62 protein-coding genes (2 of these 62 running past the window's edge) are annotated in these 55,358 nt (G+C 71.7%); 13 read left to right on the top strand and 49 right to left on the bottom strand.

Annotated features, from left to right (window positions below):
* Positions 1-641, bottom strand: partial view of a phosphotransferase gene (locus tag ASG91_RS10470; protein WP_056922576.1) — the 5' portion only. The gene continues 358 nt to the left of window position 1, outside the view; only the first 641 of its 999 coding nucleotides appear in the window; the start codon lies at positions 639-641; its stop codon lies beyond the left edge, outside the window.
* A gap of 62 nt (positions 642-703) precedes the next feature.
* On the opposite strand from ASG91_RS10470, the gene ASG91_RS10465 reads away from it, so the two are divergent.
* The 5 genes from ASG91_RS10465 to ASG91_RS10445 all read left to right on the top strand — a co-directional run bounded on the left by ASG91_RS10465 (position 704) and on the right by ASG91_RS10445 (position 4,484).
* On the top strand, positions 704-1,873 hold the full coding sequence (locus ASG91_RS10465) for an LOG family protein (RefSeq protein WP_056922575.1): 1,170 nt from the start codon (positions 704-706) through the stop codon (positions 1,871-1,873).
* Entirely contained in the window at positions 1,870-2,388 is a 519-nt protein-coding gene (locus ASG91_RS10460; RefSeq protein WP_056922574.1) for a DUF1990 family protein, read from the top strand. The genes ASG91_RS10465 and ASG91_RS10460 overlap by 4 nt, the downstream gene beginning before the upstream one ends.
* On the top strand, positions 2,389-2,778 hold the full coding sequence (locus ASG91_RS10455) for a VOC family protein (RefSeq protein WP_056922573.1): 390 nt from the start codon (positions 2,389-2,391) through the stop codon (positions 2,776-2,778).
* 120 nt (positions 2,779-2,898) lie between these two features.
* On the top strand, positions 2,899-3,420 hold the full coding sequence (locus ASG91_RS10450; protein WP_056922572.1) for a SigE family RNA polymerase sigma factor: 522 nt from the start codon (positions 2,899-2,901) through the stop codon (positions 3,418-3,420).
* On the top strand, positions 3,417-4,484 hold the full coding sequence (locus ASG91_RS10445; RefSeq protein ID WP_056922571.1) for a hypothetical protein: 1,068 nt from the start codon (positions 3,417-3,419) through the stop codon (positions 4,482-4,484). Before ASG91_RS10450 ends, ASG91_RS10445 begins: the two co-directional genes overlap by 4 nt.
* A 130-nt stretch (positions 4,485-4,614) precedes the next feature.
* Here ASG91_RS10445 and purU read toward each other — a convergent pair whose 3' ends face one another.
* From purU to pyrH, 6 genes are all read right to left on the bottom strand, one after another.
* Complete coding sequence (gene purU, locus ASG91_RS10440) at positions 4,615-5,499, bottom strand: formyltetrahydrofolate deformylase (protein WP_056922570.1); 885 nt, start codon at positions 5,497-5,499, stop codon at positions 4,615-4,617.
* 30 nt (positions 5,500-5,529) lie between these two features.
* On the bottom strand, positions 5,530-6,723 hold the full coding sequence (locus ASG91_RS10435) for a hypothetical protein (protein ID WP_235543889.1): 1,194 nt from the start codon (positions 6,721-6,723) through the stop codon (positions 5,530-5,532).
* A gap of 19 nt (positions 6,724-6,742) precedes the next feature.
* Positions 6,743-8,002 carry a 23S rRNA (adenine(2503)-C(2))-methyltransferase RlmN gene (rlmN, locus tag ASG91_RS10430; RefSeq protein ID WP_056922568.1) on the bottom strand — a complete coding sequence of 420 codons (1,260 nt, stop codon included), beginning with the start codon at positions 8,000-8,002 and terminating at the stop codon, positions 6,743-6,745.
* 60 nt (positions 8,003-8,062) lie between these two features.
* Entirely contained in the window at positions 8,063-9,001 is a 939-nt protein-coding gene (locus tag ASG91_RS10425) for a phosphatidate cytidylyltransferase (RefSeq protein ID WP_082592633.1), read from the bottom strand.
* Positions 9,002-9,024: 23 nt separating this feature from the next.
* Positions 9,025-9,582, bottom strand: coding sequence for a ribosome recycling factor (gene frr / locus ASG91_RS10420; RefSeq protein WP_056922567.1), 558 nt, complete (start codon positions 9,580-9,582; stop codon positions 9,025-9,027).
* Positions 9,583-9,668: 86 nt separating this feature from the next.
* A complete protein-coding gene (gene pyrH, locus ASG91_RS10415) occupies positions 9,669-10,421 on the bottom strand; it encodes a UMP kinase (RefSeq protein ID WP_056922566.1) in 753 nt (250 codons plus the stop codon).
* A 145-nt stretch (positions 10,422-10,566) separates the two neighbouring features.
* Here pyrH and ASG91_RS10410 point away from each other — a divergent pair, with 145 nt between their 5' ends.
* On the top strand, positions 10,567-12,528 hold the full coding sequence (locus ASG91_RS10410; RefSeq protein WP_056922565.1) for a M13 family metallopeptidase: 1,962 nt from the start codon (positions 10,567-10,569) through the stop codon (positions 12,526-12,528).
* A gap of 30 nt (positions 12,529-12,558) precedes the next feature.
* On the opposite strand, the gene ASG91_RS20660 is transcribed toward ASG91_RS10410, so the two are convergent.
* Complete coding sequence (locus tag ASG91_RS20660; RefSeq protein ID WP_157582095.1) at positions 12,559-12,747, bottom strand: heme biosynthesis protein HemY; 189 nt, start codon at positions 12,745-12,747, stop codon at positions 12,559-12,561.
* Between the two features lie 104 nt (positions 12,748-12,851).
* Between ASG91_RS20660 and ASG91_RS10405 the strand changes: the two genes are divergently transcribed.
* A complete protein-coding gene (locus ASG91_RS10405) occupies positions 12,852-13,325 on the top strand; it encodes an iron chaperone (RefSeq protein WP_056922564.1) in 474 nt (157 codons plus the stop codon).
* A 90-nt stretch (positions 13,326-13,415) separates the two neighbouring features.
* Here the strand turns inward: ASG91_RS10405 and tsf are convergent, their stop codons facing one another.
* Together tsf and rpsB are read right to left on the bottom strand one after the other, a co-directional pair.
* Positions 13,416-14,246: a translation elongation factor Ts gene (gene tsf / locus ASG91_RS10400; protein WP_056922563.1), complete on the bottom strand. Its 831-nt coding sequence runs from the start codon at positions 14,244-14,246 to the stop codon at positions 13,416-13,418.
* A gap of 99 nt (positions 14,247-14,345) precedes the next feature.
* Positions 14,346-15,353 carry a 30S ribosomal protein S2 gene (gene rpsB, locus ASG91_RS10395; protein ID WP_056922562.1) on the bottom strand — a complete coding sequence of 336 codons (1,008 nt, stop codon included), beginning with the start codon at positions 15,351-15,353 and terminating at the stop codon, positions 14,346-14,348.
* A 257-nt stretch (positions 15,354-15,610) separates the two neighbouring features.
* Between rpsB and ASG91_RS10390 the strand changes: the two genes are divergently transcribed.
* From ASG91_RS10390 to ASG91_RS10380, 3 genes are all read left to right on the top strand, one after another.
* Positions 15,611-16,858, top strand: a complete 1,248-nt coding sequence (locus ASG91_RS10390; protein WP_056922561.1) for an MFS transporter — start codon at positions 15,611-15,613, stop codon at positions 16,856-16,858.
* 40 nt (positions 16,859-16,898) lie between these two features.
* On the top strand, positions 16,899-18,056 hold the full coding sequence (locus ASG91_RS10385; protein WP_056922560.1) for a pyridoxal phosphate-dependent aminotransferase: 1,158 nt from the start codon (positions 16,899-16,901) through the stop codon (positions 18,054-18,056).
* A gap of 127 nt (positions 18,057-18,183) precedes the next feature.
* Positions 18,184-18,846, top strand: a complete 663-nt coding sequence (locus ASG91_RS10380; RefSeq protein WP_082592634.1) for a murein hydrolase activator EnvC — start codon at positions 18,184-18,186, stop codon at positions 18,844-18,846.
* On the opposite strand, the gene ASG91_RS10375 is transcribed toward ASG91_RS10380, so the two are convergent.
* From ASG91_RS10375 to ASG91_RS10310, 14 genes are all read right to left on the bottom strand, one after another.
* The gene (locus ASG91_RS10375; protein WP_235545526.1) at positions 18,828-19,649 is read right to left on the bottom strand and encodes a DUF3152 domain-containing protein; all 822 of its coding nucleotides are present in this window, start codon (positions 19,647-19,649) and stop codon (positions 18,828-18,830) included. The two genes, ASG91_RS10380 and ASG91_RS10375, sit on opposite strands and share 19 nt — an antisense overlap.
* 137 nt (positions 19,650-19,786) lie before the next feature.
* The gene (locus tag ASG91_RS10370; protein WP_056922558.1) at positions 19,787-20,701 is read right to left on the bottom strand and encodes a tyrosine recombinase XerC; all 915 of its coding nucleotides are present in this window, start codon (positions 20,699-20,701) and stop codon (positions 19,787-19,789) included.
* Positions 20,702-20,764: 63 nt separating this feature from the next.
* Entirely contained in the window at positions 20,765-21,271 is a 507-nt protein-coding gene (locus ASG91_RS10365) for a hypothetical protein (protein ID WP_056922557.1), read from the bottom strand.
* 11 nt (positions 21,272-21,282) lie between these two features.
* The gene (locus ASG91_RS10360) at positions 21,283-21,963 is read right to left on the bottom strand and encodes a hypothetical protein (protein WP_056922556.1); all 681 of its coding nucleotides are present in this window, start codon (positions 21,961-21,963) and stop codon (positions 21,283-21,285) included.
* 72 nt (positions 21,964-22,035) lie between these two features.
* Entirely contained in the window at positions 22,036-23,139 is a 1,104-nt protein-coding gene (dprA, locus tag ASG91_RS10355) for a DNA-processing protein DprA (RefSeq protein WP_157606295.1), read from the bottom strand.
* Positions 23,136-24,671: a YifB family Mg chelatase-like AAA ATPase gene (locus tag ASG91_RS10350; RefSeq protein WP_056922555.1), complete on the bottom strand. Its 1,536-nt coding sequence runs from the start codon at positions 24,669-24,671 to the stop codon at positions 23,136-23,138. Before ASG91_RS10350 ends, dprA begins: the two co-directional genes overlap by 4 nt.
* Positions 24,668-25,039: a YraN family protein gene (locus ASG91_RS10345; RefSeq protein WP_056922554.1), complete on the bottom strand. Its 372-nt coding sequence runs from the start codon at positions 25,037-25,039 to the stop codon at positions 24,668-24,670. The genes ASG91_RS10350 and ASG91_RS10345 overlap by 4 nt, the downstream gene beginning before the upstream one ends.
* Positions 25,040-25,202: 163 nt before the next feature.
* The gene (locus ASG91_RS10340) at positions 25,203-25,520 is read right to left on the bottom strand and encodes a DUF2469 domain-containing protein (RefSeq protein WP_056922553.1); all 318 of its coding nucleotides are present in this window, start codon (positions 25,518-25,520) and stop codon (positions 25,203-25,205) included.
* Complete coding sequence (locus ASG91_RS10335) at positions 25,517-26,248, bottom strand: ribonuclease HII (RefSeq protein WP_056922552.1); 732 nt, start codon at positions 26,246-26,248, stop codon at positions 25,517-25,519. The genes ASG91_RS10340 and ASG91_RS10335 overlap by 4 nt, the downstream gene beginning before the upstream one ends.
* 3 nt (positions 26,249-26,251) lie before the next feature.
* Positions 26,252-27,325, bottom strand: coding sequence for a signal peptidase I (gene lepB, locus ASG91_RS10330; RefSeq protein ID WP_235543893.1), 1,074 nt, complete (start codon positions 27,323-27,325; stop codon positions 26,252-26,254).
* Positions 27,322-28,062, bottom strand: coding sequence for a signal peptidase I (lepB, locus tag ASG91_RS10325; protein ID WP_082594074.1), 741 nt, complete (start codon positions 28,060-28,062; stop codon positions 27,322-27,324). Before lepB (ASG91_RS10325) ends, lepB (ASG91_RS10330) begins: the two co-directional genes overlap by 4 nt.
* 71 nt (positions 28,063-28,133) lie before the next feature.
* A complete protein-coding gene (gene rplS / locus ASG91_RS10320) occupies positions 28,134-28,493 on the bottom strand; it encodes a 50S ribosomal protein L19 (protein WP_056922551.1) in 360 nt (119 codons plus the stop codon).
* A gap of 259 nt (positions 28,494-28,752) precedes the next feature.
* Positions 28,753-28,977 carry a hypothetical protein gene (locus ASG91_RS10315; protein ID WP_056922550.1) on the bottom strand — a complete coding sequence of 75 codons (225 nt, stop codon included), beginning with the start codon at positions 28,975-28,977 and terminating at the stop codon, positions 28,753-28,755.
* A gap of 49 nt (positions 28,978-29,026) precedes the next feature.
* Complete coding sequence (locus ASG91_RS10310) at positions 29,027-30,097, bottom strand: LacI family DNA-binding transcriptional regulator (RefSeq protein ID WP_056922549.1); 1,071 nt, start codon at positions 30,095-30,097, stop codon at positions 29,027-29,029.
* Positions 30,098-30,260: 163 nt separating this feature from the next.
* Here ASG91_RS10310 and ASG91_RS10305 point away from each other — a divergent pair, with 163 nt between their 5' ends.
* Together ASG91_RS10305 and ASG91_RS10300 are read left to right on the top strand one after the other, a co-directional pair.
* On the top strand, positions 30,261-31,019 hold the full coding sequence (locus ASG91_RS10305; RefSeq protein ID WP_056922548.1) for an ABC transporter permease: 759 nt from the start codon (positions 30,261-30,263) through the stop codon (positions 31,017-31,019).
* A 45-nt stretch (positions 31,020-31,064) separates the two neighbouring features.
* Positions 31,065-31,865 carry a ceramidase domain-containing protein gene (locus ASG91_RS10300; protein ID WP_056922729.1) on the top strand — a complete coding sequence of 267 codons (801 nt, stop codon included), beginning with the start codon at positions 31,065-31,067 and terminating at the stop codon, positions 31,863-31,865.
* Here ASG91_RS10300 and trmD read toward each other — a convergent pair.
* The 23 genes from trmD to ASG91_RS10190 all read right to left on the bottom strand — a co-directional run bounded on the left by trmD (position 31,849) and on the right by ASG91_RS10190 (position 53,876).
* Positions 31,849-33,048 carry a tRNA (guanosine(37)-N1)-methyltransferase TrmD gene (gene trmD, locus ASG91_RS10295; RefSeq protein ID WP_056922547.1) on the bottom strand — a complete coding sequence of 400 codons (1,200 nt, stop codon included), beginning with the start codon at positions 33,046-33,048 and terminating at the stop codon, positions 31,849-31,851. The genes ASG91_RS10300 and trmD overlap by 17 nt on opposite strands.
* Positions 33,049-33,061: 13 nt before the next feature.
* Positions 33,062-33,610 (bottom strand): ribosome maturation factor RimM, encoded by a 549-nt coding sequence (gene rimM, locus ASG91_RS10290; protein WP_056922546.1) that lies wholly within the window; start codon positions 33,608-33,610, stop codon positions 33,062-33,064.
* A gap of 107 nt (positions 33,611-33,717) precedes the next feature.
* Entirely contained in the window at positions 33,718-33,960 is a 243-nt protein-coding gene (locus ASG91_RS10285) for an RNA-binding protein (protein WP_056922545.1), read from the bottom strand.
* 2 nt (positions 33,961-33,962) lie between these two features.
* Positions 33,963-34,535 carry a 30S ribosomal protein S16 gene (rpsP, locus tag ASG91_RS10280; protein ID WP_056922544.1) on the bottom strand — a complete coding sequence of 191 codons (573 nt, stop codon included), beginning with the start codon at positions 34,533-34,535 and terminating at the stop codon, positions 33,963-33,965.
* 182 nt (positions 34,536-34,717) lie between these two features.
* The gene (locus tag ASG91_RS10275; protein WP_056922543.1) at positions 34,718-35,746 is read right to left on the bottom strand and encodes a phosphotransferase enzyme family protein; all 1,029 of its coding nucleotides are present in this window, start codon (positions 35,744-35,746) and stop codon (positions 34,718-34,720) included.
* Between the two features lie 10 nt (positions 35,747-35,756).
* Complete coding sequence (locus ASG91_RS10270; protein ID WP_056922728.1) at positions 35,757-37,292, bottom strand: SDR family NAD(P)-dependent oxidoreductase; 1,536 nt, start codon at positions 37,290-37,292, stop codon at positions 35,757-35,759.
* Entirely contained in the window at positions 37,289-37,753 is a 465-nt protein-coding gene (locus ASG91_RS10265; RefSeq protein WP_056922542.1) for an Rrf2 family transcriptional regulator, read from the bottom strand. The genes ASG91_RS10270 and ASG91_RS10265 overlap by 4 nt, the downstream gene beginning before the upstream one ends.
* Before the next feature lie 95 nt (positions 37,754-37,848).
* The gene (locus tag ASG91_RS10260) at positions 37,849-38,859 is read right to left on the bottom strand and encodes a sulfate/molybdate ABC transporter ATP-binding protein (protein WP_056922541.1); all 1,011 of its coding nucleotides are present in this window, start codon (positions 38,857-38,859) and stop codon (positions 37,849-37,851) included.
* Positions 38,856-39,662 carry a sulfate ABC transporter permease subunit CysW gene (gene cysW, locus ASG91_RS10255; protein WP_056922540.1) on the bottom strand — a complete coding sequence of 269 codons (807 nt, stop codon included), beginning with the start codon at positions 39,660-39,662 and terminating at the stop codon, positions 38,856-38,858. The genes ASG91_RS10260 and cysW overlap by 4 nt, the downstream gene beginning before the upstream one ends.
* Positions 39,659-40,582, bottom strand: a complete 924-nt coding sequence (gene cysT, locus ASG91_RS10250) for a sulfate ABC transporter permease subunit CysT (RefSeq protein ID WP_082594073.1) — start codon at positions 40,580-40,582, stop codon at positions 39,659-39,661. Before cysT ends, cysW begins: the two co-directional genes overlap by 4 nt.
* A gap of 7 nt (positions 40,583-40,589) precedes the next feature.
* Positions 40,590-41,624 (bottom strand): sulfate ABC transporter substrate-binding protein, encoded by a 1,035-nt coding sequence (locus ASG91_RS10245; RefSeq protein ID WP_056922726.1) that lies wholly within the window; start codon positions 41,622-41,624, stop codon positions 40,590-40,592.
* Positions 41,625-41,898: 274 nt separating this feature from the next.
* On the bottom strand, positions 41,899-42,984 hold the full coding sequence (locus tag ASG91_RS10240; RefSeq protein WP_056922539.1) for an amidohydrolase family protein: 1,086 nt from the start codon (positions 42,982-42,984) through the stop codon (positions 41,899-41,901).
* A 9-nt stretch (positions 42,985-42,993) separates the two neighbouring features.
* A complete protein-coding gene (locus tag ASG91_RS20655) occupies positions 42,994-43,131 on the bottom strand; it encodes a hypothetical protein (protein WP_157582098.1) in 138 nt (45 codons plus the stop codon).
* 139 nt (positions 43,132-43,270) lie between these two features.
* Positions 43,271-44,095 (bottom strand): alpha/beta fold hydrolase, encoded by an 825-nt coding sequence (locus ASG91_RS10235; RefSeq protein WP_056922538.1) that lies wholly within the window; start codon positions 44,093-44,095, stop codon positions 43,271-43,273.
* Positions 44,092-45,702, bottom strand: a complete 1,611-nt coding sequence (ffh, locus tag ASG91_RS10230; RefSeq protein WP_056922537.1) for a signal recognition particle protein — start codon at positions 45,700-45,702, stop codon at positions 44,092-44,094. Before ffh ends, ASG91_RS10235 begins: the two co-directional genes overlap by 4 nt.
* Before the next feature lie 112 nt (positions 45,703-45,814).
* Entirely contained in the window at positions 45,815-48,190 is a 2,376-nt protein-coding gene (locus ASG91_RS10225; RefSeq protein ID WP_235543895.1) for a [protein-PII] uridylyltransferase, read from the bottom strand.
* A 277-nt stretch (positions 48,191-48,467) separates the two neighbouring features.
* A complete protein-coding gene (locus tag ASG91_RS10220; protein ID WP_056922536.1) occupies positions 48,468-48,806 on the bottom strand; it encodes a P-II family nitrogen regulator in 339 nt (112 codons plus the stop codon).
* On the bottom strand, positions 48,803-50,221 hold the full coding sequence (locus ASG91_RS10215) for an ammonium transporter (RefSeq protein ID WP_056922535.1): 1,419 nt from the start codon (positions 50,219-50,221) through the stop codon (positions 48,803-48,805). The genes ASG91_RS10220 and ASG91_RS10215 overlap by 4 nt, the downstream gene beginning before the upstream one ends.
* A gap of 107 nt (positions 50,222-50,328) precedes the next feature.
* The gene (locus ASG91_RS10210; protein ID WP_056922534.1) at positions 50,329-51,279 is read right to left on the bottom strand and encodes a hypothetical protein; all 951 of its coding nucleotides are present in this window, start codon (positions 51,277-51,279) and stop codon (positions 50,329-50,331) included.
* A gap of 53 nt (positions 51,280-51,332) precedes the next feature.
* Positions 51,333-51,989 (bottom strand): maleylpyruvate isomerase N-terminal domain-containing protein, encoded by a 657-nt coding sequence (locus ASG91_RS10205; protein ID WP_056922533.1) that lies wholly within the window; start codon positions 51,987-51,989, stop codon positions 51,333-51,335.
* Positions 51,990-51,998: 9 nt separating this feature from the next.
* Positions 51,999-52,982, bottom strand: a complete 984-nt coding sequence (locus ASG91_RS10200) for an HTTM domain-containing protein (protein ID WP_157606293.1) — start codon at positions 52,980-52,982, stop codon at positions 51,999-52,001.
* Complete coding sequence (locus tag ASG91_RS10195) at positions 52,979-53,440, bottom strand: hypothetical protein (protein WP_157606291.1); 462 nt, start codon at positions 53,438-53,440, stop codon at positions 52,979-52,981. Before ASG91_RS10195 ends, ASG91_RS10200 begins: the two co-directional genes overlap by 4 nt.
* A 79-nt stretch (positions 53,441-53,519) precedes the next feature.
* A complete protein-coding gene (locus ASG91_RS10190) occupies positions 53,520-53,876 on the bottom strand; it encodes a VOC family protein (protein ID WP_056922530.1) in 357 nt (118 codons plus the stop codon).
* A gap of 72 nt (positions 53,877-53,948) precedes the next feature.
* On the opposite strand from ASG91_RS10190, the gene ASG91_RS10185 reads away from it, so the two are divergent.
* Positions 53,949-54,320 carry a hypothetical protein gene (locus ASG91_RS10185; protein ID WP_082594072.1) on the top strand — a complete coding sequence of 124 codons (372 nt, stop codon included), beginning with the start codon at positions 53,949-53,951 and terminating at the stop codon, positions 54,318-54,320.
* Position 54,321: 1 nt separating this feature from the next.
* Here ASG91_RS10185 and ASG91_RS10180 read toward each other — a convergent pair whose 3' ends face one another.
* Both ASG91_RS10180 and ASG91_RS10175 read right to left on the bottom strand, forming a co-directional pair.
* On the bottom strand, positions 54,322-55,152 hold the full coding sequence (locus tag ASG91_RS10180; protein WP_056922529.1) for a phosphotransferase: 831 nt from the start codon (positions 55,150-55,152) through the stop codon (positions 54,322-54,324).
* A protein-coding gene (locus ASG91_RS10175) for a hypothetical protein (RefSeq protein WP_157606290.1) crosses the window boundary here: on the bottom strand, positions 55,149-55,358 show its end. The gene runs 849 nt beyond the window's last position; 210 of the gene's 1,059 nt are visible here — the last part of the coding sequence; its start codon lies beyond the right edge, outside the window — the gene reads right to left on this strand; it ends in the stop codon at positions 55,149-55,151. The genes ASG91_RS10180 and ASG91_RS10175 overlap by 4 nt, the downstream gene beginning before the upstream one ends.

Here is a 55,358-nt window from a genome sequence, read left to right as displayed (position 1 = left end):
TTGCCCGGGTGCAGGTCCCCGTGTTGCAGGCTGGCCGGGAGCGGCGCCGCGAGCAGTGCCGCCACCGCCTCCTGGACCACCGCTGTCTTCGCCCTGAGCGTGTCAGCCTCATCGGCGGGCAGGTGCGACGGGTGGTCAGTCGGGAGCGCGGCGAGCTGGTCGACGAGCCAGGAGTAGCGCGCCGGCACAGTGGCCGGGGAGCAGTCGGGCAGCCCCGCGCCGACCAGCACATCCCCGTGGTCGGCGACCTGGCGCTGCACCCGGGCGGCGAGCGCCACCACTGCCTGCCACTCCGAGAGGCTCGCATCGTGGCTGTCGCCGAGCGTCGTGCCGCGGTCGGCGGTCATCATCCAGCCACGGGCCGCCTCGACCGCCAACGGCGCCTCCACCTCGGCCGGCTCGAGGTCCGCGAGCGCCCGGTGCACGGCGGGTTCGTAGGCCGATGACGGGCAGTTGGCCTTGAACCACACGGTGCCCTGGTCGCTCGGCACGACGAGCTGGGTCGACCACGGCCTGATCCGCCGCTGGACGATGTCGCCGGTCACCCGGCGTCCGACGCCGGAGAGCTCGTCGCTGATCCAGCGCGTCGCCTCGGCACGCCAGGCGTCGGTCGCCACCGTCTGCGAGAACAGGTCTGCCATGGCCCGACTCTAGGAGGCCCGACCCCGCCAGGCGCACGGCCGACCTGTCTAGAGTCGGCACCATGCAGGGCGACGGCGGCACCCCAGACCCTGAGGTCGAGGACCTCGCCGACCTCGACGCGGTGCTCGACTCCGGCCGCCCCCTGACCGGGCTGCGGTTCCAGGACCTCGACCTCACGGCATACGAGGACCGCCTGCTCGCCCGCACGGACGTGGAGGGGCTCGTGGTGCTGGGCGGTCACCTGTCCACCACGCTCAGCGCGCACTTCGGTGCGCACCGCGCGCTGGTCTTCCCCACCGACCCGCATGCGCCGGTCGACCCCTACCGGGCAACGCTCTACACCGCCGCCGAGCTCTACGCCGGCCTCGACGCCGGCGGCTACGAGTCCACCCCGGATTTCCTTGCCTACCAGTGGATGCGCGACGGCGCCGTGCACCACGACGCGTTCGTCACGCTCCTTCGCGCCATCCACGACGACTCGATCAGCGACGCCCTCGACGAGTTCACGGCAGGTCGCCCGGTCGCCGGGGTGATGGGTGGGCACGCGCTGGCGCGGGGCACGAGGGCGTATGCCGCGGCGGCGCGGCTCGGTCGGTCGCTTGCCGCGGCGGGACTGGTCGTCGCCACCGGTGGCGGGCCCGGCGCCATGGAGGCCGCCAACCTCGGCGCGCTGGCCGCTGACGAACAGTCGCTCGGCACGGCCCTCGACCGACTGGCCGCCGTGCCGACGTTCCGCCCGTCCGTCGCCGACTGGGTCAGCCTGGCCTTCGAGGTGCGCTCCGCCCTCCCCGCCTCCGACGAGGGGCGCAGCCTCGGCATCCCGACCTGGTTCTACGGGCACGAGCCGCCCAACATCTTCTGCGACGGGATCGGGAAGTACTTCTCCAACGCGATCCGCGAGGACGGGCTGCTGGCCCGCGCGGCCGCCGGGCTGGTCGTCCTGGAGGGTGCCGCGGGCACGGTGCAGGAGATCTTCCAGGCCGTCACGCCGCTGTTCTACGCCCCCGCCGAGTCGACCCTCGCCCCACTGGTGCTGGTCGGCCAGGAGTACTGGTCGGAGACCGTGCCGGTCTGGGCCGCGGTGCGAGCCCTCGGTCAGGAGCGAGGCATGGAGGCCGTGGTGCACCTGGTCGACACCCCCGAGGAGGCGGCAGCGATCATCCTCGACCGAGCGATCGACGACGCTCCTCACCCAGCTCCCGACCCGGGCACGCTGGGTGACTCGTCGTGAGGCTGGCGGACCTGGCCGACCTGGAGCTGACCTACGAGCCGCGCGGGCTGACCCTCGACGGACCTCTTCCTCCCGGCTTCCACCACCTCGAGGTCGAGCGGCGGCTGGGAGCCGGCGACGCGGCATACCGAGCAGCGAGCGAGGCGCTGATGGCCTATGCGCCGCAACGCGGTGTCGGACTCCGGCCGCGGGCGACGGCTCCGCGCGCGGCGGTGGGCGTCGACGTGCTGAGCCGGCTGGTCTTTCTCGGCGTGCCCTGTCGCATCGTGTGGACGCTGGAGACCGCCGACCGCACCGGCTTCGGCTACGGCACGCTCGAGGGGCACGTCGAGAGCGGCGAGGAGGGCTTCCTGGTCGAACGGCGCGGCGGCGAGGTGTGGGCGGTGATCCGGGCCTACGCGCGCGCCGACCGCTGGCTCACCCGACTGGGCGGACCGCTGACGTGGCGGCTGCAGCGGGTCGTCGCCGTCGGGTACCTGCGCGCCCTCCAGCGAGCCGTGCGCGAGGATGGCTGAATGCCCCAGCGCCTGAGCCTCGTGACCCTGCTCGTCCGCGACTACGACGAGGCGCTCGACTGGTACCGCGACCGGGCGGGCTTCGAGCTGGTGGAGGACACCGACCGTGGCGACGGCACCCGATGGGTCGTCATCCGCCCAGCGGGGTCCGACGGCACGCAGGTGCTTCTGGCGCGGGCGAGCACTCCGGAGCAGGTGGCCCGGGTCGGCGACCCCGGCGGTGGCCGGGTGATGCACTTCCTCGCGACCGACGACTTCGCGGCCGACCATGCCCGGATGCTCGCCGCCGGAGTGCGCTTCCGTGAGGAGCCCCGGCACGAGACCTACGGCAGCGTGGCGGTCTTCGAGGACCTGTACGGCAACGCCTGGGACCTCATCCAGCCCCGCTGACCCCTCGCCATCTCGGCGTCGTTCACCTGCCTTGACCCCGTGGTGCCGGATTTCAGGCCGCCGGTGACAACCTTGGAGGTGGTCTCGCCGCTCTTCCTGTGTGAGCGAGAGGAGGACGGCATGGGCGAAGTACCCCGCGCAGCCACGGTTGCCGACACGAGCGAGTTCGACTCGTTCGTCGCCGCACGCGGCCCGAGCCTGCTGCGCACCGCGTTCCTCCTCACCGGCGACCGCCAGCGGGCCGAGGACCTCGTCCAGACCGCGCTCGGCAAGACCTGGCCCCGCTGGGACTCCGTCGCCGCCGGGCCCCGCGAGGCCTACGTCCGCAAGGTCATGCTCACCACCTACATCGCCTGGTGGCGCCGGCGCTGGAACGGCGAGTACCCCACAGCCGCACTGCCCGAGCAGCCGACCACCGACCGCGACCTGGACCAGCGGCGAGACCTCCTTACCGCCCTGGCTGCCTTGCCCAAGGGGCAACGCGCGGTCGTCGTGCTCCGCTACTTCGAGGACCTCACCGAGGCCCAGACCGCCGAGCTGCTCGGCTGCACCGTGGGAACCGTCAAGAGCCAGGCCGCCAGGGCGCTGGCGACCCTGCGCCAGTGCCCCGCACTCGCCGTCACCGAGGGAGAACTCCGATGAGCGACCTCGACACCCGGCTCCGCCAGGCGCTCCACGACCTCGCGCCGGAGGACCCGACCACCGAAGGACTGGCCGACGGCGCACGCCGCTACGCAACCCGCGCTCGACGGGTCCGCCAGCTCGGGATCGCCACCGCGGCCGCGGCCACCCTCGTCCTCGCCACCGTGCTCGTGGCCTCGTTCGACCCGCCGGCACGGGTGGTGCCAGCCGGGCCGTTCCTGACCCCGGCCGACTGCACGCGGCCCGCGACCATCACCAACCTGCCGGGGAGCGATCTCCTTGACACGGCCGACGCAGTCGCCGCCTGGGTGTGTCCCGACCCGTCGCCCCGGCAGCCAGCCTCGACGGCCACCACGTCGTCTGTCGTCGGCACCGACGACGGCTGGCAGCTGCCCGCGACCGAGGTCACCGGTTCACGCCTGCGCGGCCTCGCGGTGTCCGGCACCAACGGCCAGGCCTGCGGCCAGATCCGCCCCGGCCCCGCCTTCACCCTCGCGCTCGAGGACGAGTCGGGTCGCGTCGAGGCCTACCGCAGCACCGAGATGACGTGCGGTGGCGCCTATGCGCTGGCCTCGTTCCTCGACCTCCTCGCCGGGGAGGAGGTCGACGCGCTCCCTGCCTCGACACCGAGCGCCGCTCTCGACTGCCGCACGGACGAGACCTGGCTGCGGACCCACACGTCCTCCCGCACCCACTTGCTGCACTCCCCACTGGTCGCTGCGACGTTCTGCCTGAAGCCGAACTTCGTCGCCGGGGACCCGATGCGCCCGATCCAACCCATGACGACACGCAGCTACCGCTCCATCGCCCTGCCCAGCGACACGCTCGCCGCGCTCAACTCGGACCTCACCTCGGACTGGGGCGGCTTCTTCACGGGGAACGGCGCCTGCAGTTCCGAGGGTCCGTGGACCTACACGGTCGTGGGTGTGACCAGCGCTGGCGACGAGCGCATGCTCGCCACCGGGTGCCTCGATGAGCTCTGGGTCACCGGGGCAGCCCGCACCGGCTTCATCCCGTCGGCGCAGACCACCGCAGCCCTGGAAGCCCTCGTCCCACCCGCCTGAACAGCGCGGAGGTGAGGGGGCGCGCCCGAAGGGCCGTGGAGGGCCTGGCGGGAGCGCGGAGCGAAGCGGAGTGCGGATGGTTGGCCCGAGGGCGTACGCCCTCGCCGACAGCTGAGCGCAGTCGGAGAGATCAGTCGAAGACGATGGTCCGGCGGCCTCGCAACACCACGCGGTGCTCGGCATGCCAGCGCAGCGCCCTCGCGAACGCCATCGCCTCCAGCTCCTGCCCCACGGAGGCGAGCTCGGTCGGGCTCATCCGGTGGTCGACGCGGCGGAAGTCCTGCTCGATGATCGGCCCCTCGTCGAGGTCGGCCGTCACGTAGTGGGCCGTCGCGCCGATCACCTTGACCCCGCGGTCGTGGGCCTGGCTGTAGGGCTTGGCGCCCTTGAAGCTCGGGAGCAGCGAGTGGTGGATGTTGATGATCCGCCCCGGGAAGTCGGCGCACAGCCCACTCGACAGGATCTGCATGTAGCGCGCCAGGGCGATGGTGTCGGCGGAGTAGAGCTCGACCAGCCGGCGCAGCTCCGACTCGGCCGCCGGTTTGGTCTCGGGCGTGACCGGCACGTGGTGGAACGGTATCCCGTGCCACTCGGCGAGGCCGCGGAAGTCCTCGTGGTTCGAGACGATGGCGGGCACGTCGAGCGGCAGCGACCCGCTCTCGACCCGGAACAACAGGTCGTTGAGGCAGTGCCCTTGCTGGCTCACCAGGACGAGCGCCCGCCGCCGCTGGGACAGGTCGTGCACGGCATACGTCATGGCGAACTCCGTGGCGACCTCGTGCATCGCGGCGTCGAGGTCCTCGACCGCGAGCGCCGAACCCTCGCGCGCCAGGTGCATCCGCAGGTGGAACTCCCCCGCCGTCGTGTCGGCGAACTGCTGGCTGTCGAGGATCGTCATCGACAGCTCGAGCATCACCCCCGACACCGCGTGCACGATGCCCCGGCGATCGGCACACGAGACGGTCAGGACGAACTCGCGTCCCGGCTCGACGGCTCCGACGGGGTTGGCTCTCACGCGGGTCAGCCTAGGTGCGCAGCAGTGGTGCTAGGGCCGGGTGACCATGACGATGCCGAGGCACATCTCGTCGGTCGTGCCCTCGCCCCACACGACGTAGCGCTCCGGGATCCCCTCGAACGACGGCAGCAGGTCGCGCATCCGCTGGTCATGCGTGCAGGAGACGGTGAGGGTGTCGCCCGGTCCCACCTTCACCGCGGGCTGCACTGGCCGGCTGCCCTGGTCGTCGAAGTCCCAGATCGGGATGTCGAGGATGGTGCGCTCGTCGGCCTTGCCCTGGTTGACCGTGACCGAGATCTTCGTGCCAAGCAGGTGCATGTGACCGGCCACGGCACGGATCGTCGACGCCTGGGTCACGGGGCGCGTGCAGGTCTGGGTCGGGCCGGCCTTGTTGCCGGGGCAGAGCAGGTGCAGCGCATCGCCGGTGCGCCCTGCGGCGATCCCGAAGCGCTGCTGCACGTCGGCCATCGCGGCCTTCCGGTCGCAGAGCGGGCCGGGGTGCGTGGGTCGGCAGGGCACCTCGACCGGCGCCGGCAGCAGCACCGTCTGGAGCGTCTTGCGCTTCCCGTCGTCGGCCGCGACCCGCAGCTTGGCGGCGCTCTGGTCAGGGGTCCGGCCGGCGAGCAGGTTGTAGTGGACCTGCATGATGATCCGCGAACCGGCCTCGACCGGCATACCGAGGTCGGGGGCGAGCACCCGCTCGCCACCGCCGGGGGCCCACGCACCCAGCCACGGGGCGCTGTTCAGTCCAGCGCCCTGGCTCTCCACACCGGTGCCACCGAAGCAGGTCCAGCCCTGGCCGACCTGGAGGCGGTCCATCTCCTCGGCCCGCGCCACCTTCTCGGCCGGCACCCGGAACAGGATGACGTGGTGCACGACGTCGGGGTTGCCCGGCAGGACGTTGATGCCCGTCACCACCGACTTGGCGGTGAGGCGGGGGTCGAGCAGGAAGCAGCGGTAGTCGTCGGTGCCCGGCCCCGCCGGTGCCTTCGGGGTGTATGCCGTGGGCATCCGGAGCGTGACGAAGCGCTCCCCCGCGCGCAGCGGGGCCTCGGGTGGCGCCGTCACGGCGACGCTGTGGCCGTGCGGCGACGTGGTGAGCGCAGCGGGGACCGCCTTGCCTTCCCGACCGGCGAACGCGCCCGTGAGCACCACGGCAAAGGTCACCGCGACGGCCGTGACAGCCGTGGCAGAGACCACCATCGCCAGTCGGCGTGAGCTCACCTGTCGAGTCTAGGCAGCATCACGCTGTGGAGGCAGCGAGTTGGCCGCAGGCCCCATCGATGTCCTGGCCCCGCGTGTCCCGGATCGTCGTGGGGATGCCGTGGGCGCGCAGGCGCTCGACGAACTGCTGCTCGACGCCCGGCCGGGACGCGGTCCACTTCGACCCGGGGGTGGGGTTGAGCGGGATCGGGTTGACGTGCACCCAGCCACGGCCGCGCGCGTTGAGCTTCTTCCCGAGCAGGTCAGCGCGCCAGGCGTGGTCGTTGATGTCCCTGATGAGCGCGTACTCGATGCTCACCCGGCGACCCGTGACCTCGTAGTAGCGGTGGGCGGCGTCGAGGGCCTCGTCGACGCTCCAGCGGGTGTTGATCGGGACGAGCTCGTTGCGCAGCTCGTCGTCGGGGGCGTGCAGCGACAGCGCCAGCGTGACCGGGATGCCCTCTGCCGCCAGCTTGTCGATCGCCGGGACGAGCCCCACGGTCGACATGGTGATGCCACGCGCGGACATGCCGAGCCCGTCGGGCGCGGGATCGGTCAGCCGGCGGATGGCACCGATCGCCGCCTTGTAGTTGGCCAGCGCCTCGCCCATGCCCATGAAGACGACGTTCGAGATGCGGGTGGGACCGGTCGGCCCGGTGTCACCCTCGCTGCCGCCCTCGGTGTCGTCCTCCTCGCCGAGCTCGGCCACGTGGTCGTCCTGTGCCGCCGGGCCGGTGGCCGCGCCGCGAGCCGCGCCGCCGATCGCGAGGTCACCGCTGCGCAGGAGCCTGGCTCCGCTGACGACCTGCTCGACGATCTCGGCGGCACTCATGTTGCGGGTCAGTCCGGCCTGACCCGTGGCGCAGAACGGGCAGTTCATGCCGCAGCCCGCCTGGCTGGAGATGCAGATCGTGACCCGCTTGGGGTAGCGCATCAGGACCGACTCGACGATGGCTCCGTCGTGCAGCTTCCAGGCCGACTTGATCGTCATGCCGTCGTCCGCGGTGCGCTGCACGAGCGGGGTGAGCAGCGTCGGGAGCAGGTCGGCGACGAGGTCGTCGCGGATCGCCTTGGGCAGGTCGGTCATCTCCTCCGGCGACTCGACCAGCCGCTCGAAGTAGTGGGTCGACAGCTGCTTGGCCCGGAACCCCTTGTGCCCCAACGCCTCGACCGCCTCCTTGCGCTCCGCCGGAGAGAGATCGGCGAGGTGGCGCGGCGGCTTGCCCCGACGCGGGGCGGAGAAGGTCAGCTGTCCCGGCTGGGGACGCTCGCTGGTGGGCGCAGGGAGGTCGGTGGTCATGGTGCACCCAGTCTCTCAGGTGTCGGCCGTGACCTCACACCCGCTCGACGTGCGGTGACCTCAGCCCGGGGGGACGACCCAGGCCAGCAGGGCCCAGGCGACGGGAGCCACGACGACCAGGGAGTCGAGCCGGTCCATCACCCCGCCGTGGCCGGGGAGGATCGTGCTCATGTCCTTGATGCCGAGATCGCGCTTGACGGTCGACTCGGTGAGGTCGCCGACCGTGGCAGCGATCGCCGCGCAGGCCCCGAGCACGGCACCGCCCCACCAGGGCCCGTCGAGGAGCAGCACGACCGCGATCGCGCCGCCCACGACACAGGTGAGCACCGACCCGGCGAAACCCTCCCAGGACTTCTTGGGGCTCACCGAGGGAGCCATCGGGTGCCGGCCCAGCAGCACGCCGAACGCGTAGCCACCCACGTCGCTGAGCACCGTGACCAGGATGAACACCACGATCCGTCGGGCCCCGTCGTCGGCAGCCAGCATGAGGGCGGCGAACCCGGCCAGGAACGACGGGTAGACCGCGACGAAGAAGCCACCCGCGATGTCGCGCACCGCGTCGAGCACCCCGTCGGCGATCCGCCACAGCAGGATGCCGACGCAGGTCAGCCCGACCGTGATGATCAGGGCCTCTCCCCCACCCACGTAGGCGGACACCAGCATGCTCACGCTGCCGACCAGGCTCGGCACCAGCGGGACGTGGATCGAGACCTGGGCGAGCGCACGCCGCAGCTCCCAGACGCCGACGACGATGGCCACGATGACGATGCCGAGCATCAGCTCCTTGCGCAGGATCAGCGAGCCGATGATGAGGACGCCCAGGCCCACACCCACCCCGATGGCGGCGGGCAGGTTGCGGCCCGCCTTCGACGGCCGCTGGGCCGGGGCCGTTGCGGCACCACGACGCGTGGGCGGCCCGGCGGGCGTGCCGGAGCCCCCGGCATCGGGGACCGGGTGGGCGGCCTCGCGCCGTGAGCTACGGGAGTATGGCGTGTTCATTCCTTCGTGGTGGGGCGAGCGGCTCAGACCTCGAGCAGCTCGGCCTCCTTGCCCTTCAACAGCTCGTCGACGCTGTCGACGTACTTCTTCGTCGTCGCGTCCAGCTCCTTCTCGCCGCGGGTGCCGTCGTCCTCGCCGACCTCGCCGTCCTTGACGAGCTTGTCGAGCTCGTCCTTGGCCTTGCGGCGGATGTTGCGGATCGACACCTTGGCGTCCTCGCCCTTGTGCCGGGCGAGCTTGATGTAGTCCTTGCGCCGCTCCTCGGTGAGCTGGGGCAGGACGCAGCGGATCATGTTGCCGTCGTTGCTGGGGTTCACGCCCAGGTCGGAGTCGCGCAGGGTCTTCTCGATCTCCGCCATCGCCGACTTGTCGAACGGCGTGATCAGGATGGTGCGGGCCTCAGGGGTCTGGAACGACGCCAGCTGCTGCAGCGGCGTCGGGGCGCCGTAGTAGTCGACCATGAGCTTGTTGAACATGCCCGGCGTCGCGCGACCCGTGCGGATGCCCGCGAAGTCCTCCTTGGCGACCTCGACGGCCTTCTCCATCTTCTCTTCGGCCTCGAGGAGAGTCTCTTCAATCATGTCCCGCTCCTTCTCGGGCGCTCCCCGGAGGGGCTGCGCCGGTCGTGGTGTGGTCAGTCTGGTGGGTGGGTCGGCGTGCCGCCGACTCAGCCGGGGGTGACCAGCGTCCCGATCCTCTCACCGCGCAGCGCCCGGACGACGTTGCCCTCGCCCTCCATGCCGAAGACGACCATGGGCAGCTTGTTCTCCATGCAGAGGCTGAAGGCCGCGGCGTCGACGACGCGCAGACCCTGCTGGAGGGCCTCGGCGTAGCTGATCTCGTCGAGCTTCTTGGCGTCGGGGTTGGTGCGCGGGTCGGAGTCGTAGACCCCGTCGACACCGTTCTTGCTCATCAGCACCGCGTCGCACTTGATCTCCAGCGCGCGCTGCGCCGACACCGTGTCGGTCGAGAAGAACGGCATCCCGGCGCCGGCGCCGAAGATGACCACGCGGCCCTTCTCGAGGTGGCGGATCGCGCGGCGCGGGATGTACGGCTCGGCGACCTGACCCATCGTGATCGCGGTCTGGACCCGGGTCTCGATGCCCTCCTTCTCGAGGAAGTCCTGGAGCGCGAGGCAGTTCATCACCGTGCCCAGCATGCCCATGTAGTCGGCGCGGGTGCGGTCCATGCCCTGCTGCTGCAGCTCGGCGCCCCGGAAGAAGTTGCCGCCACCGATCACGACGGCCACCTGGATGCCCTCGTTGACAGACTGCGCGATCTGCTGGGCGATCCCCCGCACGACCTCGGGAGCCAGTCCGACCCGACCACCGCCGAAGACCTCGCCGGAGAGCTTGAGCAGCACCCGCCGGCGGGGGGTGGTGGATCCGGCTGGGGCGGTCTGCTCGGGGGCAGAAGTCACGACAGATCCTCCTGGAGGTGTGGGGCGGTCACCGAATCCTTCCACACTCCCGCGGGACACACGCCGCCGGTTGCACGCCTGTCCGTGCTGCGTGGCAGGGTGTCCCCATCGCAAGGTCATCGACGCAGTGAAGGAAGACACGCGCATGAGGTCAGGCATCCTCCCCGGTCACCGTGACGACTCCGTCCGCCCCCAGGACGACCTGTTCGGGCACGCCAACGGCACCTGGGTCCGCGACACCGAGATCCCGTCCGACCGGGGTCGCTACGGCACCTTCGACATGCTGCGGGAGCAGTCCGACGAGCGGGTCCGCACCATCATCGAGCGTGCTGCGGCCGAGACGGACGCACCCCCCGGCTCGCCGACCCGCAAGGTGGGCGACCTCTACCGGTCGTTCATGGACGAGGCCAGGGCCGACGAGCTGGGCCTCGCGCCGATCGCGGACGACCTCGCCGCAGTCGAGCAGATCGGCAGCCTCGACGACCTGTCCCGGGTCCTCGGGCGTCTCCAGCGCGAGGGGGGCCCCGGCCTCTTCGACTTCGGGGTCGCGCCGGATGCCAAGAACCCCGAGGAGTACGTCCTCTACCTCGGCCAGGGTGGGCTCGGCCTTCCCGACGAGTCCTACTACCGCGAGGAGCGGCACGCGGCCATCCTCGCCGCATACCTCCCGCACGTGGCCCGCATGCTCGACTTCGCGGGCATCGGCGGCGGGTCCACGGACGAGGGCTCACCCGCGGCGCGAGTGGTCGCCCTCGAGACCCGGCTGGCCGGCCACCACTGGGACAACGTCGCGACCCGCGACGCGGTCAAGAGCTACAACCCCTTCGGGTATGCCGCGCTGCAGGGTCTGGCTCCGACCCTCGGGTGGGACACCTTCGTCGACTCCCTCGGCGCCCGTGACGCCTTCGCGCAGGTCGTCGTGGGCCAGCCCTCCTACCTCGAGGGGCTGTCGACCCTCCTCGACGACACGAGCCTCGACGACCTCAAGCACTGGCTCGCCTTCCACGTCGTCCGCTCCGCCGCTCCGCTGCTGTCCAAGGAGCTCGTGGACGCCGAGTTCGACTTCACCGGCCGGGTCATCTCGGGCCTCCCCGAGAACCGCGAGCGCTGGAAGCGCGGGGTCTCGCTCGTCGAGGGCTCGATCGGCGAGGCGGTCGGCCAGCTCTACGCCGCCGAGTACTTCCCGCCGGAGGCCAAGCAGCGGATGCTCGACCTGGTCGCGAACCTCGTCGAGGCGTTCCGGCGCTCCTTCGAGGGCCTCGACTGGATGGGCCCGCAGACCCGGGAGCAGGCCCTGGCCAAGCTGGCCTCGTTCACCCCGAAGGTCGGCTACCCCGACCGTTGGCGCGACTACTCCTCGCTGACCATCGACGACGACCTCGTGGGCAACGTCCGTCGCGCCAACGAGTTCGAGCTGCGCCGCCAGCTCGCCAAGCTCGGCGGTCCGATCGACCGCGACGAGTGGCTGATGCTGCCGCAGACGGTCAACGCCTACTACCACCCGCTGATGAACGAGATCGTCTTTCCCGCGGGGATCCTGCAGCCGCCGTTCTTCGACCTGGACGCCGACGACGCAGTGAACTACGGCGGCATCGGCGCGGTCATCGGTCACGAGATCGGCCACGGCTTCGACGACCAGGGGTCGCGCTACGACTCCACCGGCGCGCTGCGCGACTGGTGGACCGAGGAGGACCGAGCCCGGTTCGACGAGCGCACCCAGGCCCTCATCGCCCAGTTCAGCACGCTCTCGCCCATCGCGGCCCCCGACGAGAAGGTCAACGGCGCGCTCACCGTCGGCGAGAACATCGGCGACCTCGGTGGCCTGGCCATCGGCTACTCCGCCTACCGGATCGCCACCGAGGGCCAGGACGTGCCCGACCTCGACGGCTACACCGGACCCCAGCGGTTCTTCCTCGGGTGGGCCCAGGTCTGGTCCGGCAAGGCAAGGACCGAGGAGGCCAAGCGGCTGCTCGCGATCGACCCGCACTCCCCCACCGAGGTCCGGGCCAACGCGGTGCGCAACTGCGACGAGTTCCACGACGCCTTCGGGGTCACCGAGGGTGACGGCATGTGGCTCGCCCCCCAGGAACGGGTGCGCATCTTCTGACCCGACGCGCCCCGGCGCGCCCGCGGAGGGTCAGAAACCCGCGTTGCGGAGCATGAACTCGGTGTCGGTGTCGCGCCCCCCGCGGGGGTCGGGACCCGGGTCCACGTCGTGCGTCGTGGTCATGTCCTCGGGTGCGATCCGCTCGGGCAGGTGGGTGAAGTCGGGCTGCACCCTGGTCTGCTCGGGTGCCGGTGGCGTCTGCTTCGCTCGTCTCCCCATGAAGCGAGTATGCGGTACAAGTGATCAGTTTTCGAGAAGCGCCGGAGGTCCCCGGACTCCCAGAATGGTCAGGACAGACCACGACGACCCGGGAGGGACCCATCATGCCGACCACGGCGACCAGTAACACCAGAAAGACTGCGACAGCCACGAAGGCCACCACCACCAGGACCGCGGGGAGCAAGAGCGGGTTCACCGCCGACGAGCGCGCCGCGATGAAGGAGCGGGCCAAGGAGGCCAAGAGCGCCAGTGGCGAGCAGGACCTCCTCGACAAGATCGCCGAGATGCCCCCGGAGGACCGCGAGCTGGCCGAGCGCCTGCACGAGATCATCACCAAGGCGGCTCCGCAGCTCGAGCCCTCGACGTGGTACGGCATGCCCGCGTACAAGCGCGACGGCAAAGCGGTGGCGTTCTTCAAGCCCGCCAGCAAGTTCAAGGCGCGGTACGCGACGTTCGAGTTCAACGACAGCGCGAAGCTGGACGACGGCGACATGTGGCCGATCGGCTATGCACTCAGGAAGCTGACTCCCGCCCTCGAGAAGCAGATCGCCACCTTGGTCAAGAAGGCGGCGAGCTAGCCGCGAGGGCAGGCCCGCGGCATACCCCACACACGACGAGGCCCCTCACCAACCGGTGAGGGGCCTCGTCGTGTGGTGCGTGGAGCGCGGTCAGCCGCCTACCCGGAAGCGGACGAAGGAGGTGACCTTCGTGCCGGCCTCGGCCAGGACCTTCTCGACCGTCTTCTTGGCGTCCTTGGCGAAGGCCTGCTCGAGCAGGACGTTCTCCTTGAAGAACCCGTTGACGCGACCCTCGACGATCTTGGGGAGGGCGGCCTCGGGCTTGCCCTCCTCCTTCGCGGTGGCCTCGGCGACGCGACGCTCGTTCTCGACCGTCTCGGCGTCGACCTCGTCACGGGTCAGCACGGTCGGGCTGAACGCGGCGATGTGCATCGCGACGTCCTTCGCGACCTGCTCGTCGCTGCCCTCTGCGCCGACGAGCACGCCGATCTGCGCAGGCAGGTCGGGGCTGGTCTTGTGCAGGTAGGACACGACGACCGGGGCCTCGACACGGGCCACGTGCTTGACCTCGATCTTCTCGCCGATGGTCGCGTTGGCGCCGTCGAGCAGCTCCTGGACGGTGGAGCCGTCCTCGAGCGAGCTCTTGAGCAGCGCGTCGGCGTCGGCCGCACCCGAGGCCACGGCCTGGGCCAGGACCTGGGCGGCCAGGGCGATGAACTTCTCGCCCTTGGCGACGAAGTCGGTCTCGCACAGGACCTCGACGAGGGTGCCCACGCCGTCACCGGCCTGGGCGGTGACCAGTCCGTTGGACGTGGTGCGGCCCTCGCGCTTGGTGACGCCCTTGAGGCCCTTCACACGAAGGATCTCGGTGGCCTTGGCACGGTCGCCGTCGGCCTCGTCGAGCGCCTTCTTGACGTCGAGCATGCCCGCGCCGGTGGACTCGCGCAGGGCCTTGATGTCAGCGGCGGTGTAGTTCGCCATGGGTGATTCTCAGCTCTTCTCTCACGGTTGGGCCGGACCGGCCCCGGCCAGACGTGGTCGCGTCTGGCCGGAGCCGTCCGACTGGAGGGCAGGTGCGGCTCAGGCCTTGGCGTCGGCGTCGGCCGGCGTCTCGGCAGCAGCCTCGGGAACAGCGGTCTCCTCGACGGCAGGGGCCGGGGTGGCCTCCGCGGCGGGGGCCTCTGCGGCCTCGACCGGAGCAGCCTCGACGGGAGCCTCGACCGCAGCGGCCTCGGCCGGGGCGGCCTCGGTCGCGTCGGCAGCGGCGGTCTCGCCGGCCTCCGGTGCTGCGGACTCCGCGGCCTGGGCAGCGTCGCCACCGAGCAGCTCGCGCTCCCACTCGGCCAGGGGCTCGTCGCCTGCGACGACACCCTCGGCCGGCTCGCCGGACTTGCCGGAGCTGCGGGCGATGAGGCCCTCGGCGACGGCGTCGGCGATCACGCGGGTGAGCAGGGTGACGGAGCGGATCGCGTCGTCGTTGCCCGGGATCTTGTAGTCGACCTCGTCGGGGTCGCAGTTGGTGTCGAGGATCGCGATGACCGGCAGGCCGAGCTTGCGCGCCTCGTCGACGGCGAGGTGCTCCTTCTTGGTGTCGACGATCCACACGGCCGAGGGGACCTTGGCCATGTTGCGGATGCCGCCGAGGGTCTTCTCGAGCTTGTCCTTCTCCCGCTTGAAGATCAGGAGTTCCTTCTTGGTGTAGCCCGAGCCCGCGACGTTGTCGTAGTCGAGCTCCTCGAGCTCCTTGAGGCGCGTGAGCCGCTTGGAGATCGTGTTGAAGTTGGTGAGCATGCCACCGAGCCAGCGGTGGTTGACGTAGGGCATCCCGACGCGCGTCGCCTGCTCGGCGATGGGCTCCTGGGCCTGCTTCTTCGTGCCGACGAAGAGGATCGACCCACCGTGGGCGACCGTCTCCTTGACGAACTCGAAGGCGTTGTTGATGTAGGTCAGCGACTGCTGCAGGTCGATGATGTAGATGCCATTGCGCTCGGTCATGATGAAGCGCTTCATCTTGGGGTTCCAGCGACGGGTCTGGTGCCCGAAGTGGACGCCGCTCTCGAGGAGCTGGCGCATGGTAACGACGGCCATGCCGTGTCTCCTTGTGTCGTTGTCAGTTGCGTCGGTGTGCCGCGTAGGTGCGACCACCTGCCTGGCGCCTGCAACGCACCCCACCGGCATACTCTCCGGACTGCTGTGGTGCGCCCCCGTTTCGTCGGCGAGCCGAGTCAGCGGGTGGAAGACGCGCGAAATAGGTCTGCGCGTGCGAGCACACGTGGACCGCCGACCATCGTACGTGCTCACGGTGGTGATCGAGAAATCGCGGACCCGGGTAGGCTCGCCCGTTTGTGAGCAGGGTTCTGGACGTCGTCGCGCCGCCACGGCTGGGGCGCAGCTTCCGGTGGCTGCTCGCGTCGTCGTGGGTCAGCAACATCGGTGACGGGATCGCCCTGGCGGCCGGTCCCCTCCTGGTGGCCTCGCAGACGCGCAACGCCGTGCTGGTGGCCCTGGCCGCCGTGCTCCAACGGCTCCCCTGGCTGCTCTTCGGGCTGTGGGCCGGGGCGGTGGCCGACCGGCTCGACCGGCGCCGGGTCGTCATCGTGGCCGACCTCCTGCGGGCGGCCGTCGTCGCCGTCCTGTGCGTGACCATCGTGACCGGGCAGATCTCGATCGGGCTGGTGCTGGCGACGATGTTCGTCTACGGCGTTGCCGAGGTGTTCGCCGACACGACCACCGGGACGCTGCTGCCGATGCTCGTGGACAGGGCCGACCTCGGCATCGGGAACGCCCGCCTCCAGGCCGGCTTCCTCACGGCCAACCAGCTCGTCGGTCCCCCGCTGGGGGCCTTCCTCTTCGCGGCGGGGATGGTCTGGCCGTTCGTCGTGCAGGTGGCGTGCGTGGCCCTCGGTGTCGTCCTGGTGGCCCGCATCGCCACGCCCCGCGGCGGGGTCCGCGGTGTCCCCGAGACGCACGTCCGCCGCGACATCGCCGACGGACTGCGCTGGATCCGCGGCCACGCCCCGGTCCGCACGCTGGCGCTGGTGATCTTCGCGTTCAACATCACCTGGGGGGCCGCCTGGTCGGTCCTCGTCCTCTACTCCCTCGACCGGCTGCACCTGGGCGAGGTCGGGTTCGGCCTGCTCACCACCGCCGCCGCTGCGGGTGGGCTGGTCAGCACCAGCGCCTACGGCTGGCTGGAGCGCAAGATCCCCCTCGCCACCCTGATGCGGGGCTGCCTGCTGCTCGAGGTGCTCACCCACCTCGCCCTCGCACTGACCACGGTGGGCTGGCTGGCGATCGCCATCATGGTCGTCTTCGGGGGCTACGCCTTCGTCTGGGGCACCGTCTCCCAAGCCGTCCGCCAACGCGCGGTGCCGCAGGAGTTCCAGGGACGGGTCGGGAGCGTCTACGTCGTCGGCCTGTTCCTCGGGCTCGTCGTCGGCCAGGGGCTGGGTGGGGTCGTCGCGGAGCAGTGGGGCCTCGCCGCTCCCTTCTGGTTCGCGTTCGTGGGGTCCGGCATCACCCTGGTCCTGATCTGGCGCCAGCTCGGGCACATCGCGCACGCCGACGAGGCCCACTCGGACGAGCGCGGCTAGGTCCGCCGCGGACCCGGCCGCGCGGCATACGCTCGGGCGCATGGCTCGACCACCCGGCAAACCCGCACTGGCCCCGTTCGGCACCACGATCTTCGCCGAGATGACGGCGCTGGCCACCGAGCACGACGCCGTGAACCTGGGGCAGGGCTTTCCCGACACCGACGGCCCCCGCGAGATGCTCGAGGCCGCCAAGGCCGCGATCGACGGCGGACGCAACCAGTACCCACCCGGCCCCGGGGTGCCGGAGCTGCTCGCTGCCGTGGCCGCGCACCAGTCCCGGTTCTACGGGCTGGACGTCGACCCGCGCTCGGAGGTGCTGGTCACGGTCGGCGCCACCGAGGCCATCGCGGCCACCATCCTCGCGCTGTGCGAGCCCGGCGACGAGGTGGTTACCTTCGAGCCCTATTACGACTCGTATGCCGCGTCGATCGCCCTCGCGGGCGCAGTGCGGAGCACCTCGGTGCTGCGCTTCCCGGACTTCGCGGTCGACGAGGAGTCGCTGCGCGCGGCGTTCTCCCCACACACGCGGATGGTCCTGCTCAACACCCCGCACAACCCCACGGGCAAGGTGTTCAGCCGCTCGGAGATCGACCTGATCTGTTCCCTCGCAAGGGAGTTCGACGCCTGGGTCGTCACCGACGAGGTCTACGAACACCTGATCTTCGGTGGCGCGACGCACGTCCCCGTCGCCACCCTGTCGGGGATGTGGGAACGCACGCTGACGATCTCGTCCGCGGGGAAGACGTTCTCCGCGACCGGCTGGAAGGTCGGCTGGGTGAGCGGCCCGGCGGCCGCCGTCGCGGCGGTGCGGGCCGTGAAGCAGTTCCTCACCTTCGTCGGCTCCGGCCCGTTCCAGCCCGCCGTCGCCGTCGCCCTCGGTCTCGACGACGAGGTGTATGCCGGCCTGTCCAGCTCGTTGGAGGCCAAGCGCGACCTGCTCGTGGCGGGCCTGCGGTCAGCCGGGCTCGAGGTGTCGGTTCCGGCCGGCACGTACTTCGTCGTCGCCGACGCCGCACCGCTCGGGGCCGTCGACGCCCTGGCCTTCTGCCGAGAGCTGCCCGCGCGAGCCGGGGTCGTCGGGGTGCCGGTGTCGGTGTTCCACGACGACGCGGACGCCGCCCGGACCTTGGTGCGGTTCGCGTTCTGCAAGCGCGACGAGGTGCTGCACGAGGCCGTGAGCCGGCTCAGCCGACTCTGACTCGAGGAGCCGGGATCCGCCCGCGTCGGACCCCGTTGCGTCCACAGGCGACCAGGGAGGTCATGGCCGTCCACAGGGCGGCGAGCGCTCCGTCGCGGGACGAGGGCGGACCCAGCAGGGTGGCGGGATGCGCAGCGCACTGCTCCTCCCGGTCTCGACTGTCGTGGCGGCCTCGATCGGGCTGTCGCTCCCTGCGCCGCCCGGACTGAGGTGGCCCGCACAGCCCGGCGCCGGCCAGCCGGCGGGAGCGTCCGTCGCTCCGGGCTCCCCCTCGGCCGGAGCACACCGGGTCCCGGCCGAAACGCACCAAGCGCAGACCGGGTCCGCCGCCGTGGCGGTGCCGCGCTCTCCCCCGTCGCTCCGGGGCCGATGGGGGTGGCCGCTGGCGCCGAGGCCGACCGTCGTGCGGCCGTTCGTGCCGCCGGTGTCGGCGTACGGCGCCGGCCACCGTGGCATCGACCTGGCCGGGTCGACGGGACAGGAGGTGCTGGCGGTCGAGGCGGGCGCCGTCGCCCACGTGGGCCGGATCGCCGGTCGCGGGACGGTGACGGTCCTGCATCCGTCCGGCGTGCGTTCGACCTACGAGCCGGTCGACGCGTCGGTCACCGTCGGTGAGGTGGTTGCGCGAGGGTCACCCCTGGGCGAGCTGGAGGCCATCGGCTCCCACTGCCGGCCGGCCTGTCTGCACCTCGGCGCCGTCCGCGGCCGGGCCTACCTCGACCCGCTGGTGTTCCTCACGGGCGGGCGTCGGGTGCGACTGCTTCCGCTGGCTCAGGCCCCCGACGGGTAGGGCCACGCCTTGCAGCCACCGAGGTCGAGGGTCTGCTGCACCATCACGGGGGCGCGCTTGCCCGTGCCGGGGCAGGTGCGGTGCTGTTGGCCGAGGCCGTGACCGACCTCGTGGTTCACCTGGTAGATCCGGTAGCGCGCGACGTCGGAGCCGTAGCTGTCGTCGCCCAGGGCCCAGCGGCGGTAGTTGAGCACCGAGCGTTCGCCGTTCCAGCAGGAGACCTGGGAGAGCGTCCGCATCGGCGCGCAGAGCTTGTCGGTCAGGCCGGGGCTCGCGAGCGTGACCCGCACGTCGACGTGGGCGCCGTTGGCCGCCTGGGCGGGGGTCACGTTGACGAAGCGGACGCCGTCGACCTTCTGCCAGCCCCGGGGATCCAGCAGGACGGACTCGACGGTGGCGCCGACCTCGGCCGGGTCGACACCGAGGCCGCCCTCGATCTCGACCGTGTACTTGACGGTGCGGCCGGTGTCCGCGACAGCGGCCTGCGGCACGGCGACCACGGTGATCTTGCCGTTGCCGTTCTGCGGGACCTTGGTGGTGCCGGCCTTCGCGGTCTCGGTGCTGGGCGAGCCGTCCTCGTTGTCGGGGTTCTGGGTCGTGCTCGATGCCGAGGTCGTTGCCTTCCCGGACGAGCCCGCGGCCTCGATCAGCGTCGTGTCGTCCCCGCTCGTGAGCCGCACGGTGACGACGGCGACGAGGACCAGGATGACGGCTCCCGTGATGGTGCGGCGCAGGCGCACCTGACGGCTGGGCCGACGTCGGTGCCGGCGGGCCCTGCGGGTTGCCGGCAGATCCTCACGCACGCGCTGCACAGCTCCTCTCGGGTCGCGGACCCCGGGGGTCGGATGAACGTCTTCGGCGCCCATCTTCCCCCCTTCGGGCGGCCCCCGCCGGCACGGCACGCCCGACGACGATCCCGAACCCGGCGTCACCGCGGTGCTCACGCACGCGGGTGGGCCTGTCGGTAGGAGGCCTTGAGCCGGTCCACGGAGACGTGCGTGTAGATCTGCGTCGTCGCGAGTGAGGCATGGCCCAGGAGCTCCTGCACCAGGCGCAGGTCCGCCCCGCCCTCGAGGAGGTGGGTGGCAGCACTGTGCCGCAGGCCGTGCGGCCCGAGGTCCGGGGCGTCAGGCAGGTGTGAGAGCAGCTCGTGGACAGCGGCCCGGATCTGCCGGGGGTCGGCTCGTCGTCCACGTCGGCCCAGCAGCAGGGCCGGGCCGCTGCCCGCGACGACCACCTGGGGGCGACCCAGGGCCAGCCAGGCCTCGACGGCCTCGCGGGCCGGCGCACCGAAGGGCACCGTGCGTTCCTTGCCGCCCTTGCCCATCACCCGCACCACGCCTCCCGCGAGGTCGAGGCCGTCGACGTCGAGGGCGGTCAGCTCACCGACCCGGATCCCACTGGCGTACAACAGCTCGACGGCGGCGCGGTCGCGCAGGTGCATCGGGTCCTGGTCGTCGCTGGCCACCGCCGCGAGGTCCATCAGCGCCGTGGCGTCGCCCTGGCGCAGCACCTCCGGGAGGTGACCCGCGCGCTTGGGAGCAGCCAGACGCAGTGACGGGTCCTGGGCGATCCGCCCGGTCCTGGTCGCCCACCCGAGGAAGGTGCGGGCGGCAGCGGAACGCCGGGCGATGGTCGACCGAGCCGCCCCCGACTCAGCCTGCGCCGCGAGCCACGCCCTCAGCTCGCGCAGCCCCACGTCGGCCAGGTCGGTCATGCCGCACTCGTCCTGGAGGAAGCGCAGGAGTCCGCGGAGGTCGCCGAGGTAGGCCCGAGTCGTGTGCTCCGAGCGGCCGCGCTCGCTGCGCAGGTGGCGCTCGAAGGCCGCCAACGTCTGCAGCAGGGACTCACTCACGCCGTCACCGTCGCAAACGCACGAGCGGCACACAAGCCGCCACCCCGCACGCCACGGGTCGCATCAGAAGGGGTGGCGCACGTCTCCGTCGTACGTCTTGACGACGGCGTCCTCCAGACGCCGGAGCCGCTCCTCGTACTGGGCGATCACCTGCATGCGGACGCGGACCTGTTCGTGCTCGCGCCGCACCGCCTCGACCAGGCTGCGTGCCTCGGCCCGCTCGGCGTCGTCGCCCACGAACTCGGCACTGCGCAGGCCCTCCTCGATCTTGCCGAGGCGCTCTTCGACGATGCCGATCTGGATGGCCAGCCCACCGTGCTCCACCTCGCGGTGGGCCGACGCGTGCTCGACGGGGTGCAGGCGCTTGCCCAGGGCCGCGACCGACGACTTGAGCTCGGCGATCTGGGTGGCCTGCCGGTCGAGCTGGGCCCGCTGCTTGTCCACCTTCGCGGCGAGGTTGTTGGGGTCCGCGACGCTGCGGCGCCACCGCCCGAAGGCACGCCGGGCTCGTCGGTAGGCGCCGGGCGTCGGGGTTCCTGCGCCGTCGGGCCGCGCATCTGTTCCGGACATGTTCTCCTCTTTCACGGCAGCATCCGCATGGTGCCGTCGTCGATCCATGAGCGGAGCAGTCGTGCCTCCAGGCCCAGCTGGTGGGCGGGGATGACGGGGCTGCCTCCGCCGCTCTGGTAGCGCCACGAGTCCCGCTGCACCCCGTCGAGGAACGAGAAGCCGGTCGCGAACATCTCGGCCTCGGGAAACATCTCGTGCGCCAGGAAGCACGAGATGGTCCCGGAAGTGGGGATCAGCTGGTTGGGCACGTGGTCGGGGTCGAGCTGGTCGAGCAGCCGGGTGATGACCGGGGCGTTGGGGACCGGCATGGTGCCGAGGTCCGAGGGCCAGAAGGTCGGCTGCGGATGGAGGATGTAGCGCAGCCCGTAGCCGGCCTGCGGGATCAGGTAGGCGCGCTGCCGGTAGTCCTGGAACATCCACGGCGTCACCGGCGCGTACCGCGACACCACCAGGACGTGGCACTTGGTGCCGACACACGGCGGGGTGCCCGGGTCGTCCAGGGCCATCGAGTTCATCCGGAAGACCAAGTCGCTGCTGTCGATCTGCGCCACCCGCTCGGGGTTGGGGCCCAGCGGCGCGTTGCCGACCACGGTCACCTTCCGGACCGGCCGGTTCTCGGCGTACGAGGCGAGGTAGTCGCGCACCAGGTCCCACTGGGCCTGTTGGGAGGAGGCGACCTCGGCTGCGAGCACGGCGTCATTGTGCCAGCCGTCCGCTCCCGCGCAGAGGTCTTGGACGCACGGGCGCGCCGAGCCTCCGCAGGTTCACCGTCCTAGCGGTCTGCGCCAGCCGTCCCCTTGCCGCTGGGCGAGGCCGGCAAGGTCCAGGGCACCGAGGGCACCCCGGACCTCGGTGCTGCTGAGCCCACTCAGGCGGGCCAGCTCCTCGGTCGTCGCGGGCTTGCGAGCCGGCAGCGCCGCGAGGACGACCCGGTGGTTCGGCTCGAGGTCGTCGCCGGGCTGCGCCTCCCCCTCCTTGCGCGGGGCCAGCTCACCGATCGGCCCGACGGCCTCCGCGACCTCCCCGGCATCGGTGACCAGGGTCGCGCCGGCACGGACCAGCTCGTGGCATCCCGCCGACACCGCCGACGACACCGGGCCCGGCACGGCACACACGACCCTGAGGTGCTCGTCCGCGTGCCGGGCGGTGTTGCGCGAACCGCTGCGCAGGCCCGCCTCGACCACCACGGTGCCCTGGGTCAACGTCGCGATCACCCGGTTACGGCTCAGGAACCGCCACTTGGTCGGGGCCGAGCCGGGCGGCACCTCGCTGACCACCAGGCCGTCCTCCTGCACCCGCTGCAGCAGCCCGGCATGCCCCGCTGGGTAGGGCCGGTCGACACCACAGGCGAGCACGGCGATGGTCACCCCGTCGACCGCCAGCGCGCCCTCGTGCGCCGCACCGTCGATGCCGTAGGCGGCGCCCGACACCACGGCGAAGTCCCGCTCCGCCAACCCGGCGCCGAGCTCCTTCGCCACGTGGACGCCGTAGCCGGTGGCCGCGCGAGCCCCCACCACGGCGACGCTCCGGGCCGCCACCTCACCCAGGCTGGCGCGGCCGAGCACCCAGAGGCAGATCGGTGGAGCCGCCAGGTCAAGCAGGCCCAGCGGCCACTCCTCGTCGCCCGGCACCACGAGCCGGGCGCCCAAGCGCCGGGCGATGGCCAGGTCACGGTCGACATCGAGCTCCCCCGCGCGCTCGGCCATCCGGGCACCCAGGGTGGTGTCGGCAGCCACTGCGTGCAGTGCCTCCTCCGCTCCCACTGCGGCGATCTGGGCCGCGACGGTTTCGTCGCCCGGCTCGACGAGTCTGGCCCAGGCCACCCGCGCGGCACGGTCACCGCGCACCGGCGCGATCCCCGACATCATGCCGCCACCGGGCCCTGGTTGCGCAGGGTCAGGGCAGTGCCCACGTCGTCGCGGGTGGGGGTCAGGCGACCGCCGAGGTCAGCGACGGTCCACGCCACCCGCATCACCCGGTCATACCCACGCAACGTCAGCTGGCCCCGGTCGAGGGACCGGTCGATGTCGGTGGTGACCGAGGGAGACAGACGCCACCGGCCGCGCCGCAGCTTCGAACCGGGCACCTCGCTGTTCAGTCTCCACGGCGTGCCGTCCCATCGCTCGGCCTGGGCCTTCCGCGCGGCAAGGACCCGCTCGGCGACGGTCGCGCTGCTCTCTCCCGCGTGGCCCGCGAGCGAGGAACGCGTGATGGCGGGCACCTGCACCTGGAGGTCGACCCGGTCGAGCAGCGGCCCCGAGATCCGACCGAGGTAGCCGCGCTTGGCCAAGGGAGTGCACGAGCAGCCGACCCCCTTGCCGAAGCCGAGACCGCAGGGGCACGGGTTCGCGGCCATCACCAGCTGGAACCGGGCCGGGAACTGCACACTCGCCTTGGCCCGGGAGACGACCACCCGACCGGACTCCAGCGGCTGCCGCAGCGACTGCAGGGCCGCCGCCTTGAACTCAGGCACCTCGTCGAGGAAGAGCACGCCGTGGTGCGCCAGCGTGATCGCGCCGGGACGCACGGCCGAGCTCCCGCCCCCGATGATGGCCGCCTGCGTGGCGCTGTGGTGTGGTGCCACGAAGGGCGGCAGCCCTTCGAGGGACAGCTCGGCAGCAGTCACCCCGAGGAGTGACTTCACGGCGAGGACGTCGATCGACTGCTCTCGACTCAGGCGCGGGAGGATCGACACCAGTCGCTCGGCCAGCATCGTCTTGCCGGAGCCGGGTGGTCCGAGCAGGAACAGGTGGTGTCCACCGGCAGCCGCCAGCTCGAGCGCCGTCCGGGCTTCCTCCTGGCCGACGACGTCGGCGAGGTCGGGCGTGACCTTCGCAACCGACAGTCGTGGTGCCCGCTCCGGGGCGCTGACCCCCAAGGTCTCGACCCCGGCTGCATGCGCCGCGATCAGATCAGCCAGGTGGGCCACGGGATGCACCCGGATGTCGGGCACGATGCGCGCCTCGGCAGCGTTGTCGACCGGGACCGCCACGTCTCGGCACCCGGCCCGGGCGGCGCACAGGACCGCCGGGAGGACACCGCGCACCGAGCGGATCGACCCGTCGAGCCCGAGCTCCCCCAGGTGCACCACGTCACCCACCCGCTCGGGCGGGACCAGGCCGAGGGCCGTCGCCACGGCGATGGCGATGGGAAGGTCGAATCCACTGCCGTTCTTGGGGATCGACGCGGGCGACAGGTTGACCGTGATCCGGCTCTGCGCCAGGGAGTGCCCGATGCTGGCCGCCGCCGCCTTGACCCGGTTGGGCGACTGCGCGCACGCGGCGTCGGGCAGCCCGCCCAGCATGAAGGCGGGCAGGCCCCCGGACAGGTGCGCCTCGACCTCCACGACGGACCCGGCCAGCCCCTCCAGCGTGACCGATCGGGTGCGGCCGAACGTCATCCCTCCACCCCCTGCAGGTGTCGGACCACAGCGCGTCCCTCGGCCGGTCGCAGGATGCCGATCACGTCGATCCTGATGTGCGCGGGATGTTCCCCGTTCTCCTGCAGCCAGGCCGCCGCGAGCCGGCGCAGCCGCGCCACCTTGCGCGCGGTGACTGCCTCCACCGGCGAACCGAAGCGCTCGGTGCGGCGGGTCTTGACCTCGCAGAAGACGAGGCAGTCGCCGTCCCTGGCCACGAGGTCGAGCTCGCCGCGAGCGCAGCGCCAGTTGCGGTCGACGACGGCCAGCCCGCGGTCGGTCAGGTACCGCTCGGCCAGCCGCTCGCCATACTCCCCCAACGCCCTGCGCGGATCCGCCCTGTCTGCCATGCGCCCAACCCAAGCCCGCGTGGGCGGAGACCGACATGGGCCGGGACCGCCCCTGTGGACAGGCTCGGCAAAGCCGCCCTACCGGGGACAGCCGACCCGGATACGGCCGCGGATCCGGCAGCTGGCAGCGCCAGAACCGCACCACCGTGCCTCGACAGCACAGCTAGAAGCCTTGCCCCTTGGGCAGCTCGAGGTCGGCCTTCGCGAGCTCCTCGACGTTGACGTCCTTGAACGTCACGACGCGGACCTGCTTGGCGAACCGCGCAGGTCGGTAGATGTCCCAGACCCAGGCGTCCTGCATGGTGACGTCGAAGTAGACCTCACCGCCGTCGGAGCGCACCTTCACGTCGACGGAGTTGCACAGGTAGAACCGGCGTTCGGTCTCGACCACGTGCGAGAACAGGCCCACCACGTCGCGGTACTCGCGGTAGAGCTGGAGCTCCATCTCCGACTCGTACTTCTCGAGGTCCTCAGAACTCATCGCGTGCTCATCTCCGGTTGCTCACCCTGCCGAACGCTCTCATCATCCATCGTCACTCCCGGCAGCCGCCACGACCGTCGGTGCAGGTCCGTCGCCCCGAACGCCTCGAGTGCCGCGAGGTGCTCCGGCGCGGCATACCCCTTGTTCTCCTCCCACCCGTAGGCCGGGTGCTCCGGCGCCACGTCGACCATCATCCCGTCCCGCTCCACCTTCGCGAGCACCGACGCGGCGGCGACGGACGAGCACTTGAGGTCGGCCTTGATCATGGTCGTGACCGGCGGGGTGACGGGAGCGTCGTGGGACGTGAAGGCGAACAGCCCCACCTCGTCGGGAGCGGTGAGCCAGTCGTGGTTGCCGTCGAGGATGACCAGGTCGGGGACCACGTCGACCGCGGCCAGGGCCCGGCAGCCGGCCAGCCGCAGGGCGGCGATGATGCCGATCTCGTCGATCTCCCGGGGCGAGGCGTGCCCGACCGCGTAGGCCAGGGCCCAGCGCCGGATCCGCGGGACCATGGCCACCCGCGCGGCCGGGGTCAGCAGCTTGGAGTCCTTGACCCCGGTGGGCGCGCTGCGGCACGTCTCGTCGATGAGCACCACGCCGACCGTCACCGGTCCGGCGAGCGCACCGCGACCCACCTCGTCCATGCCGGCGAGGACGCGGTGACCGTCACGCTGGAGCTGGCGCTCCACCCTGAGGTTCGGCTTGCGACTGCGCACGGGCTGGGCCATCGCTCAGCCCGACCCGGTCGGTGTGTCGGTGCCGCCCACCTCGCCGCCGCCGGGACCGTCACCCTCGTCGCCAGTGGTGCCGGTGCCCTGGGAGTCGGTGGTGGCGGTGGCGGGCGAGGGAGCCGGGACCTTCGCGAAGGTCGTGGTGGGGTTGGACAGCCAGGTCAGGTGGTCGAGCGGCCAGACGAGGGCCACGGCACGGCCGACGATGAGCCGCTCGTCGACGGAACCCTGGCTGCCGTTGTTCTCCGGCCCGTCGTGGACGCGCGAGTCGGCCGAGTTCGAGCGGTGGTCACCCATGACCCACACCCGTCCGCTCGGCACGGTGATGTCGAAGTCCTGCTCGCTCGCGGCGTCGCCCGGCTTGAGGTAGGGCTCCTTGATCGCCGTGCCGTTGATGGTGATCCGGCCGCCCTCGTCGCAGCAGACGACGTGGTCACCGGGCAGCCCGATGACCCGCTTGATGAGGTGGTTCTCGGCGTTGTCGGGCAGCAGGCCCACGAACGTGAGCGTCTCGGTGACCACGGTCGCGACCGGGCCCTGCTGGGCCTTCGGGGCCTCGTCGAGCCACTGGCCCGGGTCGGCGAACACGATGATGTCGCCGCGCTTGAGGTCGACCGGGCCGGGCGTCAGCTTGCTGACGATGACGCGGTCGTTGAGGACGAGCGTGTCCTCCATCGACCCCGACGGGATGTAGAACGCCTGGAGCAGCCAGGTCTTGACGATGAAGGAGAGCACGAGGGCCATCCCCACGACGATGGCGAACTCCTTGATGGCCGCGCCGAGCACCGCGAGCCCTCCGACCGACTCCTCGTGGTCGCCGCCTCGGCGCTCCGAGCGCTGGTCGCCGGCCACCCCCTGCTCGCCCTCCTTGGGCAGCGGCTGCGTCGCCGAGGACCGGTGCGCCGGGGTGGAGTCCTCGGCCTGGGCCGCGACCGTCGGCGCGACGCCGGGGTCGGGCAGGTCGTTGCGCAGCCAGGCCGAGTCGTGCGAGTCGGCCTCGGCGGGGGTCGGGTCGGGCTGGTCGGCCTCGTACCTCAGCCAGCCGCTGTCACCCTCGCGCGGGGTGCCGCTCACGGCTCACCCACGCGGGGCAGGTCGGCCAGTGCGTCCGGGCGCTCGAAGCGGCCGAGCCGCGAGAGGGGCCAGTAGGTGGCGCTGGCCCGGCCGATGACGTCGGACAGCCGCACCGTGCCGCCACCCGGGTCACCCAGGTGCGAGCGCGAGTCGGCGCTGTCGCTGCGGTGGTCGCCCATCACCCAGAGCCGGCCGGCGGGGACGGTGACGTCGAACTCCAGCTCGCTCGGCTTGTCGCCGGGCATGACGTAGGTCTCGTCGATGACCTTGCCGTTGACCGTCAGGCTGCCTCGGTCACAGCAGACCACGTGGTCGCCCGGCAGGCCGATGACCCGCTTGACGAAGTCCTGCTCGCCGAGGTGGACGCCCACCAACGACGCCGCGTCGCCCAGGACCCTGCCGATCGCGCCGTTGTCCTGGTGCGGGGTGAGGTCGGCCGCGGCGAAGGTCGTGGTGCCGTCGAAGACGACGACGTCGCCGCGGCGGACCGAGTCGCCGTCGGCCAGCTTGTTGACCAAGATCCGGTCGCCCGGCTCGATGGTCGGCTCCATGGAGCCCGACGGCACGTAGAACGACTGCACGAGGAAACCCCGGACCAGCAGCATCACCAGCAGGGCGACGCCGCCGAGCAGCAGCCACGACGGGCCGCCTCGGGGGCGTTCGGACTCGGCCGCCGCGTCAGTCTCGACTGGTGCGGCGGCCGGGTCCTGCTGGGGTGCTTCCGGTCCGGGGTTCATCGCTCCGGAGCCTAACCCTCAGGGCTGTGGCGACGAGCGCCGGGACGCGCTGAGGGGGAGATGATTCCGCCTTACTTGGCGGGGGTCGTCTCGCGCTTCTCCTTGATCTTGGCGGCCTTGCCGCGCAGGTCGCGCAGGTAGTAGAGCTTCGCGCGACGGACGTCACCGCGGGTGACGACCTCGATGTGGTCGATCACCGGGGTGTGCAGGGGGAAGGTGCGCTCGACGCCGACGCCGAAGGAGACCTTGCGGACCGTGAAGGTCTCGCCCAGGCCACCGCCGTGGCGACGGATCACGACGCCCTTGAAGACCTGGACACGCGAGCGCGTGCCCTCGATGACCTTGACGTGGACGTTGACGGTGTCACCGGCGCGGAAGGCCGGGATGTCGTCGCGGAGGGACGCCTTGTCGATCTCGTCGAAACGCTGCATGGCAGATTCGCTTTCTTCTCGGCGCCACAGGTCGCCCAGGGTGTTGGGTGGTGCTGCTGATGATGGTGCGCCGTGTGCGTGGACCGACCACGTGGCCGGAGATGCTGTCCGGACACTCCCCCTGTGGCAGGGGCCGCTGGTTCACGCGGGCGCGAGGAGCCATTCTGCCACGCACAGGGGTCGCGACAGAAATCGTCGCGACCCTTGGACGACCGGGTATGCCGTGTGGCCGGGCCACCCGGCACACCCGCCTCGGGCGTCAGGCGCCGGCGTGCGCCGGACGGCAGGCCGGGTCGAGCCGGTCGGCCAGGCGGCGCTGACCCGCTGCGGCGGTGCGCAGCGTGCTCGCCAACGAACGACGCACGGGCCGGCGAGCCGGACTGGCGCTGAAGCCGTCGTCGACGACGGGGGCGTCCGGGCGGGCCGACCGGGCCAGGGCGGCGCCTGCGTTGCTGTTGATGGTGAGGGCGATGTAGTCGCTCATGTCCTTCTCCCTTCAGGGTGCGGTGGCGCTGTGGACGCTGACGGATCTGTCAGCGCGTCGGTGACGTCGTGGCGGGTCCGGTGCTGGACCGCACGACGAGCTCGGTGGGGAGCACGATGCGGCGCTCGGTGTAGTCGGGGTCGAGGAGCATCCGGCCGGCGATCCGCCCGCGCTCGGCGATCGGTTGGCGCACGGTCGTCAGGCCGGCATCGGCCGCTGCCGGGATGTCGTCGAAGCCGGAGAGCGACACGTCGCGCCCCGGCGTCAGGCCGCGCTGGCGCATGGCGTCGAGGACCCCGAGGGCCAGCACGTCGCTGACCGTGATGATCGCGGTGGGTCGGTCCTGTCGGTCGAGCAGGTGAGCCCCGGCGGAGCGACCGGCCTCGACCGAGTTGTGGCCGGGGGGTGCGACCGTCTGCACGCTGACGTCGGGGCCGAGTCCCTCGCGGAAGCCGTCGTAGCGGTCCCAGGAGAACGACATGGACCGGTGCTGCACGTCGTCGACCTCGACCACGGCGGACGAGTCGACCTTGCTGTCGACGACGATGCCGACGCTGCGGTGGCCGAGCCTGCGGATGTGCTCGCCGACCTGCCGGGCGGCGCCGCGCTCGTCGATGAGGACGAGCCCGTCCATCCGGGGGTCCTTGTCGTCCGTGGCCACCATCCGCAGGCCACGGTCGACCGCGATCTCGCGGGCCGGGTGGTCGATGTCGAGGCAGTAAGCGAGCAGCCCGTCGACGACGGCGGCTCGCATGGCCTCGGCGCTGGCCTCGACCTCCTCGGGACGCTCGGGGTCGAACGGGCGCAGCGGGATGAGCAGCAACCCTGTCTGGAACTCCTCGGCGACCTCGGCGAGCCCGGCCAGCATGCCGACCGAGTAGGGGTCCGAGAACGCGTAGCTGAGCCGCTCGGTGAAGACCAGCCCGATCGCCCGTGCCCGCTGGGACCGCAGGCTGCGCGCGGCCGGGTTGGGGCCGGCATACCCGAGCGTCTTGGCGGTCTCGAGCACGCGCTGGCGCACCTCGGCGGAGAGCTGGTCGGGCTTGTTGTAGGCGTTCGAGACGGTGGACACGGAGACACCGGCGGCCTCGGCGACGGACCTGAGGGTGACGTTTCCCACGGCTCCCGGCCTCCTTCGACGCTCTGAACTGGCTTCTGGATCGTTGTACTAAATCGTTCAAGTAGAACGATACAGAAAACATTCCCGCTCTCGCGAGCTTTTTTCGCGGGCCCGCTGCACCCGCCTGCGCCCTCGCCGCGGCGCCGCGGCATACCGTGACGCTGTGAGCATCGACCCCGGCTGGCCTGTCGGCCTCGCACTGGCCCTGCTGCTGGCGGTCGCGCTGGCCGCGCACCGTTTCGCCGGCTACGGCCTCGAGCGCCCGGTCCTCGTCGCCGCGGTGCGGGCGATCGCCCAGCTCGGGCTCGCCGCGGTGCTCATCGCCGCCGTGGTCGACAGCCTGCCGTGGTCGGTGGCGCTGGTCTGCGTGATGTTCGCGATGGGGGTGCTCACCACGTCCAGCCGGGTCGAGGCGCCGAGGGCCTGGTCCTGGGCCGCGCTGGCGATGGCTTCGGGCGTGCTCCCCGTGCTGGCGATCGTGCTGGCCACCGGCACGATCCCCGCGACCGGGATCGCGGTCATCCCGGTGGCCGGCATCATCGTCGGCAACGCGATGACCGCACACACCCTCGTCGGCCGTCGCGCCTTCGCCGCGCTGCGCGAGGAGCACAGCCAGTACGAAGCCAGCCTCTCGGTGGGCCTGCTCCCCCGCCAGGCCATCCGCGAGATCGTCCACCGCCGCGCCCCCGAAGCCCTGCTCCCCGGGCTCGACCAGGTGAAGACGACCGGGGTGGTCACCCTGCCCGGCGCGTTCATCGGGGTCATGCTCGGCGGCGGCACCCCGGCGCAGGCCGCGACGGCCCAGGTGCTGGTGCTCTTCGGGATCATGGCCGCGCAGACCGTCACCGTCCTCGTGGCCGAGCACCTGCTCGCCGGACGCCGGCTGCTCCCCGACGACCTGGCCACCAGCCTCGTCGACTGAGGCACCGACCCGCCCGGGGTGACCTGCGGCGGCATACTCGCCACCATGGCGACCCACGCGCAGCGCGACCTGCGACCGCTGGCGCTGGCGGGCGCCGTCGCGGTCGTCTCGGTGGGCCTGCTCTGGCTCGCGGTGCTGCACGGCTGGCTGGGCCCCGACGTCGGTCGCGGCGACCGGTTCTGCGAGGCGGCGCGCGACGCCGTCGTCCGCCAGCCCGCCAACACGTTCAGCAACGCCGGGTTCATCCTCGCCGGGCTGGCCATCGGGTGGAGGGCGGGAGCACCTCGCACGACGATCGCGGCCAACCCGCGGCTCGCGGCGGCCCTGGGCGTGGTCGTGGTGCTGCTCGGGCCGGCGAGCGCGGCGATGCACGCCACCCAGAGCGACCTCGGTGGGCACCTCGACCTGCTCAGCATGTACCTCATTGCTGCCTTCGCCTCGTCCTACGCGGTCACCCGGGTGCTGGGCCGCGGCATCGGCTTCTTCGCGGCGTCGTTCGTCGGTGTCGTGCTGGTCTGCGAGCTCGTCGAACGCATCCCGGGGCACGTCCCGGTGGTCGACATCGCCGCCAACCTCGCGTTCGGGCTCTTCCTGCTCGTGGCCCTCACCGGTGAGGCCGTGCTGTGGCGGCGTGGCGCCGCGCGACGCCAGGCCGGCTGGGGGCTTGCGTCGGCCGGAGCCCTCGCCCTGGCGTTCGCGATCTGGAACCTCGCCAAGGACGGGTCGTCACTGTGCCACCCCGGCTCGCTCCTGCAGGGCCACGCCGCCTGGCACCTGCTGTGCGCCGTGGCCGCCTACTGCCTCTACCGGCTCTACGCCAGCGAGCGCGTCAGCGACGCCGCTTGAGCAGGTCCACGGTGCCGGGGAAGGCGCCCGCTCCGGGCTGCACCCGGTAGCCGGCCTTGCGGTAGGTGCGCAGGTTGCGCTCGCTGCCGGTCCCGGTGTTCAGCCAGTATGCCGCCGTGCCCGACGGCGCCTGCGCCTCCGCGTGCTCCAGCAGCGCGCGCCCCAGGCCACGGCCCTGGAGGTCGGGAGCGACCATCAGCCGGCCGATCTGCCAGGTGGCCGCGTCGTCGGGGTGTGACCGCGCCCGCACCGAGGCCACCAGCCGGCCGCCGACGCGCACCACCCAGGTCTGCCACTCCCGCAGTCCCCGTGCGACGTCGTCGACGGACTCGATCAGGGGCGGGATGTCGTGGGTGGCGTTGGCCCTGGCCTCGCTCACCCAGCAGGCCCGTTGCAGGGTGGTCAGCTCTGCGGCATCGGACGGCTGGGCGACGGTGATCGTGAGGCCCTCGGTCGTGAGCGCCGCCGAGGAGTGCAGCAGGTCCGGCCTGCGAGCTGCCGTGCGCTCGAGCCGCTGCTGGTGGCGCCACGCGGCGATCGCCCCGTGGTCCCCCGAGAGCAGCACCGGCGGGACCGCCCGGGTCACGCCGCCACTCGACTCCCAGGCGGCGGGCTTGGTGTAGACGGGGTACTCGAGCAGGCCGTCCTCGTGGGACTCCTCGACGAGGGACTCCGCGTTCCCGATGACGCCGGGCAGCAGGCGGGCCACCGCCTCGACCATCGCCAGCACCGCCACCTCGCCCCCGTTCAGCACGTAGTCGCCGAGCGAGACCACCGACACCTCGAGCCCGAGCTCGTCCGCGGCGTACTCGTAGACCCGCTCGTCGATCCCCTCGTAGCGTCCGCAGGCGAAGGCCAGCCACGGCTCCTCGGCGAGCTCGCGCGCCAGGGCCTGCGTGAACGGCCTACCTCCCGGACCCGGGACGATGAGCCGCGGGCGGGCCCCGTCGGCACCCGAGGCGACCACGTGCGTGAGCGCCTCGGCCCACGGCTGCGGCTTCATCACCATGCCGGCACCACCGCCGTAGGGGGTGTCGTCGACCGAGTGGTGCCGGTCGTGGGTGAAGTCGCGCAGGTCGTGGACGCGCAGGTCGAGCAGCCCGTCGCGGCGGGCCTTGCCGATCAGCGAGAGGTCGAGCGGCGCGAGGTACTCGGGGAAGATCGAGACGACGTCGAGGATCACGGGGGGTCCGCCGTCAGTCGGCGTTGAGCTCGAGGAGCCCGGGCGGTGCGTCGACGACGACCCGGCCGCCGTCGACGTCGACCTCGGGGACGATGGCCTCGACGAACGGGACGAGTGCCTCGGCGCCGCCGGTCAGCCGCAGCACCAGCTGGTCCTGCGCCGCGCCGGTGCGCAGGCCGGTGACCTCACCGAGGGTGGTCCCCGCGGGGTCGACGGCGGTGAGCCCGACGAGCTCGTCCTCGTACCACGCGTCGTCCTCGTCGGCCGCAGCCTCGGCCGCGGCCTCGGCGTCGATGAACAGGCGGGTGCCCCGCAGCGACTCGGCGCCGGTGCGGTCGGGGATCTCCTCGAAGCCGAGCAGCCAGACCTTCTGGTGCAGCCGCGCGGTGCGCAGGGTGAGGGAGCGCGGGACGCCCGACCCGGGTGCGGCCTCCGTGGCGTAGGCGACACCCGGCGCGAAGCGTGCCTCGGGGTCGTCGGTGTGGGTCTGCACCGTCACCTCACCGCGCAGGCCGTGTGGCTTGCCGATGCGGGCGACGAGCAGTCTGGAGTCGGCAGGCATGGAGTGATCCTCTCAGGGGTTGGCTCCACGGTGGGAGAGAAGGGCCACCGGGAAACCCGGTGGCCCTTCTCGATGTGCTCGGTGTGCGTGTCAGCGCGGGTGAGCGCTCAGCGGACCTTGTCGGTGTCGACGATGTCGACCCGGACGTTCTGGCCGCCGGCCAGCGCACCCATGACGGTGCGCAGGGCGCTCGCGGTGCGACCGGAGCGACCGATCACGCGACCGAGGTCCTCGGGGTGCACCCGCACCTCGAGCACCTCACCACGGCGGAGCTCCTTGCGTCGCACGGCAACCTCGTCCTTGTGGTCGACGATGCCCTTCACGAGGTGCTCGAGCGCCTCTTCCAGCACGGTCAGGCCTTGTCCGCGGCGTCGGCCTCGGCGGCCGCGGGGGCCTCCTCGGTCTCAGCCTTGGCCTCGTCGGCCACGGGAGCATCGGTGACAGCCTGGGTGGCCTCGGCCTTGGGCTCGTCGGCCTTGGGGGCCTCGTCAGCCTTGGGCTCCTCAGCCTTGGGGGCCTCGTCGGCCTTCTTGGCAGCGCGCTTCTTCGGGGTGGTCGCCCCGTCGGTGCCGGCCTCGGACTTGCCCGCCGCGGCGATGGCCGCGTCGTACAGCTCCTTCTTGGACGGCTTGGCAGCCTTGACCTTGAGCGTGCCCTCGGCGCCGGGCTCACCCTTGTACTTCTGCCAGTCGCCGGTCACCTTGAGCAGTGCCGCGACGGCCTCGGTCGGCTGCGCGCCCTGGCCCAGCCAGTACTGCGCGCGGTCCGAGTTGATGTCGATGACCGAGGGCTCCTCGGTGGGGTGGTACTTGCCAATCTCCTCGATGGCCCGGCCATCGCGCTTGGCGCGCGAGTCCATGACGACGACGCGGTAGAACGGTGCACGGATCTTGCCCATGCGCTTCAGACGAATCTTGACGGCCACAGTGGTGGTGTCTCCTGTTTCTGGTTGTGAGCACGGCAAGACCGCGCAGGATTCACGCGGGGTACCGGAACTCGGTGTAGGCGTTCCAGCCAGGAGGCCGCAGTCCTGTGACCGGGCCCGTGCCTGGACGGGTACAGCCGACCATTCTGCCAGATCTGTGGGGATGCCCCGACCATGCAGGGTCAGCCGGCGGCCATCAGGTCGAGCACGACGTCGAGCACGTGCTGGAGTGTGCTCGGCGACGGCAGCCACAGCAGGCACTCCTGCACCTCCGCCACCGCGTGCCGGCGGTGCGCGTCCTCCGTGGCGGGATCCAGGGACTCGGCCGCCTGCCGGGCGAGGAAGTTGAGCTCGCCACTGAGCAGCATGGTGAACGAGTCCAGCCCGTGCACGGCACCGGTGCCGCCCGCTGCGCGGTAGGCGGTGACGGTCCGGCGCACGGCCGACGCGTCGACCTCCTCCCCGTCGACGTGCCACTGGACCAGCACCTTGGCCAGCTCACGGTCGGGGAGCACCGGGCCCACGTCCTCCCAGTCCACCGGGACGAGCTGGCCGTCGGTGGTCACCAGGAGGTTGTCGGGGTGCAGGTCGCGGTGGCCGACCACGAACGGCCCGGTCGGGGCCGGCACCGCCCGCACGAGGTCGCAGAGCCCGTCGAGGTCCGCCACCCGCCTCACCAGGGCGTCGTGCCACGGCTGGTCGGTCCCCCGCTCCACCAGGTCGGCCCAGACCTGCGCCTCGGGGACGGTCCGGTACCACCAGCCGATCGGGTCGTCGGTCGCGCGCGCCGCAGCGTGCAGCCGCCCGAGCAGCGTGCCGAGCTCGGTCGCGTGCAGGCCGGGCACGAAGTCGGCCCGCGGTGCGGTGCCGTCCACCCAGGTGCTCAGCCGAACGAGACCCCCACCCAGCTCCGCGGGCACGGGCACGAGGAAGCGCCCCTCCCGGTCGGCGACGGGGACGGGGACGGGTATGCCGGCCTGCGCGAAGTGCGCGAGGTGACCGGCCTCGCGGCGGACCACCTCCTCACCCGCCGCCAGGTCCGGGAAGCCGGCGTATGCCGCGAAGGGTTGCTTCACGGCATACCGGAGTCCGTGGCACTCCAGGAGGCTCACCCGGCCCTCCGCACCGCGGGCCACGAAGGTGAGTCGGGCCGCAGCCCCGCCGCCACCGAGCCCAAAGGCGTCGAGCAGGTATGCGGTCAGCTCGTCCACGGCGCCGGCCTCACCAGGGGCTGGGTTCGAAGTCCTTGACGAAGCAGCCGTAGACGTCCTCGCCGGCCTCGCCCCGCACGATGGGGTCGTAGACGCGGGCCGCGCCGTCCACGAGGTCGAGGGGCGCGTGCCAGCCCTCGGCGGCGATCCGCAGCTTCTCGTGGTGCGGCCGCTCGTCGGTGATCCAGCCGGTGTCGACCGCGGTCATTAGGATCTTGTCCGTCTCGAACATCTCGCCGGCGCTCGTGCGGGTCAGCATGTTGAGCGCCGCCTTGGCCATGTTCGTGTGCGGGTGCCCGGCTCCCTTGTAGCGCCTGGAGAACTGGCCCTCCATCGCCGAGACGTTGACGACGTACGCGCGTCGGGCGCCGGCCGCGACGGCGGCGCGCATCGACGGTCGCAGCCGCGACACGAGGATGAACGGCGCGGTCGAGTTGCAGAGCTGCACCTCGAGCAGCTCGAGCGGGTCGACCTCCTCGACCTTCTGCGTCCACGAGTTGTTGAGCTGGGTGTCCGGCAGCAGTCCGCCGGCGTCCACCGCCGTGCCGGCCAGGTGCGCCTCGAGGCTCGCCTGGCCCGCCGTCAGTGCGAGCGACGTCATCGACGCGGCCGAGCGCTGCGCGAGCGCGCGCGCCGCCTCCTGCTCGGACTCACCCTCGTGGTGCGCGACCTTCTGCTCCTGCAACGTGCCGAGGAGGTTGGCCGGGTGGGCCTCGCTGATCCGGTCGAAGGTGACGAGCTCGGGGTAGACGACGTCGCCCTCGAGCGGCACCGACTCACCCTCGACCAGGTGGGAGTAGGCGCCCGGCGAGCGGCGCACGGTCTGGGCCGCGTTGTTGACCAGGATGTCGAGCGGACCTGCGGCGGCGACCTCGTCGGCCAGCGCGACGACCTGGGTGGGGTCGCGCAGGTCGATGCCGACGACCTTGAGCCGGTGGATCCAGTCAGCCGAATCCTCTTGTGCCGCAAAGCGTCTCGCTGCGTCATGCGGGAAGCGCGTGGTGATGGTGACGTGCGCGCCGTCGCGCAGGAGGAGCAGCGCGATGTACATCCCGATCTTGGCGCGGCCACCCGTGAGCAGGGCCCGCTTGCCGGTGAGGTCAGTCCGTTGCTCACGCTTCGTGTGGCTCAGGGCCGCGCAGTCGGGGCAGAGCCAGTGGTAGAACGCGTCGACCAGGGTGTACTCGCTCTTGCAGATGTAGCAGCCCCGCGGCTTGATCAGCTCCCCCGCGTGGGCTCCCCGGGTCGTCGAGACGAGCGGGATGCCCTTGGTCTCGTCGTCGATCCGCATCGGTGAGCCGGTGGCGGTCTGCGCGAGGATCGCCTCGTCGTGGTCGACCTGGGGCTGCTTGGCCTCGCGGCGGCGAGCCTTGCGGACCCGCTTGTACATCCGCCCCGTCGCCCGCTTGACCGTCTGGATGTCGGGGTGGTCGCCGTCGATCTCGGCGAGCTGTTCGAGGACGCGCAGGGCGATGGCGAGGTCCTCGGGGTCGATGCCCGGGCCCACCTCGGCCGGGGTCTCGTCGATCGGGGCGCCTTCGCTCATCGGCTGCGCCACGCGTCCGGGTCCGCAGCCAGCGTCACCACCCGGTCGGGCAGCTCCCCCGACAGCACGTCCGCGAGGCTGGTCTCGTCGAGCACCGAGCGGAGGCTGGCGCGCAGCGCCACCCACACGGTGGGCAGGTGCGTGGCCACGCCCTCGTATGCCGTCTCGTGCGGCCGCAGGCCCCGCACCTCCGCGAGCGGCCCGTCCACGGCCCGGAACACCTCGCCCAGCGAGATGTCTCGGGGCTCGCGGGCCAGCGAGTAGCCACCCCGGGCGCCGCGGGTGCTCTTGACCAGCTCGGCGGTGCGCAGGTCGGCCACGATCGCCTCGAGGAACTTGCGCGGGAGGGTCTGGCGGAAGGAGAGCGTCTCGACACTCACCGGGCCCGCCGATGTCGTCGCCGCCTCCGCGAGGATGAGCATGGCCCGGACCGCGTACTCCGTGCGTGCCGAGATGTCCACGAGCGCATTCTGTCGCACCGCCGCGGAGCCGGGGCACGCGGCATACCCATGGCTGTGGGCGGGCGCCGCTCCAGCGGCCCCGGGTGGGCCGCGACTCAGATGGCGAGGGCGGGGTGGATCTCGGCCGCGTCGGGTCCGGTCGTGGCCCGCGCGTACACCGTCTCACCCTCCACGAGCCCGAGGGCGTCGGCCTCCGCGCGGGTGACCTGGGCGGCGAACCGGGTGCCCGAGTCGGCGCGCAGGTCGATCCGCACCTCGAAGCCCAGGCGGACGACGCGTTCGACCACCGCCTCGATGACCCCGGGCGACCCGCCGACCCGCGCGTCGGCGGCTCGGGCTCGCTCGAGGTCGCGGTCGAGGGCGATGTCGTGCGGGCGCACGAGGGCGCCGCCGAGCCGGGCCACCGAGCCGAGGAACGACATGACGAAGTCGTTGGCCGGGCGGTCGTAGAGGGTCACCGGGTCGCCGACCTGCTCGATCCGCCCCTTGTTGAGCACGGCGATCCGGTCGGCCACGTCGAGGGCCTCCTCCTGGTCGTGCGTGACCAGGACGGTGGTCACGTGGACCTCGTCGTGCAACCGCCTCAGCCACTGCCGGAGGTCGGCCCGCACCTTGGCGTCGAGGGCGCCGAACGGCTCGTCCAGGAGCAGCACCTCGGGGTCGACCGCGAGCGCCCGGGCCAGCGCCATCCGCTGGCGCTGCCCACCCGACAGCTGCGCCGGGTAGCGGTGCTGGAACCCGTCGAGGCCCACGATCTCGAGCAGGTCGTCGACCTTGCGGGAGATCTCGGCCTTGGGCCGCTTGCGGATGGTGAGCCCGAACGCCACGTTGTCGCGCACCGTCATGTGCTTGAACGCCGCGTAGTGCTGGAAGACGAACCCGATCCCCCGCTTCTGGGGCGCCACCCCGGTCACGTCGCGGCCGGCGATGACGATGCGGCCGCCGTCGAGCTGCTCGAGCCCGGCGATGGAGCGCAGCAGGGTCGACTTGCCCGAGCCGCTCGGGCCCAGCAGGGCGGTGAGCGAGCCGGCCGGGATGTCGAGGGTGACGTCGTCGAGCGCGGCGAAGTCGCCATAGCTCCTGCGGGCTCCGATGACGCTGATCATGTCTTGCTCCTCTTGCGGTCGAGTGCTGTCATGCCGAGCAGCGTGAGCACGGCCAGCCCCATGAGCAGGGTGGCCGCGGCGTACGCGCCGTAGGTGTTGTGGTCGTCGATGTAGCGCGAGTGGACGAGCAGGGTGAGCGTCTGGGAGACACCGGGGAAGCCGGAGCTGACCATGATCACCGCACCGAACTCACCGAGTGCCCGGGCGATCGTGAGCACGACGCCGTAGGTCAGGCCCCAGCGGATGGCCGGCAGCGTGATCCGCCAGAACGTCTGCCAGGTGCTGGCCCCGAGGGTCGATGCGGCCTGCTCCTGCTCCGTGCCGATCTCGTGGAGGACCGGCTCCACCTCGCGCACCACGAAGGGGAGCGTCACGAACAGCGTGGCGATCACCATGCCGGGCAGGCCGAAGATCACCTTGATGCCGAGTCGCTCGAGGCCTCCGAACCAGCCGTCGACGCCCCACAGCAGGATCAGCGAGACACCGACCACGATGGGCGACACCGCAAACGGCAGGTCGACCACGGCCTGCACGAGCCCGCGCCCGCGGAACCGGCCACGCACCAGGGCCAGCGCCGTGCCGACCCCGAACACCACGTTGAGGGGGACGACGATCGCCACGATGAGCAGCGACAGGTTCAGGGCGGAGATCGCCGCCGGGGTGCGGATGGAGTCGACGAACGCGCCGACCCCCTCCCCGAAGGTGCGCCAGAGGATGAGCACGATTGGCACTGCGATCAGCAGCACGAGGTAGCCGAGGGCGACGGTCCGCAGACCGATCCGGGCCGTGGTGGAGGTCTTCACTGGGCGTCCTCCTCGCGGCGCAGGCTGCGACCGGCGAACAGCCGCAGGACGAACAGCGTGACGAAGGCGATCGCCAGCAGCACCACCGAGACCGCGGCGGCGTTGAGCGGCCGGTCGATCTCGATCTGCTGCTGGATGTACTGCGAGGCGACCTGGGTCTTGCGCGGGATGTTGCCCCCGATGAGGACCACGGAGCCGTACTCGCCGATCGCGCGGGCGAAGGCCAGGCCGGTGCCGCTGATGACGGCCGGGGCCAGGGTCGGCAGCACGACGCGGCGGAAGGTGGTCCAGTTCGAGGCACCCAGCGACGCCGCGGCCTCCTCCACCTCGCGGTCCACCTCGATCAGGACGGGCTGCACGGAGCGGACGACGAACGGCAGGGTGACGAACGCGAGGGCGACCAGCAGGCCCGGCTGGGTGGCGTTGAGGTGGATGTGGATCGGGCTGTTGGGGCCGTAGAGCGACAGGAGCACGATGCTCGCCACGATCGTGGGCAGCGCGAACGGCAGGTCGATGAGGGCGTTGACGATGCGCTTGCCGGGGAAGTCGTCGCGCACCAGGACCCAGGCGATGAGGGTGCCCATCACGGCGTTGACGACCGCGACGATGGCGGCCACCAGCACGGTGACCCGCAGGGAGGCGAGCGCGACGGGGGCGGAGACGGCGTGCCAGAAGCCGCCGATCCCCTCTCCGAGCGAGGTCACGGTCAAGGCGGCCAGCGGGAGGAGCACGAGCACGCTGAGCCACAGACCGACGAGGCCGACGCCGAGCGGACGGGCCACGCCGGTGCGGCGACTGGACGGCGGGGCGGCCGGCAGGGAGTCCGCGCCGTCGCCGAGGGGCAGGTGTGGGCGCGGCGGCAGGGACGACCCCTCGGTGGAGGTGTCGCCCCTGCGCGCGTGGTTGGTTGTCGTCGTCATCGCCGTCCTACGACGTGGCCTTGTCGTAGATGAGCGCGATCGCGCCGGTCTCCTTCTTGAAGAGCGTCCCGTCGACCGTCTTCCAGCCGCCGAGGTCGTCGATCGTCCAGAGCTTGGTCGGCTGCGGGAAGTCGGCCGCGAACTCCTTGGCCACGGTCGGGTCCACCGGGCGGAACCCGGCCTGGGCCCACAGCTTCTGGGCCTCCGGCGTGAAGAGGAAGTCGTTGAACGCCTTGGCCTTGGCGTAGTTCTTGCTCTTGGTCAGGACCGCGGTGGGGTTCTCGATCTTGAACGTGGTCGGTGGCGTGACGTGCTCGACCGGGTCGCCGCTGCGCTCGGCGAACAGCGCCTCGTTCTCGTAGCTCAGCAGCACGTCGCCGGTGCCCTGCAGGAAGGTCTCGGTCGCCTCGCGGCCGGACTTCGGCTGCACCTTGACGTGACCGGTCACCAGCTTCTCGATGTAGTCGAGGCCCGCCTGCGGGTTCTTGCCGCCGTCGCTCTTCGCGGCATACGGGGCGAGCAGGTTCCACTTGGCGCTGCCCGAGCTGAACGGGTTCGGGGTAACGATCTCGACCCCGGGCTTGAGCAGGTCGTCCCAGTCCTTGATGCCCTTGGGGTTGCCCTTGCGCACCACGATGGTGACGACCGAGCCGAACGGGATGCCCTTGTACTGGTTGGCGTTCCAGTCCTTGGCGACCAGGCCGGCGTCGACCAAGCGGGTGATGTCGGGCTCGACCGAGAAGTTCACGAAGTCCGCGGTGGCGCCGGCCTCGACCTTGCGCGACTGGTCTCCGGAGGCGCCGTAGGACTGCTGGAACTGCACGCCCTTGCCGGCCTCGGTCTTGTTGAACGCGGGGATGACCTTGTCGTAGCCGACCTTCGGCACGGCATACGCGTAGAGGTTGATGGTGCCGGTCTTGGCGCCGGCGTTCTGGGCGTCGCCGCCAACCGTGTCACTGGCTCCGCCGCCTCCACAGGCGGTCATCACCAGTGCTCCGACGGTCGCGGCTGCGGCCAGAGCAAGGCGGGTGTGACGGCTCATCGAGGGCTCCTTCTTCGCCGGGACGGCGTGGTGGCGCGGGGTGCGCATCTCCTATGTGACAACTAGGAGTTTGGATAGCGTTTGGTTATCGGTCAAATAACACGACCTTATGTCTCAGATCGTGGAAGCCCTGGGACACCCGACACCCGACACGCCGCCCCCTCGCCCAGACCTCACCTTTATCGGGTCATGGGACAAAGGGCGGCTTCACCCCGAAACGGTTCCGGGGTGAAGCTGACGGTTCTCCCTAGACCCGATAAAGGTGTGACTCGGGTCAGAGGGTGACGCCGCGCAGCACGATGTGCTCAGGGGCGGCCAGGGCGCGGATCTCACGCCGGGGGTCTGCGCCGTAGACGACGAGGTCGGCGTCGGCGCCCTCCTCCAGCCCCGGCCGACCGAGCCAGGCCCGGGCTCCCCAGGTCGCGGCGTGCAGCGCCTCGTCGGTGGACAGCCCGGCCCTGGTCAGCTCCAGCGCCTCGTCGGCGACCAGGCCGTGTCGCAGCGAGCCGCCAGCATCGGTGCCGAGGTAGATCGGGATGCCGGCGTCGCGGGCCGCGCCGATGGTGGCGTAGCGGCGGTCGTGCAGGGCGACCATCCGGCGGTGGTACTCGGGGAACTTCTCCTTGGCCGGCTCGGCGAGGGCGGGGAAGGTGGCGATGTTGACCAGCGTCGGCACGATGGCGATCTGCTGCTCGGCGAACTGCGCGATCGTCTCCGCCTCGAGGCCGGTCGCGTGCTCGATGCAGTCGGTGCCGGCCGCGGCGAAGTCGTAGAGGGACGCCTCCCCGAAGCAGTGCGCGGTGACCCGGGCACCCTCCTCGTGGGCCGCCTCGATGGCGTCGGTCAGGACGTCGACCGGCCAGCACGGCGTGAGGTCGCCGGCATCCCGGTCGATCCAGTCCCCCACGAGCTTGACCCAGCCGTCGCCGGCGCGGGCCTCGAGCCGGACCCGCTCGACCAGCTGGTCCGGCTCGATCTCGTGGGCGAAGTTGCGGATGTAGCGCCGGGTGCGAGCGATGTGTCGACCGGCCCGGATCACCTTCGGCAGGTCGTCGCGCTGGTCGATCCACCGGGTGTCGGCCGGCGACCCCGCGTCCCGGATCAGCAGGGTGCCGGCCTCGCGGTCGGCGAGCGCCTGCGCCTCCGCGGTCGCGTCGTCGACCGGACCGTGCGCGTCCAGCCCGACGTGGCAGTGGGCGTCGACCAGGCCCGGGAGGACGAAGCCGCGCAGCGTCTCCACGTCGCCGTCCGGCGCGGTCGGGCGCTCGAAGGTCAGCCGACCGCCGACCACCCACGCCTCGGGTCGCACGTCCTCGGGCCCGACCAGGACCTCCCCCTGCAGGTGCAGCACCGATGCCATGCGCCGACCCTAGAGGCGCCGAGGCTGGCGAGCGACCCCCGGGGTGTAGCGGATGTCCTGCCACACGACGACGTTCCCGTCCTCGTCCCGCGCGTCGAAGAGGGCACCCACCGGGCTCGAGACAGCTCCCCCACCAGGTCCGGTCATGACTCGACTGTGGCGCGACCGGGTATGCCGCGCGATCCGGTTCGCCCCCCACCTCACGACCGGCGCTTCGCCCGGTTGGAAGCGAAGCTGCCGGATACCCGGAAGTTTCGCTTCCAACAGGGCCAAGCAACAAGACGGCCTACGTGGGGCCGGTGTGGGCGAAGCGGCGCAACGCCTCGACGATGATCTCCGGGGCGTCCGTGTGCACCCAGTGCGTGGCCCCCTTGACCGTCAGCTGCCGCACCTTCGGGAACAGCGCGCGCATGGCGGGGAGGTCCTCGTCGATGATGTAGGTCGACTCCGACCCCGAGACCCACAGCACCGGACCCGGGTAGGGCCGGAGCCCGGCCGCGAGGTCGGGCCACGCCGCGATCACCGAGCCGGTCCCCTTCGCCGCGTCGGCAGCGAACAGCTCGAGGTTGGCCTGCCACCGCCACGAGTCGCCGTCGCGGCGCAGGTTCTGGAGCAGGAACGCCTTCACGCCGGGGTTCGGCTCCTCGAACCGCACCTCGGCATCGGCGCGGTTGGCCAGCTCGCCCAACGGGAGCCGCTGCATCTCCTCGATGTAGCCGCTGAACCGCTCCAGGCTGCCGTAGCTCTTCGGCGCGATGTCCACGACGACCAGGCGCGACACCAGCTCCGGGTGCTGGAGGGCGAGCAGCATCGCGGTCTTGCCACCCAGCGAGTGACCCACGACGACCCAGGGTGTCTCGGCGTCGATGCCGCGCAGGGTGTCGGCGACAGCCGCGGCATAGCCCTCGAAGGAGAACTCCTGCGACCACGGGGACCGGCCGTGGTCCGGGAGGTCGACCAGGGTGCTGCGCGCACCGGTGCCGTCGGGTCCCGCGAGCGCCTTGGCGATCTGTGACCAGTTGCGGCCCTGTCCGAAAAGCCCGTGCAGGAAGGCGATTCGCGGTCCGGCCGTGCCGATCGACAGGGTGTGCAGCGGCGCTGCCTGGCTCACCTGCCGAGGAACTTCTCGAAGCCCGCGGGCAGCTGGTTGGGGTCGAGGTCAGCCGGTAGGCCGCCGTCCCCGGCCGGTGCGCCGAACGCTGAGCCACCGCCCCCGGTCCGGGCTGACGACGCCTTCTGGGCGGCCGCCCGCTCCTCGGCCGCGCGCTTGGCGGGGTTGCCGGACTTGGACTTCTTGCGCTGGGGCTGCTGCTGGCGGCCCCTCTTGCCACCGCCCATGCCGGGCATCCCGGGCATCCCCGGGATGCCACCGCCGCGGGCGAGCTGCTTCATCATCTTCTGGGCCTCGGTGAACCGCTCGAGCAGGGCGTTCACCTCGGACACCTCGACCCCCGAACCCTTGGCGATGCGCAGCCGCCGCGAGCCGTTGATCTGCTTGGAGTGGGTGCGCTCGAACGGCGTCATCGACCGCACCATCGCCTCGATGCGGTCGAACTCGCGCGGGTCGAGGTTGTCGAGCTGGGCCTTCATCTGGCCCATGCCCGGCATCATGCCGAGCATCGCCTTCATGCCGCCCATCTTCTTGAGCGCCGACATCTGCTGCAGGAAGTCGTCGAAGGTGAAGTCCTCCTCGGCGAGGAACTTGCGCTGCATCTCCTGCGCCTGGCTGGCGTCGAAGGCCTTCTCGGCCTGCTCGATGAGGGTGAGCACGTCGCCCATGTCGAGGATGCGGGAGGCCATCCGGTCGGGGTGGAAGACCTCGAAGTCCTTCACACCCTCGCCGGTGCTGGCGAACATGATCGGGCGCCCGGTGACCGAGGCGACCGAGAGCGCTGCGCCACCGCGGGCGTCGCCGTCGAGCTTGGACAGCACGACACCCGTGAAGTCGACGCCCGCCTGGAACGCTAGGGCAGTGTCGACCGCGGCCTGGCCGATCATCGCGTCGATGACGAAGAGGACCTCGTCGGGCGAGATGGCAGCGCGGATGTCGGCGGCCTGCTGCATGAGGTTCTCGTCGACGGCCAGGCGGCCGGCGGTGTCGACGATGACGACGTCGTGTTGGGCGCGACGAGCCTGCTCGATGCCGGCTCGGGAGACGGAGACCGGGTCGCCGAACGAGCGCGTCCCCTCCCCCGTCGGGCCGACGGCGTCGTGCCCGCCGACGTTGCCGCGCTCGGGGGCGAACACCGGCACGCCGGCCCGCTCACCGACGACCTCGAGCTGGGTCACCGCGTTGGGACGCTGGAGGTCGGCCGCCACGAGGATCGGGGTGTGGCCCTGCTCCTTGAGCCACCGGGCGAGCTTGCCCGCCAGGGTCGTCTTACCGGCACCCTGCAGACCCGCCAGCATGATCACCGTGGGCGGGTTCTTGGCGAACTGGATCGTCCGGGTCGCACCGCCGAGGATGTCGACGAGCTCCTCGTTGACGATCTTCACGACCTGCTGAGCCGGGTTCAGGGCGCCGGACACCTCGGCCCCGAGGGCGCGCTCGCGCACCGCGGAGGTGAACTTCTTCACCACCGGCAGCGAGACGTCGGCGTCGAGCAGCGCGAGCCGGATGTCGCGGACCGTCGCGTTGACGTCGGACTCGGACAGCCGCCCCTTGCCCCGAAGGTTCTTGAAGGTGGCTGTCAGGCGGTCGGAGAGTGAGGTGAACACGCGCCCAAGGTTAATCGACCCCAGGTCGCGTGCCGGACACGGCGCCAGAAGGTGGTCGGCGTGCAGGTATCCCTCCAATTGGACGGATACCTGCACGCGGGGACGGCGGCTCCTAGCCGGGAGTGGCGCCGTCGCAGGTGTCGATGACCATGGCCACCGTCTGCGCGACCTTGGCCGGCGACAGGAGGCGACCACCGAACTCGGTGACGTAGAAGGTGTCCAGCGTCTGACCGGCATACGTGGCGATGTGCGCGGAGCGCACCGAGAGGCCGGCCTTGGCGAACCCCATGCCGAGCTCGTGCAGCAGGCCGGGGCGGTCCTGTGCGCGCACCTCGATGACGGTGGCCTCCTCGGACGCGTGCGGCACCACGAGGGCGCGAGCCTGGCCGGGCGACCCGGTGCCGGACTCGGCGCTCGGGCGGGCGGCGAACTGGCGGCGCCGTTCGAGCAGGCCGAGCGGGGCCCGGTCGCCCTGCGCCAGCCGCTCGAGGCCGCGGACGATCCGCTCCTCGTGCGGTGGCTCACCGCTCGGGCTCTCGACGTGCCACTCGTTGGCAGCGACGCCGTCGATCGTGCGCAGGATCGCGGTGCGGACCACCAGCCCGTATGCCGCGAGCAGCCCTGCGGTGTCGGCGAACAGTCCCAGCCGGTCGCGGTCGAAGACGTCGATGCGGTAGGACCCACCCTGCGGCCGGATGATGACCCGAGGGTCGCCCGAGGCCACGGAGCGCAGGTCGTCCTCGTCGACAGTCGCGGTCTCGGCCGGCGGTGGCACGGCACCTTCCTCCCAGCCCTTGCGGGCCCCCTCGGCGAGCTGGCTCAACAAGGTCGCCCGCCAGTCGGTCCAGGCCGCCGGCCCGGCGGCACTGGCGTCGGCCTCGGTGAGGGCGACGAGGAGGTCGAAGACCTCGCGCGACCCGCCCACGGCGGCCCGCGCGGCGGTGACGGTGCCGGCGTCCTGGTGGTCGCGGCGGGTGGCGAGGTCGATGAGCGTGAGGTGCTCACGGACCAGGGTCGTGACGACCTCGACGTCCGCGGCGGGGTAACCCAGACGCGTGGCGATCGCCTTGGCCAGCGGCGCGCCCGTGGCGGAGTGGTCGTGCGCCCCGCGGATCTTGCCGATGTCGTGCAGCAGTGCGGCGAGCAGCAGCAGGTCGGCGCGGGTGACGCTGCGTACCAGTCCGCCGGCGAGGACGACGGTCTCGATGAGGTGCCGGTCGACGGTGTGGCGGTGAACCGCGCTGCGCTGCGGCCGGGACCGCACCGCCGCCCACTCCGGCAGCCAGCGGTCGATGATGCCGGCCTGGTCGAGGCCCTCCCAGACCCCGATCAGCCCAGGGCCGGTCGCGAGCAGGTCGGCGAAGAGGTCACGGGCGATCTCGGGCCACGGCTCGCTGAGGGTGGGGGCCTGTCCGGCCAGGTTGGCCAGCGTGGTGGGCGCGATCGGCAGGTTGGCCCGTGCGGCAACCACGGCGGCACGCAGGGGCAGCAGGGCGTCGGTGGAGAGGGTGCTGCGCGGGCCGAGGACGACCTCCCCGTCGTGCTCGAACATGCCGAACCCCAAGGGGTTCAGCTGCGGTCGGCGCGGTCCCACCCGCAGGGTACGAGCCCGCTGGGACTGCCCGGCGCGGCGGACCGTGCCGTCGAGCGCGTAGGCGATCGTGCGACCGGCATCGGCCACCGACGTCATCAGCTCGTCGGAGTCCGTGTGGCCCAGGAGCGCGGAGACGGCGTCGTGGTCCTCCCGGGTGAGCCGGTCGCGACCCCGGCCGGTCACCACGTGCACGGCGTCGCGCACGTCGAGGAGGGTCTGGTGCGCCTCGTCCACCCCGACGTGCGGCCGGTCGGTCAGCCACGCGGCCACGAGGGCGCTGAGCACCGTCATGTCGCGCAGGCCGCCGTGGGCGTCCTTGAGGTCGGGTTCGAGGCTCTGGGCCAGCTCGCCGTGGCGGGCGTGCCTCGCCTTGAGGATGTCGACCAGCTGCGGGAGCCGGCGGCGGGCGTTCGCGCGCCAGTCGTGCGAGACCGTCGAGCGTGCGGCGGCCACGACCTCGGGGTCGCCCGCCACGCACTGCAGGTCGAGCAGCCCGACGGCCGCGGTCAGGTCGCCCGAAGCCACCGTGCGGCACTGGTTGACCGTGCGGACGGCGTGGTCGAGCTTCACGCCTGCGTCCCACACGGGGTACCAGACGCGGTCGGCCAGGCCCCGCAGGTCGTCGCCGCTCAGGGAGCGGCCGTAGTGCAGGAGCACCAGGTCCACGTCGCTGAGGGGACCGGCGTCACCGCGGGCCAGGCTGCCGACCGAGGCCAGCGCGATGCCTTCGGTGGGTTTGCCGTCGAGGGCCTGGGTCCACACTTGGGAGAGCCAGTCGCGGGTCAGGCTGGCGATGGCGTCACGGCGCACAGGGCCCGCTCCCGGGGCATCGAAGCCCCTGGCCCCCGCCAGGTCCAGGCGGCGGGCCGCCAGGTCGGTCTCCTCGATCGTCACATCACCACCGTGCCCTCTCGACGTTTCCGAACGTGCGCCTCCGTGTTACGCCTGTGTTAGACGTCTGAGGTCATTTGCATTGGGTCGCCGCGTTTCACGTCCGGCCACCTGTGCTCGACGCGGCCCACTTCTGGCCATGGGTGCCTCACCAGAACCCCGTTTCCTGGTTCCGCTGCCACACCCGTGGCCAGAAGTCGGGGGTGGTGGGTATGCCGCGTGGACGCGACGGTGCCCGGGACCGCGCGCGGTCCCGGGCACCGACGGTGCGGCTGGTCGGTCAGAGGGCGTCGACTCCACGCTCTCCGGTGCGGACCCGGACCACGTCCTCGACCGGGACGGTCCAGATCTTGCCGTCACCGATCCGGCCGGTCTGGGCGGCCTTGAGGATGACGTCGGCCACCGAGGTGGCGTCGATGTCGTCCACGAGGACCTCGACCCGCACCTTCGGCACGAAGTCGACGGTGTACTCGGCGCCGCGGTAGACCTCGCTGTGGCCACGCTGGCGGCCGTAGCCGGACGCCTCGCTGACGGTCATTCCGGAGATTCCGTAGGCCTCCAGGGCCTCCTTCACCTCGTCGAGCTGGTGGGGCTTGATGATGGCGGTCACGAGCTTCATGCGGACGCTCCCTCAGGGGTCTTGGCAGGCTTGGCGGACGAGGTCGAGACTGCACCGGGGGAGCCGAACCGGCCGCCGGTGAAGCCGCTGAGCTCGTAGGCCGACTCACCGTGCTCGCTCTGGTCGATCCCGTCGGACTCGACGTCCTCGGTGACCCTCCAGCCCAGGGTGTACTTCAGGGCCAGGGCGATCACTGCGGTCAGGATGCCACTGATGAGCAGCGACGCGATGGCGATGATGGCCTGCACGACGAGCTGCTTGGCGCCACCGCCGTAGAACAGGCCAGACCCGGTGGCGAGCAGGCCCGCACCGATGGTGCCCCAGAGACCGGCGACCAGGTGGACACCCACCACGTCGAGGCTGTCGTCGTAGCCGAAGCGGTACTTCAGGCCCACGGCCAGGGCGGACAGGCCACCCGCGACCACACCGAGGATCAGGGAGCCGACGGGCGACAGCGCGCCACAGGCCGGGGTGATGGCGACCAGGCCGGCGACGACGCCCGAGGCGCCACCGATCGACGTGGCGTGACCGTCACGGATCTTCTCCACGAGCAGCCAGCCGAGCATCGCGGCGCAGGTGGCGGCGGTGGTGTTCAGCCAGACCGTCGAGGCCAGGCCGTCCGCGGCGAGCTCGGAGCCCGCGTTGAAGCCGAACCAGCCGAACCACAGCAGGCCGGCGCCGAGCATGACGACCGGCACGTTGTGCGGTCGCATCGCCTGGGTGCCGAAGCCGAGCCGCTTGCCGACGATCAGGGCCAGCACGAGGCCGGCGATACCGGCGTTGATGTGGACCACCGTGCCACCGGCGAAGTCGATCGGGAGCACGTTGGCGACGCCGTCGGTCGCACCGAAGATCTTCGAGGACAGGCCGCCCTCGGCGCCGGAGAGGACGCCACCGCCCCACACCATGTGGGAGATCGGGAAGTAGACGATGGTGGCCCAGATGCCGGAGAAGACGAGCCAGGTGGAGAACTTGACGCGATCAGCGACGGCGCCGCTGATCAGCGCGACCGTGATCACGGCGAAGGTGAGCTGGAACCCGACGAACACGGTCTCGGGGATGAACACGTCCACGCCGAACACGTCGATCAGGCGCGAGCCGTCCGCACCGATGACGTTCTTGAGGCCGAACAGGTGGAAGGGGTTGGTGAACAGGCCACCGACGTCGCCGGTGCCGTCCTGCAGGTTGCCGAAGGACATGGAGTAGCCCCACAACACGTAGATGACACCGACGACGCCGAGCGCCCCGAACGACATCATGATCATGTTGAGGACGGACTTGGCTCGCGTCATTCCGCCGTAGAACAGCGCGAGACCGGGGGTCATGAGCAGGACCATCGAGGCGGCGACGAGCATGAACGCGGTCGCGGCCTCGTTGATCGTGGGGTCTGCCGCTGGCAGAAGTGCTGGAGTCATGGCCAGAACTCTGACCGGCGGGCGTTTCAGGGCGTGCCCGAGTTTGTTACAGCCGTGTTAGCGGATCCTCACATCCGTAAGGATCAGGTTTCGGACCGCAGCCGGTCTCACATCGTGGGAGCGGCGGCACGCGCGAGGTACCGCTGACCCAGGGAGGTCAGCTCGTCGTCCTCCACCAGCTCGCCGAACCGCACCAGGGCAGTGGCCGGGGCCCGCAGCGCCTCCCACTGCTCGCTGTCCACGAGGATGTCGCACAACATGATCTGCAGGTCGGGCGCGACGGGCCGGCCGGTGCGCTCGGACGCGCTGATGGCCTCCCCGAGCAGGGCCGCCGCCGTCGTCGAGTCGCCGCCCTGCCACAGCACGATCGCCTCGACCTCGGCCAGCGCGACGCGCAGCTCGACGGTCGCGTGGGCATGGACGAGTCGGCGAGCCCGGTCGAGGGCGTCCGGGGCCCGAGGGTCTCCGGCCGCTGACAGTGCCCGTGCGGCCAGGACTGCCGCCTCGGCCGCCCAGCCCGGGTCGCCAGCCTGCTCGTAGAGGTGCGAGGCCCGCAACACGAGCACCGGCCCCTCCTCGGGCGGCGCGACCTGGGCCAGTCCCATCAGTCCGCCAGCGGCATGGCCAGGCTCCCCCAGGGCCTGCAGCTGCTCGACGTAGCCGCGCCCGGCTGCCAGTGCGTCCGGGTCGCCGAGCAGCACCTCCACCGGCACCAGCGCGACGTGGCAGCGCAGGGTCTCGATCTCGTCGTCGGCCAGCACCGCCGCGCCCAGGGCGTCGCTCAGCACCTGCGCCGCAGCGGGGTGGCCGGCCCCGAACAGGATCTGGCCGAGGCGCCGGTCGAGCACGGCCTGCATGGTCAGCTCGGCCGGGTCGGTCAGCGGCAGCAGCTCGGCGCGGGCCTGCGCCCAGCCGTGCACGAGGTGGTCCATCCGGATCGGGTCGTGCGCGTCGGCCGCCGCGAGGAGGGCGTCGTGGTAGCCCGTGACATCGTCCGGGAGGGACGCCGCGGCCTCTGCCAGCACGGCCGCGGGCAGGCGCTCTTGGTCTGGCTGCACGGCGTCGACGATAGCGCGCGGACCGCCGGGGTATGCCGCGTGGTGCCCTCGCGTCAGAACGCCGAGATCGTGCCGGGGGCCCGCTGCGGGCGGCTCAGGCCGCGGACCACGGCGGTCTGCCCGTGTCGACGCACGGCGACCCCGGTGAGCAGGGCCAGCACCGGGCCGACCACGTCGTCGGGGTAGGTCGGGGTGTCGACCCCGACGCTCGCTGCGAGGTCGTCGCCGTGCACCACCATCTCCATCATCCGGGTCGTGAGGAAGTCCTCGGTGGACAGCGCCCAGCCCTGCCACGGGATGAAGATCGTGTCGGGTCGGCGCGGGGCAGCGAGGAGGGCCGGGAGGTCCGTGGCCCACTCGCGGCCGAGCTCGAGCACCACGTCGGGACCGACCCCAGCTGCTTCGTTGTCGCCCTCGCGGATCGACACGTTGACGTCGTCGTCCGGGGCTGCCTCCACCCAGGCGGCCCGCGCGTAGTGCTCCTGCAGCCGGATCACCGGGGCATCCGCAGGGGCCGCGTCCGGCGCCGTCCGCAACCCCGTCACGGTGTTGCCGGCCTGCTTGAGCAGGTGGTGCGCGAGCCCCCCCACGGTCATCCCGGCGCAGGCGCTCTCGCGGCCCCAAGCGTCGCGCACCTCCGGGCGAGCAGCGAGGTCGATGCTCAGGTCGACGGCGGACAGGAAGGCGGCGACGCGCTCGGCTCGGCTCACGGGACGACCCTAACCGGCGGCACCGACGGGGGCACGGCTCGAGCGGTCGGCGTCGCGAGGGGGCGACGAGTCCCCTTCAGGTGGCGTGGGCGCAGGTCCGCCACGAAGGCGCGCGAACCGCTCGCCGAGCCACGCGGCATACCGCTCGAGGGGGAGGAAGGCGAGCATCATCACGAGGTGAGGCCAGAACGCGATGGTGATGGCGCCGTAGGTCATGGCGTGGAAGACGAACCAGCCACCCACGGCACGGCGTCGCCACTTCTCGGACAGCAGGAAGATCACCGGCGAGGTGAGCTCGGCCCCCATCAGCACCCACTGGAACCAGTGCAGGGTCCAGGGCACCTCGAGCAGCCACTGCGCCATCGGCGTGCCGCGTCGGACGACCGCCCGGACCATGGTCGCCGAGTTGACCCAGTCCCAGCCGCCGAAGCGGACCTTGGCCCACGAGGAGAGGAAGTAGGTCGCCACCGCGGCCAGCTGCACCGCGCGCAGGGCGAAGCCGGCCGCCTCGCTGCGTCGCTGGTCGGACAGGTGCGCCAACCCGACCGTCGGCAGCAGGGCGAGGGCGACCACGAAGTCGGCCCGGTCGTGGTCGACCTTGCCGTAGGAGAACGCGACGTACTGGTACCAGACCCACCCGACGGCCACGGCCCAGCCGAGCACCCGGGGCGCGCGACCGGTCATCGCAGCCAGGGCGGCGACGACACAGCCCCACTTGAGGACCTGCACGAGCAGCACTGAGGCCGCAGGCAGGTGCAGCACCTTCCCCATCACGAGTGGCTCGTACCAGACCGGGTCGGCGTAGCCGTGGTACCAGCCGGAGGTGTGCAGGAGGACCACGTCGACGATGACGAACGCGAAGACGAGCACCCGCAGCGCCGCGACCCGCGACAGCGGCATCGGCGCGAACAGCCAGCCGGAGAACCGCCGACCCACGCCCCGCCCCAGCCGGGTCAGGGCGGTCACGGCCGACCCGGCAGTCCCCGTGCTCACGGCGCCTCCCACTGCGCGAGCACCTCGGTGCGCACCTCGCCGGTCGGCTTGCGGTCGACCACGACGATGAGCCGACGCACGACGCGCAGGGCGGTCCACTCCGCGGAGGTGGGCCGGAGCTGGGCGTGGCTGCGGGCGAGGGTGCCGAGGCGCGACGGGTCGGCCTCGATCTGCGGGATCCGCCCCTCGACCTCGGCCCGGTTGAGCCCGACGTTCTCGGGGGTCAGCGGCGCCCGCACCCACTGCCCCGGGGCGTCGGCGGTCTGCACCTCGATTCCGGTCGACCAGACCGATCCGGTGGCAGCCTGCGAGGTCGAGAACATCCGCCACGGGCCGAACGGCCACCAGTGGTCGTCGCCCACGAGCGACCCCGCACAGAACAGGACGGCGAGGGCGAGGACGACAGCTGCGCGCCACGCCTTCGCCACCCGACCGAGTCGATCCACCCCCGTCTGCACGCGCTCAGGCTAGGCCATTGGGCTGGCCGTCCGGCCGACCTGCGGGCCGACCCGCGACGGCCCGACGACCGAGGCCGGGTCAGGCGGTCGACCACACCCCGAGCTCGTTGCCGGCGGGGTCACGGAAGTAGAACCGCCGCCCACCGGGGAACTCGTAGGGCTCGCGAGCGATCGTGCCGCCGGCCTCGCGGACCCGGGTCACGGTCGAGTCGAGGTCGTCGGAGTAGAGCAGCACGAGGGCGCCGCCGGGGCCGGGCTGTCCCTCGGGGTTGAGCCCGCCGACCTCCCCCTCCCCAGCCGGGGCGCGGATGCCGGCGTACTCGCCGCCGTAGTCGTTGAACTCCCAGCCGAAGGCGGCGGAGTAGAAGTCACGCGCGGCGCCGAGGTCGGGGGCCGCGAGCTCGATGTAGTCGATGGTGTGGTGTGTCTGGGCCATCCCGCCACGCTAGCCACGACCCCCGACAGCCACGACCCCGACAGCCGCGACCGACGGTGGCACGATGGCGGCATGTCCGACGGCTCGCTGTGGTCCATCCGCTCGCCCGGCTCGATCCTGTCGATCGGCTCCGAGGGGTCGATCCTCTCGGTCGGCAGCATCGGTTCGGTCGCGTCCATCGCCAGCATCGGCTCGTTCGCCTCGCTGGGCTCGGTCGGGTCGGCGATGTCGATGGGTTCGGCGCTGTCGTTCCAGAGCACGGGGTCGGTCCTGTCGGGCCAGTCGAGCTCTTCGCTCCTCTCGTGGCAGTCGGGGCGGAGCGTGCGCTCCGCACAGTCCCGTGGTGAGCTGCCGGCGATGCGCATGCCGCTCGTGGCCGCCGGCGCCACGGTCCTCGCCGGGGTCGCCTACCTCGCGATCCGAGGCGCCCGCGCGACCCGTTGACCTACGAGATCGCCGCCGCGAACAGCTCGCGCCGCTGCCCGAACCACTCGGCATCGAGCAGGGGTCGCTCGGCGTGCCCCTCGGCGACCATCCGCACGAAGGCCGGGTCCCCTTGCGCCGCAAGGTCTTCCAGTGTGCGCGACTGCTCTGTCATGCGGCGCAGCACCGCGTCGGGCACCTCCGCCCGCAGGGACGCGTCCGCGGCATACCCGTCGAGCACCGCCGCGAACTTGTGCAGCCGCTCGGACAACGGCACCCCGCCCATCTCGCGACGCACCGCTGCGTCGTCGTGCCACAGCGGTGTCCAGGACCAGAGCACGTAGGCGAGGTCCTCGACCGGCCGACCCGGGGAGGCGAAGTCGAAGTCGATGACCGCGAACGAGTCGTCGGGTCGCAGCACGGTGTTGTAGGTGCCCACGTCGTGGTGCACCACCACCTCACCCGCGGCCAGGGCGCGACCGGGCACGACACGCCACGGCAGGGCCGGGTCGGGCTCGAACCCCGCCTGCGCCTCGTGGAACGCCCGCAGCCAGGCGCCGATGGCGCGGCAGGCCGCCACGGTCCGGAACGGCGGTGCCAGCGCCTCCGGGCCCAGCGTCCCCGCCTGCCCCTCCAGGTATGCCGCGACCTCGCGTCCCTGCGCATCGGTGCCGAGCGCTCGCGGTGCGGCGTCGAAGCCGACCGACTCGAGGTGGTCGAGCAGGGCGTGCACGGCCGGCGTCCAGTGCCCGGCCTGCCTGCGGACGGTGTCACCCACCCGGACGACCACGCCGGTGTTGCCGCCGCCGAGGATCTCCTCCTGGGACGCGGGGTCCCGGCGACCGCTGGTCATCGCCGGCGCCGCCTCGGGACGCGGGTGACGAGGAAGGCGATCAGCACCAGGCCGGCCAGCGCAGCCAGACCGGCGACCAGCTCCCCACGGTTCACCATCAGCGGCAGGCCGTCGTCGCCGGCCGTGCCGGAGTGGCGAGTGGCCGCTGGCCCGGTCGGGACCGTCGACGGAATGGCCGCCGGGTCGGACGACGGGGTCGTCGGGGT

The sequence above is a fragment of the Phycicoccus sp. Soil802 genome, from assembly GCF_001429605.1.
Taxonomy (GTDB): domain Bacteria; phylum Actinomycetota; class Actinomycetes; order Actinomycetales; family Dermatophilaceae; genus Pedococcus.
The sequence above is the reverse complement of the archived record's forward strand: the minus strand, read 5'-3'. Positions and strand labels throughout refer to the sequence as shown.

Coding starts and splice junctions, on each gene's coding strand:
- ASG91_RS10455 (WP_056922573.1), top strand. CDS start 2,389: ATGCCCCAGCGCCTGAGCCTCGTGACCCTGCTCGTCCGCGACTACGAC.
- ASG91_RS10340 (WP_056922553.1), bottom strand. CDS start 25,520: ATGAGTTCTGAGGACCTCGAGAAGTACGAGTCGGAGATGGAGCTCCAG.
- dprA (WP_157606295.1), bottom strand. CDS start 23,139: ATGATGTCGGGGATCGCGCCGGTGCGCGGTGACCGTGCCGCGCGGGTG.
- cysT (WP_082594073.1), bottom strand. CDS start 40,582: ATGACGACGACAACCAACCACGCGCGCAGGGGCGACACCTCCACCGAG.
- ASG91_RS10245 (WP_056922726.1), bottom strand. CDS start 41,624: ATGAGCCGTCACACCCGCCTTGCTCTGGCCGCAGCCGCGACCGTCGGA.
- ASG91_RS10260 (WP_056922541.1), bottom strand. CDS start 38,859: ATGATCAGCGTCATCGGAGCCCGCAGGAGCTATGGCGACTTCGCCGCG.
- ASG91_RS10220 (WP_056922536.1), bottom strand. CDS start 48,806: ATGAAGCTCGTGACCGCCATCATCAAGCCCCACCAGCTCGACGAGGTG.
- ASG91_RS10380 (WP_082592634.1), top strand. CDS start 18,184: ATGCGCAGCGCACTGCTCCTCCCGGTCTCGACTGTCGTGGCGGCCTCG.
- ASG91_RS10300 (WP_056922729.1), top strand. CDS start 31,065: ATGGCGACCCACGCGCAGCGCGACCTGCGACCGCTGGCGCTGGCGGGC.
- ASG91_RS10240 (WP_056922539.1), bottom strand. CDS start 42,984: ATGGCATCGGTGCTGCACCTGCAGGGGGAGGTCCTGGTCGGGCCCGAG.
- rplS (WP_056922551.1), bottom strand. CDS start 28,493: ATGCAGCGTTTCGACGAGATCGACAAGGCGTCCCTCCGCGACGACATC.
- ASG91_RS10190 (WP_056922530.1), bottom strand. CDS start 53,876: ATGGCCCAGACACACCACACCATCGACTACATCGAGCTCGCGGCCCCC.
- ASG91_RS10180 (WP_056922529.1), bottom strand. CDS start 55,152: ATGACCAGCGGTCGCCGGGACCCCGCGTCCCAGGAGGAGATCCTCGGC.
- rimM (WP_056922546.1), bottom strand. CDS start 33,610: ATGCCTGCCGACTCCAGACTGCTCGTCGCCCGCATCGGCAAGCCACAC.
- ASG91_RS20660 (WP_157582095.1), bottom strand. CDS start 12,747: ATGGGGAGACGAGCGAAGCAGACGCCACCGGCACCCGAGCAGACCAGG.
- ASG91_RS10185 (WP_082594072.1), top strand. CDS start 53,949: ATGTCCGACGGCTCGCTGTGGTCCATCCGCTCGCCCGGCTCGATCCTG.
- ASG91_RS10345 (WP_056922554.1), bottom strand. CDS start 25,039: ATGGCAGACAGGGCGGATCCGCGCAGGGCGTTGGGGGAGTATGGCGAG.
- ASG91_RS10365 (WP_056922557.1), bottom strand. CDS start 21,271: ATGTCCGGAACAGATGCGCGGCCCGACGGCGCAGGAACCCCGACGCCC.
- ASG91_RS10425 (WP_082592633.1), bottom strand. CDS start 9,001: ATGAACACGCCATACTCCCGTAGCTCACGGCGCGAGGCCGCCCACCCG.
- ASG91_RS10410 (WP_056922565.1), top strand. CDS start 10,567: ATGAGGTCAGGCATCCTCCCCGGTCACCGTGACGACTCCGTCCGCCCC.
- ASG91_RS10405 (WP_056922564.1), top strand. CDS start 12,852: ATGCCGACCACGGCGACCAGTAACACCAGAAAGACTGCGACAGCCACG.
- ASG91_RS10270 (WP_056922728.1), bottom strand. CDS start 37,292: ATGAGCGAAGGCGCCCCGATCGACGAGACCCCGGCCGAGGTGGGCCCG.
- ASG91_RS10465 (WP_056922575.1), top strand. CDS start 704: ATGCAGGGCGACGGCGGCACCCCAGACCCTGAGGTCGAGGACCTCGCC.
- ASG91_RS20655 (WP_157582098.1), bottom strand. CDS start 43,131: ATGACCGGACCTGGTGGGGGAGCTGTCTCGAGCCCGGTGGGTGCCCTC.
- tsf (WP_056922563.1), bottom strand. CDS start 14,246: ATGGCGAACTACACCGCCGCTGACATCAAGGCCCTGCGCGAGTCCACC.
- ASG91_RS10450 (WP_056922572.1), top strand. CDS start 2,899: ATGGGCGAAGTACCCCGCGCAGCCACGGTTGCCGACACGAGCGAGTTC.
- rpsB (WP_056922562.1), bottom strand. CDS start 15,353: ATGGCCGTCGTTACCATGCGCCAGCTCCTCGAGAGCGGCGTCCACTTC.
- frr (WP_056922567.1), bottom strand. CDS start 9,582: ATGATTGAAGAGACTCTCCTCGAGGCCGAAGAGAAGATGGAGAAGGCC.
- ASG91_RS10350 (WP_056922555.1), bottom strand. CDS start 24,671: ATGACGTTCGGCCGCACCCGATCGGTCACGCTGGAGGGGCTGGCCGGG.
- ASG91_RS10335 (WP_056922552.1), bottom strand. CDS start 26,248: ATGGCCCAGCCCGTGCGCAGTCGCAAGCCGAACCTCAGGGTGGAGCGC.
- ASG91_RS10315 (WP_056922550.1), bottom strand. CDS start 28,977: ATGAGCGACTACATCGCCCTCACCATCAACAGCAACGCAGGCGCCGCC.
- lepB (WP_082594074.1), bottom strand. CDS start 28,062: ATGAACCCCGGACCGGAAGCACCCCAGCAGGACCCGGCCGCCGCACCA.
- ASG91_RS10385 (WP_056922560.1), top strand. CDS start 16,899: ATGGCTCGACCACCCGGCAAACCCGCACTGGCCCCGTTCGGCACCACG.
- rlmN (WP_056922568.1), bottom strand. CDS start 8,002: ATGACCACCGACCTCCCTGCGCCCACCAGCGAGCGTCCCCAGCCGGGA.
- ASG91_RS10445 (WP_056922571.1), top strand. CDS start 3,417: ATGAGCGACCTCGACACCCGGCTCCGCCAGGCGCTCCACGACCTCGCG.
- ASG91_RS10215 (WP_056922535.1), bottom strand. CDS start 50,221: ATGACTCCAGCACTTCTGCCAGCGGCAGACCCCACGATCAACGAGGCC.